Annotated in this window: 59 protein-coding genes; 34 read left to right on the top strand and 25 right to left on the bottom strand. The window is 60.7% G+C overall.

The features are described from left to right. On the bottom strand, nucleotides 1–271 hold a 271-nt coding region (locus tag FZZ85_RS10580; protein ID WP_226414964.1), incomplete at its 3' end, for a single-stranded DNA-binding protein. Nucleotides 272–300: 29 nt separating this feature from the next. Between FZZ85_RS10580 and FZZ85_RS10575 the strand changes: the two genes are divergently transcribed. Together FZZ85_RS10575 and cutA are read left to right on the top strand one after the other, a co-directional pair. Further along, entirely contained in the window at nucleotides 301–1,092 is a 792-nt protein-coding gene (locus tag FZZ85_RS10575) for a precorrin-6A/cobalt-precorrin-6A reductase (protein ID WP_226414982.1), read from the top strand. Further along, on the top strand, nucleotides 1,085–1,429 hold the full coding sequence (cutA, locus tag FZZ85_RS10570; protein WP_226414961.1) for a divalent-cation tolerance protein CutA: 345 nt from the start codon (nucleotides 1,085–1,087) through the stop codon (nucleotides 1,427–1,429). Before FZZ85_RS10575 ends, cutA begins: the two co-directional genes overlap by 8 nt. On the opposite strand, the gene FZZ85_RS10565 is transcribed toward cutA, so the two are convergent. From FZZ85_RS10565 to FZZ85_RS10550, 4 genes are all read right to left on the bottom strand, one after another. After that, the gene (locus FZZ85_RS10565) at nucleotides 1,398–2,411 is read right to left on the bottom strand and encodes an adenosine kinase (RefSeq protein WP_226414959.1); all 1,014 of its coding nucleotides are present in this window, start codon (nucleotides 2,409–2,411) and stop codon (nucleotides 1,398–1,400) included. The two genes, cutA and FZZ85_RS10565, sit on opposite strands and share 32 nt — an antisense overlap. A gap of 41 nt (nucleotides 2,412–2,452) precedes the next feature. After that, nucleotides 2,453–3,772 carry an adenylosuccinate synthase gene (locus FZZ85_RS10560; RefSeq protein ID WP_226414956.1) on the bottom strand — a complete coding sequence of 440 codons (1,320 nt, stop codon included), beginning with the start codon at nucleotides 3,770–3,772 and terminating at the stop codon, nucleotides 2,453–2,455. Between the two features lie 85 nt (nucleotides 3,773–3,857). Beyond that, complete coding sequence (gene psb27, locus FZZ85_RS10555) at nucleotides 3,858–4,283, bottom strand: photosystem II protein Psb27 (RefSeq protein WP_226414954.1); 426 nt, start codon at nucleotides 4,281–4,283, stop codon at nucleotides 3,858–3,860. 24 nt (nucleotides 4,284–4,307) lie between these two features. Next, complete coding sequence (locus tag FZZ85_RS10550) at nucleotides 4,308–6,089, bottom strand: proline--tRNA ligase (RefSeq protein WP_226414952.1); 1,782 nt, start codon at nucleotides 6,087–6,089, stop codon at nucleotides 4,308–4,310. 147 nt (nucleotides 6,090–6,236) lie between these two features. Here FZZ85_RS10550 and FZZ85_RS10545 point away from each other — a divergent pair, with 147 nt between their 5' ends. From FZZ85_RS10545 to FZZ85_RS10530, 4 genes are all read left to right on the top strand, one after another. Continuing rightward, nucleotides 6,237–6,701: a resolvase gene (locus tag FZZ85_RS10545; RefSeq protein WP_226414950.1), complete on the top strand. Its 465-nt coding sequence runs from the start codon at nucleotides 6,237–6,239 to the stop codon at nucleotides 6,699–6,701. Nucleotides 6,702–6,990: 289 nt separating this feature from the next. Next, nucleotides 6,991–7,500: an inorganic diphosphatase gene (locus tag FZZ85_RS10540; RefSeq protein WP_226414948.1), complete on the top strand. Its 510-nt coding sequence runs from the start codon at nucleotides 6,991–6,993 to the stop codon at nucleotides 7,498–7,500. A gap of 69 nt (nucleotides 7,501–7,569) precedes the next feature. Further along, nucleotides 7,570–7,929, top strand: a complete 360-nt coding sequence (locus tag FZZ85_RS10535; RefSeq protein WP_114987966.1) for a 2Fe-2S iron-sulfur cluster-binding protein — start codon at nucleotides 7,570–7,572, stop codon at nucleotides 7,927–7,929. 3 nt (nucleotides 7,930–7,932) lie between these two features. Next, nucleotides 7,933–8,295, top strand: coding sequence for a Spx/MgsR family RNA polymerase-binding regulatory protein (locus FZZ85_RS10530; RefSeq protein ID WP_226414946.1), 363 nt, complete (start codon nucleotides 7,933–7,935; stop codon nucleotides 8,293–8,295). Here FZZ85_RS10530 and FZZ85_RS10525 read toward each other — a convergent pair. Further along, the gene (locus FZZ85_RS10525; RefSeq protein ID WP_226414944.1) at nucleotides 8,258–9,763 is read right to left on the bottom strand and encodes a hypothetical protein; all 1,506 of its coding nucleotides are present in this window, start codon (nucleotides 9,761–9,763) and stop codon (nucleotides 8,258–8,260) included. The two genes, FZZ85_RS10530 and FZZ85_RS10525, sit on opposite strands and share 38 nt — an antisense overlap. Before the next feature lie 78 nt (nucleotides 9,764–9,841). Here FZZ85_RS10525 and lepB point away from each other — a divergent pair, with 78 nt between their 5' ends. Then, nucleotides 9,842–10,507: a signal peptidase I gene (lepB, locus tag FZZ85_RS10520; protein ID WP_226414980.1), complete on the top strand. Its 666-nt coding sequence runs from the start codon at nucleotides 9,842–9,844 to the stop codon at nucleotides 10,505–10,507. On the opposite strand, the gene FZZ85_RS10515 is transcribed toward lepB, so the two are convergent. Further along, on the bottom strand, nucleotides 10,497–11,762 hold the full coding sequence (locus tag FZZ85_RS10515; RefSeq protein ID WP_226414942.1) for a dihydroorotase: 1,266 nt from the start codon (nucleotides 11,760–11,762) through the stop codon (nucleotides 10,497–10,499). The two genes, lepB and FZZ85_RS10515, sit on opposite strands and share 11 nt — an antisense overlap. Before the next feature lie 4 nt (nucleotides 11,763–11,766). Beyond that, a complete protein-coding gene (locus tag FZZ85_RS10510) occupies nucleotides 11,767–13,095 on the bottom strand; it encodes a histidine phosphatase family protein (RefSeq protein WP_226414940.1) in 1,329 nt (442 codons plus the stop codon). Nucleotides 13,096–13,171: 76 nt separating this feature from the next. On the opposite strand from FZZ85_RS10510, the gene FZZ85_RS10505 reads away from it, so the two are divergent. The 7 genes from FZZ85_RS10505 to FZZ85_RS10475 all read left to right on the top strand — a co-directional run bounded on the left by FZZ85_RS10505 (nucleotide 13,172) and on the right by FZZ85_RS10475 (nucleotide 20,728). After that, nucleotides 13,172–14,434, top strand: coding sequence for a CPBP family intramembrane glutamic endopeptidase (locus FZZ85_RS10505; protein ID WP_226414938.1), 1,263 nt, complete (start codon nucleotides 13,172–13,174; stop codon nucleotides 14,432–14,434). 3 nt (nucleotides 14,435–14,437) lie between these two features. Continuing rightward, nucleotides 14,438–14,926, top strand: a complete 489-nt coding sequence (locus FZZ85_RS10500; RefSeq protein WP_226414936.1) for a hypothetical protein — start codon at nucleotides 14,438–14,440, stop codon at nucleotides 14,924–14,926. Then, on the top strand, nucleotides 14,926–16,731 hold the full coding sequence (locus FZZ85_RS10495; protein WP_226414934.1) for a penicillin-binding protein 2: 1,806 nt from the start codon (nucleotides 14,926–14,928) through the stop codon (nucleotides 16,729–16,731). Before FZZ85_RS10500 ends, FZZ85_RS10495 begins: the two co-directional genes overlap by 1 nt. 48 nt (nucleotides 16,732–16,779) lie before the next feature. After that, a complete protein-coding gene (locus FZZ85_RS10490; protein ID WP_226414932.1) occupies nucleotides 16,780–17,952 on the top strand; it encodes a transaldolase in 1,173 nt (390 codons plus the stop codon). 14 nt (nucleotides 17,953–17,966) lie between these two features. Further along, the gene (locus tag FZZ85_RS10485) at nucleotides 17,967–18,350 is read left to right on the top strand and encodes a cyclic nucleotide-binding domain-containing protein (RefSeq protein WP_226414929.1); all 384 of its coding nucleotides are present in this window, start codon (nucleotides 17,967–17,969) and stop codon (nucleotides 18,348–18,350) included. 558 nt (nucleotides 18,351–18,908) lie between these two features. Then, on the top strand, nucleotides 18,909–19,196 hold the full coding sequence (locus tag FZZ85_RS10480) for a hypothetical protein (protein ID WP_226414926.1): 288 nt from the start codon (nucleotides 18,909–18,911) through the stop codon (nucleotides 19,194–19,196). Nucleotides 19,197–19,249: 53 nt separating this feature from the next. Further along, a complete protein-coding gene (locus tag FZZ85_RS10475; RefSeq protein WP_226414922.1) occupies nucleotides 19,250–20,728 on the top strand; it encodes a deoxyribodipyrimidine photo-lyase in 1,479 nt (492 codons plus the stop codon). Here the strand turns inward: FZZ85_RS10475 and FZZ85_RS10470 are convergent. The 3 genes from FZZ85_RS10470 to pyrH are packed head-to-tail and all read right to left on the bottom strand — an operon-like array spanning nucleotide 20,725 to nucleotide 23,168. After that, entirely contained in the window at nucleotides 20,725–21,870 is a 1,146-nt protein-coding gene (locus FZZ85_RS10470) for a geranylgeranyl reductase family protein (protein ID WP_226414919.1), read from the bottom strand. The genes FZZ85_RS10475 and FZZ85_RS10470 overlap by 4 nt on opposite strands. Continuing rightward, entirely contained in the window at nucleotides 21,867–22,415 is a 549-nt protein-coding gene (gene frr, locus FZZ85_RS10465) for a ribosome recycling factor (protein WP_226414916.1), read from the bottom strand. Before frr ends, FZZ85_RS10470 begins: the two co-directional genes overlap by 4 nt. A 39-nt stretch (nucleotides 22,416–22,454) precedes the next feature. Further along, nucleotides 22,455–23,168 carry a UMP kinase gene (gene pyrH / locus FZZ85_RS10460; RefSeq protein WP_226401367.1) on the bottom strand — a complete coding sequence of 238 codons (714 nt, stop codon included), beginning with the start codon at nucleotides 23,166–23,168 and terminating at the stop codon, nucleotides 22,455–22,457. 83 nt (nucleotides 23,169–23,251) lie between these two features. Here pyrH and FZZ85_RS10455 point away from each other — a divergent pair, with 83 nt between their 5' ends. Then, complete coding sequence (locus FZZ85_RS10455; RefSeq protein ID WP_226414914.1) at nucleotides 23,252–23,446, top strand: hypothetical protein; 195 nt, start codon at nucleotides 23,252–23,254, stop codon at nucleotides 23,444–23,446. An 18-nt stretch (nucleotides 23,447–23,464) separates the two neighbouring features. Here FZZ85_RS10455 and cobO read toward each other — a convergent pair whose 3' ends face one another. From cobO to FZZ85_RS10440, 3 genes are read right to left on the bottom strand one after another with little or no spacing between them, the layout of a single operon-like run. Beyond that, nucleotides 23,465–24,130, bottom strand: coding sequence for a cob(I)yrinic acid a,c-diamide adenosyltransferase (gene cobO / locus FZZ85_RS10450; protein ID WP_226414912.1), 666 nt, complete (start codon nucleotides 24,128–24,130; stop codon nucleotides 23,465–23,467). Nucleotides 24,131–24,154: 24 nt separating this feature from the next. Continuing rightward, a complete protein-coding gene (locus FZZ85_RS10445) occupies nucleotides 24,155–24,787 on the bottom strand; it encodes a class I SAM-dependent methyltransferase (protein WP_226414910.1) in 633 nt (210 codons plus the stop codon). Nucleotides 24,788–24,820: 33 nt separating this feature from the next. Beyond that, the gene (locus tag FZZ85_RS10440) at nucleotides 24,821–25,975 is read right to left on the bottom strand and encodes a site-specific integrase (protein ID WP_226414977.1); all 1,155 of its coding nucleotides are present in this window, start codon (nucleotides 25,973–25,975) and stop codon (nucleotides 24,821–24,823) included. Nucleotides 25,976–26,047: 72 nt separating this feature from the next. Here FZZ85_RS10440 and hemH point away from each other — a divergent pair, with 72 nt between their 5' ends. Genes hemH through FZZ85_RS10410 form a run of 6 tightly spaced genes read left to right on the top strand, consistent with a single transcriptional unit; the run spans nucleotide 26,048 to nucleotide 31,570 of the window. Next, a complete protein-coding gene (hemH, locus tag FZZ85_RS10435; RefSeq protein WP_226414974.1) occupies nucleotides 26,048–27,223 on the top strand; it encodes a ferrochelatase in 1,176 nt (391 codons plus the stop codon). A gap of 56 nt (nucleotides 27,224–27,279) precedes the next feature. Then, nucleotides 27,280–29,067, top strand: coding sequence for a biosynthetic-type acetolactate synthase large subunit (gene ilvB / locus FZZ85_RS10430; RefSeq protein ID WP_226414908.1), 1,788 nt, complete (start codon nucleotides 27,280–27,282; stop codon nucleotides 29,065–29,067). Then, nucleotides 29,064–29,411 carry a nuclease gene (locus tag FZZ85_RS10425; protein WP_226414906.1) on the top strand — a complete coding sequence of 116 codons (348 nt, stop codon included), beginning with the start codon at nucleotides 29,064–29,066 and terminating at the stop codon, nucleotides 29,409–29,411. Before ilvB ends, FZZ85_RS10425 begins: the two co-directional genes overlap by 4 nt. Beyond that, complete coding sequence (locus FZZ85_RS10420; RefSeq protein WP_226414904.1) at nucleotides 29,404–29,628, top strand: GIVxVP protein; 225 nt, start codon at nucleotides 29,404–29,406, stop codon at nucleotides 29,626–29,628. The genes FZZ85_RS10425 and FZZ85_RS10420 overlap by 8 nt, the downstream gene beginning before the upstream one ends. A 33-nt stretch (nucleotides 29,629–29,661) precedes the next feature. Then, the gene (locus FZZ85_RS10415; RefSeq protein ID WP_226414902.1) at nucleotides 29,662–29,886 is read left to right on the top strand and encodes a hypothetical protein; all 225 of its coding nucleotides are present in this window, start codon (nucleotides 29,662–29,664) and stop codon (nucleotides 29,884–29,886) included. Between the two features lie 22 nt (nucleotides 29,887–29,908). Beyond that, a complete protein-coding gene (locus tag FZZ85_RS10410) occupies nucleotides 29,909–31,570 on the top strand; it encodes an NAD(P)/FAD-dependent oxidoreductase (protein WP_226414900.1) in 1,662 nt (553 codons plus the stop codon). Between the two features lie 3 nt (nucleotides 31,571–31,573). On the opposite strand, the gene pgeF is transcribed toward FZZ85_RS10410, so the two are convergent. The 3 genes from pgeF to FZZ85_RS10395 are packed head-to-tail and all read right to left on the bottom strand — an operon-like array spanning nucleotide 31,574 to nucleotide 34,507. Beyond that, on the bottom strand, nucleotides 31,574–32,368 hold the full coding sequence (pgeF, locus tag FZZ85_RS10405; protein ID WP_226414898.1) for a peptidoglycan editing factor PgeF: 795 nt from the start codon (nucleotides 32,366–32,368) through the stop codon (nucleotides 31,574–31,576). A 10-nt stretch (nucleotides 32,369–32,378) separates the two neighbouring features. Beyond that, a complete protein-coding gene (locus FZZ85_RS10400; RefSeq protein WP_226414896.1) occupies nucleotides 32,379–33,263 on the bottom strand; it encodes a Tab2 family RNA-binding protein in 885 nt (294 codons plus the stop codon). After that, nucleotides 33,260–34,507, bottom strand: coding sequence for a S1 RNA-binding domain-containing protein (locus FZZ85_RS10395; protein ID WP_226414971.1), 1,248 nt, complete (start codon nucleotides 34,505–34,507; stop codon nucleotides 33,260–33,262). The genes FZZ85_RS10400 and FZZ85_RS10395 overlap by 4 nt, the downstream gene beginning before the upstream one ends. A 74-nt stretch (nucleotides 34,508–34,581) precedes the next feature. Between FZZ85_RS10395 and FZZ85_RS10390 the strand changes: the two genes are divergently transcribed. From FZZ85_RS10390 to folE, 6 genes are all read left to right on the top strand, one after another. After that, nucleotides 34,582–35,406 carry a creatininase family protein gene (locus tag FZZ85_RS10390; protein WP_226414894.1) on the top strand — a complete coding sequence of 275 codons (825 nt, stop codon included), beginning with the start codon at nucleotides 34,582–34,584 and terminating at the stop codon, nucleotides 35,404–35,406. A 93-nt stretch (nucleotides 35,407–35,499) separates the two neighbouring features. Beyond that, the gene (locus FZZ85_RS10385) at nucleotides 35,500–36,219 is read left to right on the top strand and encodes an aldehyde oxygenase (deformylating) (protein ID WP_226414891.1); all 720 of its coding nucleotides are present in this window, start codon (nucleotides 35,500–35,502) and stop codon (nucleotides 36,217–36,219) included. Nucleotides 36,220–36,332: 113 nt separating this feature from the next. Continuing rightward, nucleotides 36,333–37,373: a long-chain acyl-[acyl-carrier-protein] reductase gene (locus tag FZZ85_RS10380; protein ID WP_226414888.1), complete on the top strand. Its 1,041-nt coding sequence runs from the start codon at nucleotides 36,333–36,335 to the stop codon at nucleotides 37,371–37,373. 19 nt (nucleotides 37,374–37,392) lie between these two features. Beyond that, nucleotides 37,393–38,382, top strand: coding sequence for an acetyl-CoA carboxylase carboxyltransferase subunit alpha (locus FZZ85_RS10375; protein ID WP_226414885.1), 990 nt, complete (start codon nucleotides 37,393–37,395; stop codon nucleotides 38,380–38,382). 24 nt (nucleotides 38,383–38,406) lie between these two features. Continuing rightward, complete coding sequence (locus tag FZZ85_RS10370; protein ID WP_226414883.1) at nucleotides 38,407–39,114, top strand: SDR family oxidoreductase; 708 nt, start codon at nucleotides 38,407–38,409, stop codon at nucleotides 39,112–39,114. A 9-nt stretch (nucleotides 39,115–39,123) separates the two neighbouring features. Beyond that, nucleotides 39,124–39,879, top strand: coding sequence for a GTP cyclohydrolase I (folE, locus tag FZZ85_RS10365; RefSeq protein ID WP_226414881.1), 756 nt, complete (start codon nucleotides 39,124–39,126; stop codon nucleotides 39,877–39,879). An 11-nt stretch (nucleotides 39,880–39,890) separates the two neighbouring features. Here the strand turns inward: folE and FZZ85_RS10360 are convergent, their stop codons facing one another. After that, complete coding sequence (locus FZZ85_RS10360) at nucleotides 39,891–40,562, bottom strand: phosphoribosylanthranilate isomerase (RefSeq protein WP_226414879.1); 672 nt, start codon at nucleotides 40,560–40,562, stop codon at nucleotides 39,891–39,893. A gap of 62 nt (nucleotides 40,563–40,624) precedes the next feature. Here FZZ85_RS10360 and FZZ85_RS10355 point away from each other — a divergent pair, with 62 nt between their 5' ends. Further along, a complete protein-coding gene (locus FZZ85_RS10355; RefSeq protein ID WP_226414967.1) occupies nucleotides 40,625–41,875 on the top strand; it encodes a site-2 protease family protein in 1,251 nt (416 codons plus the stop codon). Here FZZ85_RS10355 and FZZ85_RS10350 read toward each other — a convergent pair. Then, nucleotides 41,833–42,549, bottom strand: coding sequence for a lipoate--protein ligase family protein (locus FZZ85_RS10350; protein WP_226414877.1), 717 nt, complete (start codon nucleotides 42,547–42,549; stop codon nucleotides 41,833–41,835). The two genes, FZZ85_RS10355 and FZZ85_RS10350, sit on opposite strands and share 43 nt — an antisense overlap. Before the next feature lie 27 nt (nucleotides 42,550–42,576). On the opposite strand from FZZ85_RS10350, the gene FZZ85_RS10345 reads away from it, so the two are divergent. Beyond that, nucleotides 42,577–43,344: a sulfite exporter TauE/SafE family protein gene (locus tag FZZ85_RS10345; protein ID WP_226414875.1), complete on the top strand. Its 768-nt coding sequence runs from the start codon at nucleotides 42,577–42,579 to the stop codon at nucleotides 43,342–43,344. 4 nt (nucleotides 43,345–43,348) lie between these two features. Here FZZ85_RS10345 and FZZ85_RS10340 read toward each other — a convergent pair whose 3' ends face one another. Next, a complete protein-coding gene (locus FZZ85_RS10340) occupies nucleotides 43,349–43,819 on the bottom strand; it encodes a CRR6 family NdhI maturation factor (RefSeq protein WP_226414873.1) in 471 nt (156 codons plus the stop codon). Between the two features lie 83 nt (nucleotides 43,820–43,902). Between FZZ85_RS10340 and psaM the strand changes: the two genes are divergently transcribed. The 3 genes from psaM to FZZ85_RS10325 all read left to right on the top strand — a co-directional run bounded on the left by psaM (nucleotide 43,903) and on the right by FZZ85_RS10325 (nucleotide 45,471). Next, a complete protein-coding gene (psaM, locus tag FZZ85_RS10335) occupies nucleotides 43,903–44,007 on the top strand; it encodes a photosystem I reaction center subunit XII (RefSeq protein WP_025362433.1) in 105 nt (34 codons plus the stop codon). Nucleotides 44,008–44,146: 139 nt separating this feature from the next. Continuing rightward, a complete protein-coding gene (locus tag FZZ85_RS10330; protein WP_255599746.1) occupies nucleotides 44,147–44,449 on the top strand; it encodes a hypothetical protein in 303 nt (100 codons plus the stop codon). Between the two features lie 68 nt (nucleotides 44,450–44,517). After that, nucleotides 44,518–45,471, top strand: coding sequence for a protochlorophyllide reductase (locus tag FZZ85_RS10325; protein WP_226414869.1), 954 nt, complete (start codon nucleotides 44,518–44,520; stop codon nucleotides 45,469–45,471). A gap of 19 nt (nucleotides 45,472–45,490) precedes the next feature. Here the strand turns inward: FZZ85_RS10325 and bchL are convergent, their stop codons facing one another. The 4 genes from bchL to FZZ85_RS10305 form a co-directional block, all read right to left on the bottom strand. Then, nucleotides 45,491–46,381 carry a ferredoxin:protochlorophyllide reductase (ATP-dependent) iron-sulfur ATP-binding protein gene (bchL, locus tag FZZ85_RS10320; protein WP_226401319.1) on the bottom strand — a complete coding sequence of 297 codons (891 nt, stop codon included), beginning with the start codon at nucleotides 46,379–46,381 and terminating at the stop codon, nucleotides 45,491–45,493. 150 nt (nucleotides 46,382–46,531) lie between these two features. Further along, the gene (locus FZZ85_RS10315; protein WP_226414867.1) at nucleotides 46,532–48,106 is read right to left on the bottom strand and encodes a ferredoxin:protochlorophyllide reductase (ATP-dependent) subunit B; all 1,575 of its coding nucleotides are present in this window, start codon (nucleotides 48,104–48,106) and stop codon (nucleotides 46,532–46,534) included. Nucleotides 48,107–48,110: 4 nt separating this feature from the next. After that, entirely contained in the window at nucleotides 48,111–49,388 is a 1,278-nt protein-coding gene (locus tag FZZ85_RS10310) for a ferredoxin:protochlorophyllide reductase (ATP-dependent) subunit N (RefSeq protein WP_226414865.1), read from the bottom strand. A gap of 113 nt (nucleotides 49,389–49,501) precedes the next feature. Next, nucleotides 49,502–49,879: a hypothetical protein gene (locus FZZ85_RS10305; protein WP_045172777.1), complete on the bottom strand. Its 378-nt coding sequence runs from the start codon at nucleotides 49,877–49,879 to the stop codon at nucleotides 49,502–49,504. A 118-nt stretch (nucleotides 49,880–49,997) separates the two neighbouring features. On the opposite strand from FZZ85_RS10305, the gene FZZ85_RS10300 reads away from it, so the two are divergent. Next, nucleotides 49,998–50,783, top strand: a complete 786-nt coding sequence (locus tag FZZ85_RS10300) for a microcompartment protein (protein WP_025362430.1) — start codon at nucleotides 49,998–50,000, stop codon at nucleotides 50,781–50,783. Between the two features lie 9 nt (nucleotides 50,784–50,792). Here the strand turns inward: FZZ85_RS10300 and FZZ85_RS10295 are convergent, their stop codons facing one another. Further along, nucleotides 50,793–51,401 carry a non-canonical purine NTP pyrophosphatase gene (locus FZZ85_RS10295; RefSeq protein ID WP_226414863.1) on the bottom strand — a complete coding sequence of 203 codons (609 nt, stop codon included), beginning with the start codon at nucleotides 51,399–51,401 and terminating at the stop codon, nucleotides 50,793–50,795. A 331-nt stretch (nucleotides 51,402–51,732) separates the two neighbouring features. On the opposite strand from FZZ85_RS10295, the gene FZZ85_RS10290 reads away from it, so the two are divergent. After that, the gene (locus FZZ85_RS10290; protein ID WP_006169870.1) at nucleotides 51,733–52,044 is read left to right on the top strand and encodes a BMC domain-containing protein; all 312 of its coding nucleotides are present in this window, start codon (nucleotides 51,733–51,735) and stop codon (nucleotides 52,042–52,044) included. Nucleotides 52,045–52,054: the final 10 nt, after the last annotated feature.

Genomic DNA, 52,054 nt, shown 5'->3' with positions numbered 1-52,054 from the left:
ATTCAGCCCGTTTTTCCTTCATGCCATCGCCCCGGGGCATGGTGTTCATCCGCAGCCGGCCTTCAATCAGCAGCCGCTGCCCGTTCTGCACACGGTTCTGCAGCTCCTGGGCCAGGTTGCCCCAGCCCACCACTTTCAATTCGCCTGGCGGATCACCCTCCCGAAGGGGATCAAAGCGCACGGCCATCTCCGCAATGGGAGTCTGGTTGTCCTGGGTATATCGAACCGTCGGTGCGTCGATCACCTCCACTTCGAGCACGCAATGGTTCATGGCTTGAACTGATGTCGGCGCACATCCTGATGCAAGGCCCCGCGAATGACCAGCGTCGTGTGCTGCTGCTGGCTGGAACCGGCGAAGGGCCGCGCTTGGTGCAGGAGCTCTACCGCCGCAATTGGCGTGTGAGCGTGAGTGTGGTGACTGCAACTGCAGCGAAGGCCTACGCGGGACTGCCACTCGAGCGGATCTCGATCGGTGCCCTGCAGGGCATTGTTGGAATGACGGCAGCTCTGCACCAGTCGGGCCCTTTCCGTTGGGTGGTGGATGCCACGCATCCCTTTGCGGTTCGGGTCAGCCATGACCTGGTCACGGCTTGTGCGGATCTCGGCCAACCGCTGCTGCGTTATGAGCGTCGCCTTGAACCGCTGGGAGCGGCTTCTCTGCTGGCTGATACCGAGGCATTGGCCGCCCAGTCGCTCAATGGCCAGCGTCTGCTGCTGGCCATTGGAGGTCGTCATCTTCCGGCCTTGACTGCTGCTGTGCGCCGCGCCGGAGCCATCCCCTATGGCCGTGCACTTCCGTCCCCCGATGGATTGCGCGCGGCCTTGCGAGCAGGGCTGCCCCCGGATCACCTGGCCGTGGTGCGCCCCCTGCAGGGGGAGGTGCCGGGGGCGATCGAGCGGTCTCTCTGCCGTCGCTGGGACATTGGGGTGGTGCTCTGCCGTCAGTCCGGTGGTGTGACGGAACAGCTCTGGCATCAACTCACCACGGAACTGGGGCTGAGCTTGCTGCTGTTGCGGCGTCCATCCCCCCCCGATGGGGTGGATTGTGTCGAGGATGTCATTGGCCTGGTGAATCGGCTTGATCGTGATTGAAGCGAGTGGGCTCGTGCTGGCCCTCACCACGGAAGCGAATGCTGAGCGGGCCCAACAGCTGGCTGAGGCCTTGCTAGAGCGCGATCTCGTGGCTTGTGTGTCCATCCATCCCGTTCAGTCGTTCTATCGCTGGGAGGGGACACTGCAGGCGTCCCATGAGGTCCAACTCTTGATGAAGACCTCCGCTCAGCATTTGGACGCCCTGCGCTCAGCCGTCTCAGAGCTGCACAGCTACGACACCCCCGAGTGGTTGTGCTGGCCGGTAATGGCATCACCGGCCTATGGGGCCTGGGCTATCGCTGAGCTCAGTTCAGATGCGTCTCCGCCAGCTGCTTGAGGCAGACCTGGGAGCGGGCCCCCAGTTGGGTCACGATCTGGCCGGCGCAGAGGGCTCCGAGCTCAGCACAGCGCTCGAGGGATTCGCCCTGGGTGAAGCCATGCAGGAATCCGCCGGCATAGAGGTCGCCTGCTCCCGTGGTGTCCACCAGGTCTCCCAGGCCGAAGATGCCGACATCCCAGCGCTGGTCTCCACTCAGTACAACGGATCCCTGGGCACCACGGGTGATCGCAATCACCGAGCAGCCGCCGCGCACTCGCTCGAGGGCTTGGTCGAAATCATCAGTTTCATAAAGCGACTGAATTTCGACGTCATTGGCGAACAGCACATCGACGTGGCCATTCACCAGTTCGAGAAAACTCGCTCTGTGCCGATCCACACAGAAGCCATCGGAGAGTGAAAGAGCTACCTTTCCGCCTGCTTCGCGGCAGGCTTCGGCGGCGGCGATAAAAGCCCGTTTGGCGGCAGGACTGTCCCAGAGGTAGCCCTCCAGGTAAAGCACCTTGGCCTGCTTGACCATGGAGAGGTCGAGATCCTCGGGCTCCAGTTGGGTGGAGGCCCCCAGGAACGTGCACATGGTCCGCTCGGCATCGGGCGTGACGTAAATCAGGCAGCGCGCTGTTGTGGTTCCACTGGTGGCTGCTGGGGTTTCAAAGCGTGCACCAACGGCCCGGATGTCGTGGCTGAAAATGCTGCCGAGCTGGTCGTCCCGAACACGGCCGATGAAACCAGCGCGACCGCCGAGCTGGGCGATGCCCACCATGGTGTTTGCAACCGAGCCACCGGAGGTCTCCAGGCCAGCGCCACTGGCCTTGTAGAGAGCCTCAGCCTGTTGTTCATCGATCAGCGCCATGCCCCCTTTCTGGAGGCCATGTTCAGCAATGAAATTGTCGTCCGTCTGCACCAGAACATCGACGATGGCGTTGCCGATGCCAACGACATCGAGGCTGCAGGCGCTGGGGAAACGGGTCTCTGATGACATCGGCGCTTGGAAAGCAGCCCCGAAGTATGAACCTCAGAGGCTCAGGCGCTCAACAAGGCCCGCTTGGGGCCATGGATCGGATCTTCGACAACGATGGTCTGATCACGGCTGGCCCCCAGGGAGACAATGGCGATCGGCACTTCCATCAAATCGGCGAGGAAGCGCAGGTAATCCATGGCTGGTATGGGGAGGTCCTCAAGGCTGCGGCATTCTTCGGTGGAGCACTGCCAGCCAGGCAGCGTTTCGAAGATGGGTTTGCACTGGGCGAAGTCATCGGCACTGCTCGGGAAGTGCTCGATTCGCTCGCCATTGAGTTCATAGGCCACACAGACCTGAATTTCGTCCAGTTCATCCAGAACATCCAGCTTGGTCACGGCCAGACAGTCCAAGCCGTTGACCTGCACGGCATAGCGACCGATCACGCCGTCAAACCACCCACAGCGACGTTGTCGGCCAGTGGTGGTGCCGAATTCACCACCGCGTTCCGTGAGCTGGTCATTAAGGCTTCCGCTTAGCTCGGTGGGGAAGGGGCCTTCACCCACGCGGGTGGTGTAAGCCTTGGCGACGCCGATGACACGGTCAATAAGGGTCGGGCCGACGCCTGCACCGATGCAGGCACCGCCGGAAACTGGATTGGAGGAAGTGACGTACGGGTAGGTGCCGTGGTCCAGGTCCAACAGCGTGCCCTGTGCACCTTCGAACAGGATGTTTTTGCGAGCTCGCGCTGCCTGATGAATCGTCTGGGTGCACTCCACCACGTGGGGTGCGAGGCGCTTGCCGTATTCCAGATATTCCTGGATGACGTCTTCGGCGTTCAGTGGAGCAACGCCGTAAATGGTTTGAAGAAGCTCGTTCTTCTCTTGAAGTGGGCCTTCAAGGCGTTCGCTCAGCCGCTGTTCGTCCAGCAGGTCGATGACGCGGATGCCACTGCGCTGCGACTTGTCGGCATAGGTGGGGCCGATTCCGCGGCCTGTGGTTCCGATCCGGCGTGCCCCCCGCTGCTTCTCCATCGCCTGATCTAGCAGGCGGTGATAGGGCATCGTCACGTGGGCCGTGGATGCCAATCGAAGCCCTGAAATATCAATGTCGTTGGCGATCAGCATGTCCAGCTCCCCAAGCATCACCTTGGGATCCACCACCGTGCCGGATCCGATCAGACAGATCGTGTCGGGATAGAGGATTCCAGAGGGAATCAGGTGCAGCTTGAGCACACGATCGTCAACAACAATCGTGTGGCCTGCATTCACACCACCCTGATACCGAACCACCACATCGGCGGAGCGGCTCAGGAGATCGGTGATCTTTCCTTTCCCCTCGTCACCCCACTGCGCTCCGATGACGACAACGTTGGCCAAGAACACGGCGGCCCGAAGCCGCAGATCTGCACAATCCGCGAGTATCTCAGATCTCGGGTGGCCCCGTCAAAGCTGAGATTGTCTTGAGGGCTCAGCTGCCCCGGACCACTGATTTCTCAGCCTTGTTGAGTTCCTTGGCGATGCGGTCATGCAGCGCTTCAGGCAGGGGGCGATTGGCGTAGGAGGCGTAATGCCCAGCCAAAGAATTCAGCGCTGTTTGCATAGTTGTGAAGGAGCTGAGTCCGTTCACACGGGGTTGGGGCCGATAACGGGACATGTAGTCGTTGATCAATATCCGAGCGTCGGCTTCAGCTGCGGCGTGGGTCGGATCGTCCTGAGGCAGGTCGATCACCGTTAGCAAGGTGCGGGAGACCGCCACGGTGTCTTCTACGTAGTCGCCGCTGAGACGAGCTTCAGCATCCCCACTGCAGGCCGTCAGGAGAAGGCACAACCCCAGGCCAAGGGCTACGGCAGCCCGGCTGAGGGGGCGAAGCAGGCGTGTCAGTGCGGAGAGCATGAAACCCTTCAATGTTGAATAACTTTAGGGGTGGAGTGCCTTGATCAGGTAGGTCACAGCCTCAGTATGGGGGAGTTCCTGCACCTCGCGGCTGCTGCGGCACACCAGTTCAACGGTTCCCTCGCTCGCGTCGCGTCCCACCACGATCCGCCAAGGGATGCCGATCAGATCTGCGTCTTTGAACTTGACGCCGGCGCGTTCTTTGCGGTCGTCGATGAGCACATCGACTCCGGCAGCCTGAAGCTGCGTATAGAGAGCTTCACCAAGCTGGGCCTGGGTCTCGTCCTGAACGTTCGCAACAACGACGATGGCTTCAAAGGGGGCAATGGCGGTCGGCCAACAGATGCCGCTGTCGTCGTGGTGCTGTTCGACGGCAGCCTGCGCCAGCCTGGAAACGCCGATTCCGTAGCAACCCATCCAGAACGGTTCGGTCTTGCCATTCTCGTTGGTGAAACGGCTCTCCATGGCCTCGGAATATTTCCGGCCCAACTGAAAAATGTGGCCAACTTCGATGCCCCTTTTTTCCGTCAGCCGTGATTCGGGGTTGTGTGTGCAGACGTCGCCTGCCCGTGCATTGCGCAGATCCAGGCTGACCGGCTTCTGCCCGATGGCGGCCCAGCTGGTGTTGAAACGGTGCAGATCGGGCCTGTTGGCACCACAGATGAAGTTGCCGAGTTCGCTGGCGGTTTCGTCCCCCAGACGCAGGAATGTTGGCTCCCAGGTCTTGGCTCCTTGCAGGACGTCATCGGAGAGGTCGGGGCCGATCGAACCAAAGGGGATCAGATCAATCTGCTGACGGTTGTTGTCGTCTGGTGTGATCGGGCGGCAATCGAGAACACCCTTGTTCAGGATTTGGCTGACGGCGTTCACAACCTTGGTCGGGTTGAGCTCTTGGTCACCACGGAGGCTCACCAGCAGGGGTTGGAGGGTGTCATCGTCCAGCTTCGCTATGAACAGCAGCACCTTCACCACTTGGCTCGGATCCCAGCCTTTGGCGTCGCAAAGGCTCTCGATGCTGCCCAAACCAGGGGTTGGAATCGATTCTTCTGGGCCATAGGGGAGAGGAGATGCGGCCGATGGGATCGAAACAGCCTTTTCTTGATTGGCGGCGTATTGGCCGTCATCGCTGATCAGGATCAGGTCTTCCCCGGCATCCGCTGTCACCATGAACTCCTGGGAGGCGGCGCCGCCGATCGCTCCGCTATCGGCATCGACAGGGACGGCATCCAGACCACAACGTTCAAAGATGCGGCGGTAGGCCTGATCCATGTCGCCGTAGGTATCGCGAAGATCCGCTTCGCTGGCATGGAAGGAGTAGGCGTCCTTCATGATGAATTCGCGGCCTCGCATGAGGCCAAAGCGGGGTCGGATCTCGTCGCGAAATTTGGTCTGGATCTGGTACAGGTTCACCGGGAGCTGCCGGTATGACCTCAGCAGCTCACCCGCCAGGCTGGTGATCACTTCTTCATGAGTTGGGCCAAGCCCCAGCTCTCTGCCTTGTCGGTCTTCGAGGTGGAACATGATGCCCTCTCCAGCGGTGTAGCCCTGCCAACGGCCACTTTTTTGCCAGAGCTCAGCAGGATGCAGCTGCGGCAGCAGGGTTTCTTGGGCGCCAGCGCGGTTCATCTCCTCACGCACCACGGTGGTGATCTTCTGAAGCACCCTCCACATCAAGGGGAGGTAGGCGTAGATCCCTGATCCAACGCGACGGATAAAGCCAGCCCTGAGAAGCAACTGATGCGAGGTGATCTCCGCTTCGGCGGGAACATCCCGAAGCGTCACCAGCAACAGGCGGGAGACGCGCATCAATCACAAGAAAATGAGATTTGGAAGTTATCACCGCTTCGGAGGCATGCCGATTGCGGAAGTGTCTGTTTTGCTGGAATTCCACTCTGCGCCCTGAGTCTCGGCTGCTACCGTCCAGCTCAATCCAGACTGTCCTAGGCCCGTCTCATGTTTCCTCGGTCCGTTGAATCTGTGTCATCAAGCGTTCAACAAGTAGCCGAGCTTTCCATTGATCCAGTCCAGGCGTCTGCTCAGGCTGAGGCCCTGGTCGGAATCGACGACGTTCAGAAATCCCTGAACCGCTCCCGTGCCTCGGTTTACCGGTACACAAATACAGATTCTCGCAACCTCAATCCTCCCTTTAACCCCCGCAAGCTGAATCCGGAGTACCGCAGCGATCAGAAAGATCCGCTGATGTTCCACCCCAACGAGGTGGCGCGCTTCGCCAAAGATGTTCTACGCATCAAGGAAGTCACCGTGGAGGTGCTGAACTCCCCCTCAACGGCGACGCAGCAAATTTTGGGATCGATCCTTGAGGAGCTCCGACTGATCCGAAGCCAACTCGAGGCGACTGGAAAATCACCTTCTGACCTGAGCGCACGTCTTGACCAGCAAGGCCGGCCCGCCGCTTAATGATTGGTGCGTCCTGCTTTTGGCAGTGACAGAATGAGTTGACCAACGTTTTGATCGGAAGAGGGGGCTTTTGCAGCTCCCCGTTTTATGGCCTCAGATGTTTCCCACCCGTCTCACGATGACGCCATCGCGTCGTCTGAGGCGGATGAGCCGTTTAGTCGTCGCGCCTCGTTGACGGCCATAAAAGGATTGCTGATTGCTGTTGTCAGTTTCAGTGCTCCTCTTGTGGCTGTGATCACGGATCGAACGTTCCCTTCTCCTCAACTGATCCCCATCGCCTCGGATCGGCATGGATCTCCATCAGCTCCCCCCGTCACCTTCGCCAGGTTTGGTGAATCTCATCGTGGAGATTCCGGCAGGAAGCAGGAATAAATACGAGTACTCCGCCGAAGCTGGCGTGATGGTCCTCGACCGGGTGATGCACTCTTCGGTGCGTTACCCCTTCGACTACGGCTTTATCCCCAACACGCTGGCGGAGGATGGTTCTCCCCTCGACGCGATGGTGATTATGGCTGAACCCACCTTCGCGGGTTGCCTGATCAAGGCTCGCCCCATAGGTGTGTTGGATCTCCATGATCGGGGTGCTTACGACGGGAAGATCCTTTGTGTTCCCGATGCAGACCCCCGTCAGGATGAGATTCGCAGCATTCGCCAGATCGCGGCATCCCAGCTCGAGGAGGTTGCTGAATTCTTCAGGACCTACCGCACGCTTCAGGGTGGAGTTGTGACGATTGACGGGTGGCGCGGCCTTGATGCGGTTCAGCCGTTACTTGATTCCTGCATGAATGCAGCCAATTGATCTCAGGGAAGAGCCCCTTGTTAAGGCCGGATGCTTGTAAGTTGGTGCGCATTGAGATTTGCGGAAACCGTGCCCACCATCCGATTCGAGCAGGAAGGCCAGCAGGTTGGCTGCATCGAGGGCGCGAATCTGCGTAAAGCTGCACTCGATGCAGGCGTCAATCCCTACAAGAGTCTCAACAACCTCAACAACTGCAGTGGCGTTGGTCAGTGCGGCACATGTGTGATGGAGGTGGTTGAAGGACAGGCCAACTTGTCCCCCCGCAGCGACGTCGAGGAGGTCTATCTGGCTGACCGTCCTGCGAACTTCCGTCTGAGCTGCCGCACCACAGTGTTTGGTGATGTCACAGTTCGTACCCGTCCGGCTGAAGGTGTGGGCCGAGGCTCCAACAGCCTAGTTGGTGCTATCAAATCCCTGTTCGGCCGCTGAGTCTTGGCCGGAACCCTCCAGGTCTACAGCTACAACCGCTGCAGCACCTGTCGAAAGGCATTGGCCTGGCTTACCGAGCGAGGCATCGCCCATGAGGTTTACGACATCACCCTGACTCCACCGTCAAAGGCCAAGCTGGCGGCCGCTCACCAATCCCTCGGTGACAGGAAGCTGTTGTTCAACACCAGTGGGCAGAGTTATCGCGCCATTGGCGCGGCAACAGTGAAGGCTCTTACTGATGACCAGGCGATGGATGCCTTGTCTGCAGATGGCAAATTGATCAAACGACCTTTCGTGGAAGTGAATAGCTCCACGTATCTGACCGGCTTCAAGCCTGATCTTTGGGCTTCGGCACTCCAGGGCTGAAGTTCAAGCCATCCAATTCGCTGATCAGGGCGTCCACATCGCCTTGGTCGCGTATCTGCCTGAAGCTCGAACGTTTGATCTCTTCCAGTAGGGCGACCAGAAGATCCTGGCTGCGGCTCAGTACAGGACCCTGCTCAAGGGTGTGGGCCAGTTCCTCCCAGAGTCGATCCAAGGTCTCGGATCCAAGGGACTCCAGAACAGGGTCACGCTGACCGATGCGGTTTCCGGCTCCCTTGGATAGGTCGAGCACTGAGGTCACCATGCTTTCGGCCAACTGGCGGCTGAATTCTGATTCGGCGTTTTGCAGTCCAGGAAGCCGCCGCAAGGCATCCGGCACGATGTTCTGGTCCAAGCTCTGCTGCACTAGATGGCTGATCACGGCTTGCAGTTGCGGTCGCATGGCCGGGCCAATGCGAGTCAGCAGCAGGGGAAGCCACAACCGCAGCAGCTCGATTACCTCCCGCTCATCGTTCAGATCACTGCTTTGGTAGCTGCAGAGTCCGCGAACCCTCTCCGGCAGCTGTGGTGATCGGATCAATTGCTGCAGAGCATCGACCACCCTGATGGCGATCACTTCAAACAGCTCCACCGCCAACAGGGCCACCACGCCGCGGCTGATCACGGCACGAAGCGGTTCGAGTTGCAGTAAGCCGGCTCTGCAAAGCCGCTCTGTGACCGGAATCACCCTTAGCCAGCGCGCAAACGGCAGCAGCAGGGGCAAATCGATCCAGCGGCGTAACAGTGCGTCGCGCCAGCGGATCGCCGGGTAGCGCTGTTTCAGGCGCCAGCCGCGCAGAAGAATGTCGAGCAGAAACAGCAGTTGAAAAGGCGTGTCGATGCGCCAGCTCAAATCGCTGGGGCGGCCGTTTTCATCGATGCTTCGCCAGTAGTTGCTTTCCACCAGTGGCAGGATCTTCTGGTTCCAGAACTGACGCTCCTGGCTCCAGGGGAAGCTTTCCAGATGCTCGGGGCTTAGGAGCAGGTTGGCGGAGTCACGGGCTGATTCCAGGCCGGTGCGGGCGCGGAGTCGGTTCTTAAATTTTTCAAGCGCGCCGGCTTGGCCTGAACTGATGAACGGGTTGCTGTCCATCAGCGTTGTAGTAAGCGCCGCCTGCTGCTTCAGCAGATCCGTGCTTTCAGCAGTGCTCGAGCCGTTCTGCTGCAGTGCCCGATCCAGAGCCGTGTAAGCCTCGAGGTAAGCCTTGGTGTCGCGATGGGGTTCGATGCCCTTGAGGGGGTCCAGCAATGGGGTGATGTCTGGCAGCCAGGGCAGGGGAACCACGAGGGGAAGCGATGGCACTGGATAAAGATTGCGTTGCAGCCAGAAGTTCCGCAGGGGGATGTAAGTGAGGTCAATGGCGACCCAGGTGAAATTGACTGCAGCGATGACAGCAATGGCCTGGTCCCACCGGCGCCAGCTGAGCAGGCCGTGTTGGGGCTTGAGTGCTTGCCAGCGTGGACGGATCATGGGGCCTGCAGGTTCCCCCTATCGTGAGTCGAAAGATTGAGCCTGCCCACATTGAACGCGGAGAGAGGGCCTTCCGATGTGAAGGGCAGAGTGAGCGCGATATGGGAGTTCTGGGCTCCATTTGTGTTCACGGTTTCTCTTTATTTGCTGCTTCGGCAGTTCGCTTTTGAAGCCCGCTACATCCCTTCGGGGTCGATGCTGCCGGGTCTTCAGGTCGGCGACAAGTTGATCGTTGAGAAGCTGTCGTACCGCTCAAGACCTCCTCAGCGGGGAGAGATCGTTGTGTTCAATTCTCCCAGTGCCTTCGATCCCGTTTGGAAGTTGGAGGCGGGGCAACCCAATCCACTCAAGTGCGGCTTGGTCACCTTCCCGGGCATCAGCTGGGTTGTGGATCGTGTGCTGTTGCAGCGCTATCCCGAATGTGAGGCTTGGATCAAACGGGTGGTGGGTGTCCCTGGTGATGTCGTGGAGGTCAACAGCCGTGGTGCTGTCAGCATTAACGGCACGGCCTTCAAAGAGCCTTACGTCACAAACTTCTGCTCCGATCGCGACGGAATGATCGGCTGCAAGGGTCTGTATGCCGTTGTTCCCGAAGACAACGTTGTTGTGCTGGGCGACAACCGCCGTAACAGCCAGGATGCCCGTCGCTGGCCAGGCGGCCCGTTTTTGCCTGACGATCAGATCATTGGGCGTGCCGTTTTCCGCTTCTGGCCTCCTTCGCGCATCGGATCGCTCAGCAACTGAGGCCACAGGCCACAACCCGTCCTTGAAGCTCCCGGCCTAGCCAAGGGATGTTGGCAGCACGCGGTGCTCCAGGGGTGTTGCTGCTGATGGTCCAGCTTTGATCGGGATCGAACAGCAGCCAGCGCCGGCTGCCCTGCTCAAGCTGTTCAGGGGGCTGGTCGATCAGCGCCGACGGCCCAAAGCTGAGGGCCTGCCAAAGATCTTCCACGGTCCAGCGTCCAGGCCGCACCAGGGCATTCCACAGTGCAGGAAGCACCACATGGTGGCCGCTGAGGCCTGCAGGGCGCTGGTCACCTGGCAACAGCATGTCCTCGGCATCCAGAGGCACAGCGTGGACAGCCACGGCAGTAATCGTTCGCCGATAGACAGCCTGGATCAACTGCTGGCGATCGTCTGGTCCACCCAGGGATGGGCAAACACGCCAGCCCGGGTTGCTGCTGGCCAGCATGCTGCGGTCGGTTAGAAGATGCCACCAGCTCACGCTGCTCAAGGGGGGGGAATCGCAGCCTGAAAGTTGTTGCACCGCCGCTGCCGTGGAGAGGTTCATCAGCCGCAGTTGTCGTTCCGGATGGCGTTGATGCAGCAGCAGTAACTGGCTGAGGGGAAAGGTCTCGCTGGTGATCGGATCCGCTGGCCACCCGGCCCGCAGCGTCTCCACCCCTTCCCGCACCAGACCCTCCCCTTGCAGATCGGGATTCCGGGGTGCCACGAGCACCGGGCATCCCCCCATCTCTCCGAGCAACAGTCCCCGTTCCAGCAACGGGGTTGGAACCATGGCGTCATCGTCCGCCAGTCCGATGGCACCATGTTCGAGAAGATCGCCATGGGGAGCAAGTTCATCGGCCTTGCCGCCGCGGCTGAAGCCTCCCCAAAGGTGCAGGCGAACCGTTGCCGTCTGATCCTGATCGAGGCTGAAACCCTGTAGCCGCTCAGGACAATCGCGCCAGCTGCTGCTGCGGGGAAGCAGGGCAATCTGGCCGTAGCCCGCTTCGGCGGCACAGTGCCGCAGGCTCACGGCTGTTTCTTGATCTCCACTGAAGGGGGTCTCAAGGATGGAATGGGGATCCACCAGGCAGGGGGCGACTAGTTGATCCGGTGCTGGACTGGCTTTGATGCCCAGGTCGAGGGCCTGCTGCCGGGCCTGGTCGTCAAAGCCGACGAGCACCCCTTGGTGGATCAGGACTGCACCTCGCTGAACCGAATGTCCGGGGCCACGCAGGACGCGCACCGGATCCAGCAGCAAGGTGTCGTTCATGACGTCAGAGAGCGCCTGCTGCCGTTTGGTCAATCACGCTTCCGAAATGGGAGGTGAGGTTGAGGCAGCTCACTACTGCAGGCTGGCCTGGATCGGCGGCAATGTCGACCACCGTGACGCCACCGTTGCCCTGTTTGACGGCCCAGATATCTGCTGGGGTCAGCCCTAACAGATCGCAGAGGATCGTTTTGTTGACGGCGTCGTGGGCCACCACCAGCACCGTTGCCTCAGGCTTCAGCTCGCCAGCGATCTCTCCCCAGCTCCGGACGGAACGGGCCCACACGTCCTGGATGGTTTCCCCCTCAGGCATCTGCACGGTTTCCGGAGCACGTTTCCAGGTGTCCAGCAGCTCCGACCAGCCATCTCTGATCTCGGATTCGAGCTTGCCTTCCCAGAGACCGTGTCCGATCTCCACCAGTCCGTCGATCTGAGTCAGGGGTACATCCCTATGTGCCTCGAGAATGATCTGGGCCGTTTCGGTTGGGCGCGACAGCGTGCTGCTCCAGGCCCGATCGATGGGGATGTCTTTGAGAAAATCGCGGGCGGCCGCGGCTTGACGGCGACCGTTCTCATTGAGCGGAATATCGATCTGCCCCTGGAAGCGCCCGGCTTTGTTCCAATCGGTTTCGCCGTGTCGCACCAAAATCAGCCTGGCGTTTTTGTCCTTCTCCGGCAGTGGTTGCAGATGCGTGGTGCTGTTCAAGCATTCGATCTGCACCTGGGGGCCGTTCTCTCCCGGCCGGAGGTTGAAGATGGAAAGGGAGGTGTTGTCGACGCGGAGACGCCGGAAGCCTTGGTCGGGTTCCCCCAGCAACACCAGCATCAGGCAGCGCAGGATGGCGTTGTGGGCCACCACCAGCACCGTGTCGTTGCCGTTGGCGTGATGGCGCTCCAACAGGTTGCTGATGAAGCCCCGCGCCTGTTCCATCAGTTCAGGAAGTGGCTTGTAGCTCGAACCATCACGACGCTGGAGCTCCAGCTCCATGGGCCGCTGCTTCCAGATTTTGTAGGCCTCCGTTGAGCCTTGCGTCAGCTCGTCGATGGTCTGGCCGGACCAGGGCTCCAGATCCACTTCCAGCAGTCCATCGTCAAAGACGGGACCCGGTGTCCGCCCGCCTTTGGCCTCCAGCAGGCTCGCAGTGGTTGCGGCCGCCCTCTGTAAGGGAGAGCTGTAGATGGCCTGGATGCTCACGTCCTGGAGCGAGCGGCCTAGGGCCCTGGCCTGCTCATGCCCCTCCTCGCTGAGGTTCGAGAGATCATCGCGGCCCTGGATGCGCCGTTCCTTGTTGAAACTGCTGAGCCCGTGGCGGACCAGAAGAAGTCGAAGGGGCACGGTGCAGCGTCAAGGCGCGGCCATCGTATGGAAGCGGCCTTTCGGGGGGACAATCGTGGGCAGTTGATGCCCGCTGGTGCCCAGTTCCCCACAACCGGTTTCCCCGCGCTGGAAGGGACTTCTGGCGGCCTTGTCCCTCGCTTTGGCTTGTTTTATTTGGTTGTCGGGCTTGATTGACAGCCTTTCGCGACCTTCGGTGGCACCGGCCCTGAGCCTTCAGCAGCAGGAGCTGACGCTTCTTGCTGAATCAGCAGTGCCGCCCCCGTTGCGGGACGCCCTCCTGGGGGAGTCGCCACGGGATGCGCTGCTTAAGGCCCTGGTGGGAATCAGCCCAGAGCAGCGAAACGAGCGGCAACAACAGATGCTTTTGTTGTTGCAGGGCCAAGGTTCCGCATCAGCGGACCTTGCACGCGACGCCGACGATCTTTTGCTCCAGCAGTTGCATTGCGAAGAGGGCGTCTCTGATCCGACGCTCTGTATCGATGCTGCAGCCGCGGGGAAAGCGGCGTTCCGTTTGGCCCTCAGCACGATGCTGCCCCTGGTGACGGCCCTGCTGGGTGGCCTCCTGCTGCTTGGTCAGGCCTGGCGTTTGCTGCGAGGCCGGCTGATGGCCTGGCCCGATGTTCAGGGGCCGGAGCTGACCCTGGTCGACATGGCGCTTCTGGTGGCAGGTGGCTTCGTGGTAATCAGTGCTGTTGGCGTTCCGCTGTTGGCGTTCCCGCTGGTGGGTGCACTGACGGCGGGGCTTGGCAGTCCTCGTCGTGAAGCCGTCAGCGTGGTGATCAACTACGCCATGATGGCCTTGCCGAGTCTGCTGATCCTTTGGCGGCAAGTGCGTTCGCTACCCAAGGAGAGGGCACCGCTGGGCGGATGGATGCAGTGGCGCTTGCGTCCGCTGCTCTCAGCTCTGCGCGATGCGCTGGCGGGCTGGTTGATGGTGACACCGGTGGTGATGCTCACGGGGTGGTTGCTCGTGCGCCTGGTGGGGGATCCCGGGGGCAGCAATCCGCTGTTGGAGTTGGTGCTGGGCAGCCGTGACCCGCTTGCCCTGGCCTTGCTTGCTCTCACTGCGGTTGTGCTGGCGCCGCTGTTTGAAGAGACGATTTTCCGCGGTGCCTTGCTGCCGGTATTGGCGACCCGGCTCGGTCCCCTCCCGGGGGTCCTGCTAAGTGGCCTTTTGTTTGCCATGGCCCACATCAGTGTTGGCGAGTTGGCGCCGCTCATGGTTTTGGGGGTTGGGCTTGGTTTGGTGCGGCTGCGCAGCGGACGCCTGTGGCCCTCGGTGCTGATGCATGGGCTGTGGAACGCCGTGACGTTCCTGAACCTGCTGCTGCTCTGAGCCTTGCCCCGCCTTTCTGCAGGTGGTTCACTGGCCTATTCGCCTGTGATCCCGGTGGTTGCCGCTCCGGAACAGCGTGCATCGACCACGGCTTTCGAGCTGATTCAAGGGTCACTGTCCTCCGGACGTATTGCACGACGCTCCCCTCTCCTTGGGGGACTCCATCGCCTGATGGATGGCACGCTGCTGGGTTTGATTGCGGCGGTTGCGGTTCTGGCTGGTCTCACGCTGCACTGGCAGCATCGCTGGACCGTTGCCTTCCACCTGCTTGAGGCAACACGCACCCAGGCACACCGCTTGACGGAATCAACCGCTGTGCTGGAACAGCATCTTTTGCAGCGTTCTCAGCAGCCCAACCGCCTGGTGCCAACGCAAGTGGCCAATCTGGTGCATCTCGATCCCCCCGATTTGGGCTCTCTGCAAGCGTCCGCTTCCTCTCCAATGGCATCGCTTCAGGCCCTCGGGAGTCAGCCCATTCGGGCGGGGTACTGATGACGCGGTTGTCAGGGCATCGACCCATCCGTTCGCGGCGATCCCGCGCGCGGGTCGTTCCTCTGACCCAGGTTCCGCCCAAGCGGCTTTGGATCATTTTTTGGATCCTGGCGGCAGGCCTGCTGGGGTTGGTGGGTCGCATGGCCTGGCTGCAGTTGGTGCAAGCCCCAGATCTGGAGCAGCGTGCCCGTCAGCTGCAAACGCAGCGCACCCAACCCTTGGGGCAACGGCGTCCGATTGTCGATCGCACCGGCCGCCTGGTCGCGATGGATGAAAAGCGGTTTCGGCTCTGGGCCCATCCCCGCTACTTCAACATGCCGGGAGATGCCCCAAATCTCGTTCGTCCTGCCGAAGATGTGGCGGAGGTGTTGGCCGATCCCTTGGCTCGTTCCCTGCCTGAGCTACTGATGGCCATGGGGACCCAGGCCTCGGGGATCAAATTGGCTGAGGAGCTGGATCCGGAGACGGCCGATCGCATCCGTGCCCTTGGAATCAGCGGCCTGGATCTGGAGGCCTACCCCCAGCGGGTGTATCCCCAGGCGTCGTTGTTCGCCAACGTGGTGGGCTTTCTCAATGCGGAGCGGCAACCTCAAGCAGGTCTTGAACAGAGCCGTGATGGTGATCTGGCTCGCCATGAGCAAACCCGATACCTCCGCCGCGGCGCTGACGGCACGCCGTTGCCGGCCAACCTCGCCCCGGGAGCCTTCTATGGCGATGATTTGCGCCTGCAGCTGACGCTGGATTCGAGACTCCAGCAGGTGGCACTCAAAGCTCTTGCTGAGCAGGTTGCCAAGTGGAAAGCCCAGAAGGGTGCCGCGATCGTGATGGATGCCACCAATGGTGAGCTGTTGGTGCTGGCATCGACACCCACCTATGACCCCAACCGCTACTGGGATTTCCCCACTGGGCGGTTTCGGGAATGGTCCGTTCAGGATCTCTATGAACCGGGTTCGACGTTCAAGCCGATCAATCTGGCTCTGGCACTTCAGGACGGTGCCATTCAAGCGACGGATCGGGTGAATGACGTGGGCAAGCTGATGATCGGTGGTTGGCCGATCAACAACCACGACAAAAAAGCCCATGGTTTGGTGGATTTCGCCACCGTGTTGCAGGTGTCCAGCAACGTCGGCATGGTCCAAGCCATGCGCCGTCTTGACAACGATGCCTACTGGAACTGGATGGAGCGTCTTGGCATCAATCAGCGTCCCGACACCGACCTACCTGGAGCGGTGGCCGGACAGCTCAAGAGCAAGAAGCAGTTCACCAGTCAGCCGATCGAGCCGGCGACGACGGCCTTCGGTCAGGGGTTTTCGCTGACGCCGCTCAAGCTGGTGCAGCTTCACGGGATGCTGGCCAACGGTGGCAAATTGATCAGTCCCCACATCACCCGTGGCTTCCGCTCGGGTGATGCCTTGGCACCTGCGGCGGCACCCAGTGGTCAGCAGTTGCTGAATTCGGAGGTCACGCGCACGGTGCTCCAGTGGATGGAATCTGTGGTGGATCAGGGCAGTGGGAAGGGTGTGAAAACGCCCGGCTACCGAATTGGTGGTAAAACTGGAACGGCGCAGAAAGCCCTGAATGGGATCTATCTTCCAGGAGCCAAGATCTGCAGCTTTGTAGCGACCTTGCCGATTGAGGATCCCCGTTACGTGGTTTTTGTGGTGGTGGATGAGCCCCAAGGTGAACACGCCTATGGCTCCACCGTGGCCGTTCCTGTCGCCAAGCAGATCATTGATGCCTTGCTGGTTGTGGAGCGCATTGCTCCCTCAAAACCTGCTGAATTGAACAAGCTTTTGAATAGCTGACGCATCAAAAAGCGCCGCTACGTTACGGGTATTGAGCCGTCGTACATCATGGCCAGCCTGCTCGATCAGCTTTCACAAATGACCGTGGTCGTTGCCGACACGGGTGATCTGGAGGCGATCCGTAAGTTCACCCCTCGGGATGCCACCACCAACCCGTCGTTGATACTGGCTGCTGCGCAGATTCCGGCTTACCAGAACCTGATTGATGAGGCGTTGCGGTCGTCGCGCAAGTTGATGGGTAGCAACGCAGCGGTGGAAGACGTTGTGCGGGAAGCGCTGGATGAAATCAGTGTGATCTTCGGTAAGGAGATTCTCAAGATTGTTCCCCGTCGTGTGTCAACGGAGGTGGATGCTCGCCTGAGTTTTGATACCGACGCCACGATTGAAAAGGGGCGCAAGCTGATTCGTTTGTACAACGATGCCGGCATCAGCAACGATCGCGTTCTGATCAAAATTGCTTCCACCTGGGAAGGCATCAAAGCCGCCGAGGTGCTGGAGAAAGAGGGGATTCACTGCAACCTCACCCTGCTGTTTGGTTTCGGTCAGGCGGTTGCCTGTGCCGAAGCCGGCGTCACCCTTATTTCCCCTTTCGTCGGGCGTATCTTGGATTGGTATAAGGCAGAAACCGGGCGCGATTCCTATCCCGGGCCGGAAGATCCCGGGGTGATTTCGGTGACCAAGATCTTCAATTACTACAAGACCCACGGCTACAGCACGGAGGTGATGGGGGCGAGCTTCCGCAACATCGATGAGATCACTGAGCTGTCTGGTTGCGATCTGCTCACGATTTCACCAAAGTTGTTGGATCAACTCCGTGAAAGTGATGCAGTGCTGACCCAGAAATTGGATGCGGCCCATCCCACGGTTGGCGAAGCCAAGATTCACGTCGATCGTGCCAGCTTTGATGCATTGATGCAGGACGATCGGATGGCCAGCGATAAGCTCACCGAGGGCATCAAAGGCTTCAGCAAGGCAATTGAAACGCTTGAGCATCAACTGGCCCATCGTCTGGCTGAACTGGAGGGTGGCTCCGCCTTCCGCCACGCCGTGTCTGAGATCTTCATGCTGAACGACATGAACGGCGATGGCTCGATCACCCGCGATGAATGGCTCGGCAGTGATGCCATCTTTGATGCCCTGGATCATGACCATGATGGTTTGATCTCTCAGGAGGATGTGCGCCGAGGCTTTGGCGCAGCCCTGGCTCTGACCTCTGTCTGAGTCGCGCTGGTTCCATGCATGCGCTCGACACCATGCGTGCTTTGGCCAGCAAGGCCGAGGTGATGCATCTCCAGCCGGGTGACTTGCTGTTTCGTACGGGAGAAACCGGCGCCTGCATGTATGGCCTGCTGGAGGGATCGGTGCGGCTCACCTGGATCGATTCAGCAGGCCATGAGGGACATGAGGACATCCCTGTAGGCCATGTGTTCGGCGCGGGGGCCTTAGTGATGGAGGACCATCAGCGTCTGAGCACAGCCACGGCCACCAGTGATTGCCGTTTGATTGCCATGAACCGCGACAAATTTCTGTTTGCGGTTCAGGAGACGCCGATGTTTGCAGTACAGCTGCTCGCATCGATTGATGCTCGTTTGCGCGATATCAAGTTAGCTGACGGCTGAGACAGAAGATTTTTATGGTGCTCGACGATTGTTCGACTTGATTTTGAATCGTGGCTGAAATGTGTTGCGAAGATCTTTATTGCAAGGGCAAATTGAAGCTTTGGAGGTAAGGGGAAATATCAGGGGTGTCGAGGTTGTATTGGTCTGCAATTGTGGAGAATTTGTATTGGGTGATCCAGTCTGTATCTGTGCGGTGCATTCGAATGATGAAGAACAGCTTTGGTTGCATCTCTAGTTGTTAAAGCGATGGATTAGCGCTTGAAAATAGGCTTTGAACAGGATTTTCTCAAGCGTTTGTCGTGGCATATGGCTCGTCTAGAACGGCTATGCCGCATAGAAAATCAGGCTTGCGTTGTATGAGGAAAGCAACTGAGTTTTTCGGTTGATCAGTGAGAATGATCGGGATTTTGGATTTCGATTACTAGCGATGTGGCCGCTCCGCCTGGGGATGCACTTGGATTGTTCCAGCTCAGTCTGTGAATCCTTGGTGTCCTCATCCTGGGACTGCTGAATCGTCTATTAATTCAAGACATCCAGCTGCCGGCTGTGCTGGCTGCTTTGGCCTTGCTGTTTATGGTTTGGGCTGGCTCTGAGCAGTCCATCCCCTTGTTGCGGGCTGTCATTGGCTTGTTTGGCCTGTCGCTGGAGGTGTGCATGAATGCCTGCCTCACCTTGCTCAAAGCTTGGAACGGGGGTGATTTGTTCGCTGCCTATCGCGGTGTTTTTGCCCTGCAGATGGTTTGTTTCCTTGGTGCTGCTTTGATGATGCGCCGTTTGGATGTGGTGGGTTTCCGCAACACCGTGAAAACCCGCTCCAGCGCTGTGATGGAGATGTCTGTTGATTGAGGCTTGGATGAAGCGCTGGATCTACTAGAACCGATGCCCTTGAATTGCAGTGAATGACACCGCTGCAGATCGTTTGGTTCAAGCGTGATCTGCGCATCGTTGATCACCGGCCCTTGGTTGCTGCTGCCGATCGGGGCCTGGTGCTGCCGTTGTACGTGGTGGAGGCGGAGTTGTGGCAGCAGCCCGATGCCTCCGAGCGGCAGTGGCTCTTCTGCCGGGAGTCGCTTGTGGAGTTGCGCCAGGCCCTGGCGGACTTGGGTCAGCCATTGGTGGTACGCATCGGTGATGTGGTGCAGGTGCTGGAGCGGGCCCGGCGCCAGTTCGGTATCGATGGGCTGTGGAGCCATGAGGAAACCGGCAACTGCTGGACTTACCGGCGCGACAAACGCATTGGGGCCTGGGCTCTTCAGCACGGCATCGCCTGGACCGAAATCCCACAGTTCGGGGTGACGCGTCGGATGCGCAGCCGCAATGGCTGGGCCAACCGCTGGGAGGTTCAGATGACGGAGCCCATCACGCCAGCGCCGGCCGCGTTGCAACCGCTGGAGGGCATTGATCCTGGTGTGATCCCTGAGCGCCCCTGCTCAGACCTGAGTTCGGATATGTGTCCGCAGCGTCAGATGGGCGGGCGTTCGATCGGCCTCAAGGAGTTGAGCGACTTTCTGCAGCACCGTGCCCAGCGCTATCAACGGTCGATGTCGAGCCCCAACACCGCATTCACTGGCTGTTCTCGGCTTTCGACCTATCTCACCTGGGGTTGTCTCTCGATGCGAGAGGTGCTGCAGACCAGCCGCACCCATAGCGGTCGCGGCGTCAGCAGCTTTGAATCACGGCTGCACTGGCACTGCCATTTCATACAGAAGCTGGAGGATCAGCCCGCGATTGAATTCAGCGATTTTCATCCGTTTATGCGGGGCATTCGCGCATTGGATGCCGAGCGTTTGATGGCCTGGAGCGAAGGCCGCACTGGCGTCCCCTTTGTGGATGCATGCATGCGCGCCTTGCAGGCCCATGGCTGGATCAACTTCCGCATGCGGGCGATGTTGATGTCCTTCGCCAGCTACAACCTCTGGCTTCCCTGGAGGGACAGTGGTTTGCATCTGGCCCGTCAGTTTGTTGATTACGAACCGGGGATCCACTGGAGCCAGTGCCAGATGCAGTCGGGCAGCACGTCGATCAACACGATTCGGATTTACAACCCGATCAAGCAGGGCATGGATCACGACCCCCAGGGGTTGTTCATCCGTCAGTGGTGCCCTGAACTCAAGGATGTGCCCACGATTCACATCCATGAGCCTTGGATGCTCGGCGGTGGTAAGCCGCCACCGATCGTTGATGTCACTGCATCGATACAGGACGCTAAGGATCGCATCTGGGAGATTCGTCGATCTGCCGGGTTTGACCGCCATGCCGATGCGATTCAGCGCAAGCATGGCTCCCGCAAGGCGGGGTTAAAGCCAACAACCTCCCGCCGCCGGCGCAAACCTGATCAACCCGACAACGGCTGCCACCAGCTCAGCCTTGGCCTTTAGTTGTGCTGTAGCAACAGCCGTTTGATCACCCGTTGGGCGATGTCGCCGTAGCCCATCTCCCCGGAGAGAATCTGAGCGATCCGCCGTGGAGCGGTGGGCCGCTTGATCCCCAGCTGATACCCCACACCGGGGAATCGATAGAACACCTGGGCAATGCGCCGACCCCAGGCCATCGACTCACCCCAGCGCTCTCGCATGCTGCGGCTGTAGCCCCGCACATCTCGAGTGTCACCTTTGAGCCATTGGTTCAGATGTCGAGCCGCCTCGCAGCCGCTCATCAGGGCAGGGCGTAGCCCTTCAGCCAGAAATGGATCGCACAGTGATGCTGCATCGCCGACCACGACAATGCCGTTGCCATCCAGACGGTGATGGCCGTTCCACACCCGTAGTTGCCCCCGTTGGCGGATTCCAGCATCGGTGGCGAAACCCAGATCCGGCAGCAGCTGGGCTAGCACCTGCTCCGGGTCGGCGTCCTGCTTGCCGATAAAGCTGCCCACACCGATGTTCACCCCGCCAGCGAGGGGAAAGGCCCAGGCGAAGCCCTGTTGCACCAGGCCGAATTCAAAGCGGGTGGTGCCATCGCTGAGCCTGCCTTGACCCTCGAGCCTCACCGACATGGTGGTAGCCATCTGGGGTTGTTTGGCTCCTAGGCCGAGCCGTCGGGGCCAAGGGGACCCCGAACCATCGGCAATCACCACGGCCCGCCCCTGCCAATGGCGACCATCGGTTGCCGTTACTTGCCAAATATCTCCATGACGACGGATGTCATTGACCTCAACGCCTGTAAGGCGTTCAGCCCCAGCTTGAATGGCCTGGTCTGAGAGCAGTTGATCCAGCGTTTCGCGGCGCACGATCCAGAACGGTGCATCTCCGGGTAGCTCGGCGACTACCGGATCCTCCAGGCACCAACTGAAATCCACCTGACGGATCACCTGTTCCACCGCTGGCTCTAGGGAAAACGGGAACCACTGCTGCACAGAGGCTGCCATGCCACCACCGCAGGGTTTAACTCGCGGCCCGTCGTCGCGCTCAAGTGTCAGAACGTCATGGCCCGCTGCCGCAAGATGCACTGCCGCTGCACCACCAGAGGCCCCGGACCCGACGATCAGAACATCGCGGGTCCGATCCACTCCGTTGCTCACACCTTGAGGATGTCGGCTTCTTTGGTGGCCAGGTGCTCCTCGAGTTCAGAAATGAACTTGTCGAGTGTTTTCTGAACGCTGTCTTGCTCATCGCGGCTCTGGTCCTCGGAGAACTCGCCCTCCTTCTCCTGCTTCTTGATCTTGTCGATCGCGTCGCGGCGTAGGTTTCGCAGGGCCACCTTGCCTTCCTCGGCGTACTTGGAGGCCAACTTGCAGAACTCCTTGCGGCGTTCCTCGGTGAGGGGCGGAACGTTGATGCGAATGATCTTGCCGTCGTTGTTGGGGGTGAAGCCCAGCTCACTCATGGCAATTGCTTTTTCGATCGAGGCCAGGGCGCTGATGTCGAACGGTTGGATCTGGATGGTCTGGGAGTCCGGGGTCGACAGGGTGGCCAGCGACTTCAGCGGTGTGTCAGCGCCGTAGTACTCCACGCTGATCCGGTCCAGCAGGGAGGAATTGGCACGGCCGGTGCGGATCGTGTTGAAGTTGCGCTGGGTGGCCTCCACCGACTTGCGCATGCTGGCTTCGAGGTCCTGGGTCGACATGGTTGCTGAGGGAGGAGGCTTGCGTACTGGGTGGCGTTGTTAGGCGGGGTCGCCGATGCGGGACCCGATCGGTTCCCCGGCCACGGCTCTGCCGATGTTGCCAGGTTCAAACAGGTTGAAAACCACAATCGGGATGTTGTTGTCTTTACAGAGGGCGATGGCGGTGCTGTCCATCACACCCAATTCGCCGCTGAGCACATCCTGGTAGCTGAGTTGCTCATGCTTCACCGCATCAGCGTGCTTGGCCGGGTCCTTGTCGTAGACCCCATCCACCTTGGTGGCTTTGAACACCACATCGGCATTGATTTCGGCGGCCCGGAGGGCAGCGGTGGTGTCGGTGGTGAAGAAAGGGTTTCCGCAACCGGCGCCGAACACCACCACACGGTTTTTTTCCAGGTGTCGAATGGCTTTACGGCGGATGTAGGGCTCCGCTACTTCCTGCATGGCGATGGCGGTCTGCACCCGAGTGGGAACTCCGGCCCTTTCGAGCCCGTCTTGGAGGGTGATGGCGTTCATCACCGTGGCCAACATGCCGACATAGTCAGCTGTGGCCCGTTCCATTCCCGCTGCAGAACCCTTAAGGCCTCGGAAGATGTTGCCGCCGCCTACGACGATCGCAAGTTGGGTGCCACTGGCCACCACCTTGGCCACATCGGAGGCAATTGACTGAACAATCGCGGGATCGATGCCATAGCCCTGAGATCCCATCAGAGCTTCGCCGCTGAGTTTCAGCAGGACGCGTGTGTAGGTCATCTACGGTCCAGATCCTTTTGACAGTAGCAAGCACTGGCAGAAGCCTCTCGTCGCCGCTTGGATGGGGAAACCGCGGCTGTTTGATGCCAGAGAGCGATGCCACCCAAAGCGGTGTGATGGCCCGTCTCACGCTTTCCGCCCTGGAACGGGCCAGCCAGGATCCAGACTGTTGGCGTGAGCCTGTGGTGCACCGTGCTCTGTTGGTGAGTGGGCTGTCGGTGCTCACCGCGGCCACCCGTTATCTTCAGGACGATCTCGAGGCGGCTGAAGCGGCCTAAGGCTGGGTTGTTCAACCCTCAAAACTCGATGCCCGCCTGGGCCTTCACCCCCTGTTCGCGGAAAGGGTGGTGCACCAGAGTCATTTCCGTCACCAGATCGGCCCGCTCCACCAGCTCGGCTGGTGCGCCACGGCCGGTGACCGCAACGTGGGTGAGCTCTGGTCGCTCGTTCAATCCGGCGATCACCGTACCGGCCTCGATGTAGCCCAGTTTCAAGGCCACATTCAGCTCGTCGAGCAGCACCAATTTCACGCTGGCATCGCGCAGGTAGCCAAGGGCCGTCTGCCAGGCCGCCTCTACAAGTTGTTGATCCCGCTTTCGGTTCTGGGTTTCCCATGTGAAGCCTTCCCCCAGGGCATGCCAGCTCACCTGCTTGCCGAAGGCCTGCAGTGCTCGTGCTTCGCCGGGCTCCCAGCCCCCCTTGATGAATTGAACAATCGCCACCCGCTCGTCATGGCCAAGGGTGCGAAGCACTAGCCCAAGCCCGGCGGTTGTTTTGCCCTTGCCCTGGCCGGTGAACACCAGTACCAGCCCCTTCTCCTTATCGCGTTCCTCCACCCGTTGCTTTTGCACCTGCTGGCGCCGCTCCATCCGTTTGCGGTAACCGGCGTCGTCTGTTTCGGGGGAGAGCTTGCCCCCCATGCCCAGCTCTGCGGCGGATTGATCGAGGTCGTTTGTGCTCATTTTTGAGGAGGGGCGTTGTTGGTTCTATCGAGGCCGAGTGGCAGTGATGCGTTGCAGAGCCCGACCCGCCAGCAGCTCTTGGCTCACGCTGCTGAAACCAAGTTTCTCCAGCTGGGAGGGGAGGTCGTCCTCCAGCATGGCGGTGGCGGTATCGGTTTCAAACAGGGCGCAAAACAGTTGTTGGGGCAGCTTCAGCCAGGGACCTGCCGGATGCAGATCCACAAGCACCAACCAGCCTCCCGGTTCCAGCAGCCTGAGGGCACTGCGCAGCACCCTCTCCCGATCGCTGCGGGGGAATTCGTGCAGGGCCACGCTCAGCTGGATGGCGCTGAAGCTGGCATCGGCCAGCGGCGGATCTTCGGCCAGCCCCTCCACCCGCTCCAGGGTGGGGTGGCGTTGGGCGGCGAGATCAAGGGCGCGGGGGGAAACATCGAGCCCGGTTACGGCATAGCCCGCCGCTAGCCATGGGGCCGCTGCTTCCCCACTGCCGCAGCAGAAATCCAGCACTGCCGCTCCAGGTTTGAGATGGGGCTGCAATGCCTCGAGCCCTAGGCCGCGCAGGCGCTCCACCCCACCCACACTCAGCGACGACACCGCGGTCACCGTGTCGTAAATCCAGCGGTAGCGGTAGGCCAGCGGCCTCAGAAACGACGTCATCGTTTATGTACAAAAAGAGCAGTCAGATTGATGTCAGGCCGGTTGCCGGGCTAGGGCTGCATCCACCGCCTGCTGCTGGTCACGCCGGGTGATCCAGTGGTGATAGGTGCGGGTGTGGATCGTTACCGAGTGGCCCATCATCCTGGCGGCAACGGTGTCAGGCAGGCCAACGTGGATGGTGCGCACCGCCCAGGCGTGGCGCAGGTCGTAGGGGGTGATCGGCAGGTTGTAGCGGCGGAACTGCTCACTCACCCGCCGTCCCACCTGTTGCAGAGTGGTGCGACGCAGATCAGTTTGGATCGCAGGCAGGGCGGCTGGGTTCTCCGCCAGCTCCTGCAATCCGAAGCGCTCGACCCAGTCGGGGTGGAACGGCCAGCTCTGGTGCTCACCGGTTTTGGTGGTCGGCAGCACCCGCAACACTTGATCCCCGCCTGGGGCTAGGGAGGAGCAATCGCAGAAGAACACCTCGTGGTTGCGCAGGCCGTAGGTGGCCATCAGGGCAAAGGCCAGGCGCCACTGCGGATTGGGAATGCAGCTTGCGGCCTCGAAGATCTGCGGATCGGTGGGCAGCTGGCGGAAGCGTGCCCGATGCAGGCCGTAGCCTCCGGCCTCTTGGCGCCAGTCCTCTGGCAAGGGCAGCTCCAGATGCCGGGCCAGGGCGGCCAGGGCCGTGGCGCACTGCTGCCGGCTGCGGCTGCCGTCGTCGTAACTGACCAGCGTTTGCATCAGCAGCGCTGACGCCAGCGGCTGATCACTGCACTGACGCGCCAGTCGCCTGAGGTACGGCAAGTAGGCACTGGTCCAGGTGGTGCGACTGCTCGCTGGTGAACGGCGTCGACGCGGGTCGGCAAAAAAGGCTGCTTCGAAGCTTTCGATGGCGGTCTGGATGCTGATTGAGCCCCCCTTGGCTTTGGTTGGCGAGGTGGGGGCCGACCAGAGCGTCCAATCAAAACTGCGCTGCTCCAATTGCAGCTGCACTAGGGCAGCACTGCTGAGGGCTTGATTTAGTCCGGCTGGATCGGCGATCAGCCCCAGGCTGATTCGTTGCAAGCCGTTCAGGCTCGGATCCCCGCGCAATGGCAGAGACCCGCGCAGGTTCAGGCGGCGTCCCCGCTGTTCGATACGCAGGCGTGACCCCCGTGCCGCCAACTGCGCATTGGCGGTCTCCAGCGCACTTTTGAACTCCATAAATGTGTCGTTGGAACCAAGGATCGCGTCCATGGCGGCTACGCTCAACCCCCGAAAAGCGTTCTGATGGGTATGTCCCGCGTCGGTGTCGTCCTGCTGAATCTGGGTGGCCCTGAGCGTATCCAAGACGTTGGACCGTTTCTTTACAACTTGTTCGCCGATCCGGAGATCATTCGGCTACCCAGTCCGGCGCTGCAGAAACCGCTTGCTTGGTTGATCAGCACCTTGCGCAGTGGCAAGTCGCAGGAGGCCTATCGCTCCATCGGTGGCGGATCACCGCTGCGGCGAATCACTGAGCAGCAGGCCCGGGAACTTCAAAGCTTGCTGCGTCAGCGCGGTATCGATGCCACCAGCTACGTGGCCATGCGCTACTGGCATCCATTTACCGAATCCGCAGTGGCGGATATCAAGGCCGACGGCATGGATGAGGTGGTGGTGCTTCCCCTCTACCCCCATTTCTCAATCAGCACGAGTGGATCAAGTTTCCGCGAGCTGCAGCGCCTGCGGCAGGCGGATCCCGCGTTTCAGAAGTTGCCGATTCGCTGCATCCGCAGCTGGTTTGACCACCCGGGCTATGTGAAGGCCATGGCCGAACTGATCGCTACAGAGGTCCGCAATAGCGACGATCCCACGAAGGCGCACGTCTTCTTCAGCGCCCACGGTGTGCCTAAGAGCTACGTCGAAGAGGCCGGCGACCCCTATCAAAAGGAGATCGAATCCTGCACCGGTTTGATCATGAGGGAGTTGGCCGTTCAGATGGGCCACGACAACCCCTTCACCCTGGCGTACCAAAGCCGTGTGGGCCCGGTGGAGTGGCTCAAGCCATACACCGAGGAGGCCCTTGAGGAATTGGGCCAAGCGAAGACCAACGATCTGGTGGTGGTGCCGATCAGCTTCGTCAGCGAACACATCGAGACGCTTGAGGAAATCGACATCGAATACCGGGAGTTGGCCACTGAAGCAGGCGTGGTGAATTTCCGCCGGGTGCGCGCTCTCGATACCTACTCCCCCTTCATCGAAGGCTTGGCGGATCTCGTGGCCACCAGCCTTCAGGGCCCTGAAGTGAGCCTCGATGCGGCGGCTGAGCTTCCCAACAAAGTGAAGCTCTATCCCCAGGAAAAGTGGGAATGGGGTTGGAACAACAGCTCTGAGGTCTGGAACGGCCGTCTGGCCATGGTCGGTTTTTCGGCCTTTTTGCTGGAGCTGATCAGTGGTCAAGGGCCGCTGCATGCGCTCGGTCTGCTCTGATCAAGCCAGGGGCGCTTCGGGCCCTTAATCTTGAGGGTCATTGACATGTCGCCTCTGTGACTCTCACCTCAGCGTCTTCGGCCGTCACTGGCCAGCAGGCCGGTCACGGTGGGCAGAGAATGTCTGGGGCGACAGCCCTGATGGACGCCTTGCGGCGCCATGGCGTCGACACGATTTTCGGCTACCCCGGCGGCGCGATTCTCCCGATCTACGACGCACTTCACATTGCTGAAAGCGAGGGTTGGGTCAAGCACATCCTTGTGCGACATGAGCAGGCCGGCACCCATGCGGCCGATGCCTTCGCCCGCGCCACCGGCAAGGTGGGCGTTTGCTTCGGCACATCGGGGCCCGGTGCCACCAACTTGGTGACTGGCATCGCCACCGCCCAGATGGACTCGGTGCCAATGGTGGTGATCACCGGCCAGGTGCCGCGTCCTGCGATTGGCACCGATGCCTTCCAGGAGACCGACATCTTCGGCATCACCCTGCCGATTGTGAAACATTCCTGGGTGGTGCGCGATCCGGCGGATCTCGCCTCCATCGTTGCCCAGGCTTTTTTGATTGCTGCCAGCGGTCGTCCGGGCCCCGTGCTGATTGACATCCCGAAGGATGTCGGCCAGGAGATGTTCGACTACATGCCGGTTGAGCCCGGATCAATTGTTCCCCAAGGCTTCCGTAAGCCTCAACCCCCCCGAGATGAACCGATCCTGTCGGCGCTTGAGCTGATTGCCGAGGCAGAGCATCCCCTGCTCTATGTGGGCGGTGGTGCGATCTCAGCCTGTGCCCACGACAGTCTGCGGGTGATTGCCGAGCGCTACCAGATCCCAGTCACGACCACCTTGATGGGGAAGGGCGCCTTCGATGAAAATGACCCCCTCTCGGTGGGCATGCTCGGCATGCATGGCACGGCCTACGCCAACTTCGCCGTCACCGAATGCGATCTGCTGATTGCTGTTGGAGCCCGTTTTGACGATCGGGTGACCGGAAAGCTCGATACCTTTGCCCCTCGGGCCCAGGTGATCCACTTCGAGATTGACCCGGCTGAAATCGGCAAGACCCGCCGCCCCGATGTGGCGGTACTGGGTGATCTGAGCCTGAGTGTGGCGCGGTTGGTGGAGCTGAGCCTGCAACAGCAGGTGCAGCCCCGCACGGCCCCTTGGTTGGCTCGTATCGCTGAGTGGAAAAAGACCTATCCCCTCACTGTTCCTCCCGCCGAAGGCCCTTTATTCCCCCAAGAAGTTCTGCTGGCCGTTCGCGAGTTGGCACCGAATGCCATCGTCACCACGGATGTGGGCCAGCATCAGATGTGGGCTGCCCAGTACCTGCGCAATGGGCCCCGGGGCTGGATCAGCAGTGCCGGTCTCGGCACCATGGGCTTTGGCATGCCGGCCGCGATGGGCGCCCAAGTGGCTTGCCCCGATCGTCAGGTGGTGTGCATCGCGGGTGACGCCAGCATCCTGATGAACATTCAGGAGCTGGGAACCCTGGCGGCCTATGGCCTCCCGGTGAAGGTGGTGATCGTCAACAACCACTGGCAGGGCATGGTGCGCCAGTGGCAGGAGAGTTTCTACGAGGAGCGCTATTCCGCCTCCGATATGTTGAACGGGATGCCGGACTTTGTGGCCCTTGCCCGCTCCTTCGGAGTGGACGGCGTGCACATCCGCGAGCGGGATTCGTTGCACAGTGATCTCGAGGCTGCACTCAAGGCCCCCGGGCCGATGTTGATTGACATCCACGTTCGTCGTGGTGAGAACTGCTATCCGATGGTTCCCCCGGGTAAAAGCAATGCTGAAATGGTTGGCCTGCCGGCTCCCATGCCGGTTCTCAACGCCCCGACCTCTTGATTCGTCTTGTCTTAATCGGCTTCTTGCTGCTGCTTTGGGCCGTGCCTGTACAGGCTGCTGAGGTGCTTCAGGTGCGCAGCAGTTCACTCCTCCAGGTTGGCGATCACAACCGCACCTACACCGTTGCCCTGCCCTGTGCTGCCGTTGATGCGAGCCAGGAAGCCGAGGCCACCGCATGGCTCCGCCAGGAGCTGCCGCGCCGCCGCAAGGTCAATTTGCGGCCGGTCGGCTCTAGTGAGGGGCAGCTGATGGCTCGGGTGACCCCGATCGGTGCTGAGCGTGACCTCAGCACTGGCTTGATTGTCGCTGGCTTGGCCAGCAACAGCTGCGGGGCCGATGGCTGATAACCGCATTGCCAGGGGCATTGTGTTAGTGCCCTGCCTGCTTCTTGGGGCTGCCTTTCTGGCCACAGCCGCCTGGGGGCAGGGCGCCGCAGCTGAAAATCGTACCCTGGCCATTGGTATCGGTGCTGGCTTGCTTTTGGCAGGTTGGTTGTCCCAGTTGGGCGGCGGCTCTGAGACCTCTGTGACAAAACCAGACGAGTCCGACCCCTCTCCCTAATTTGCGGGGATCGGGTTGCTTCCCTCCGATCCCATGTCGAAGCCTGAGTGGCGACGTTGGCCTTGGCTGTCGTGGTTTGTTGTTGCAGCCACGCTGATCGGCTGCCATTCGATCTTTGCTAGTGGCGTCAGTCGCCCAAGGTTGGCGGTGCTGCTGCCGATGGGACACCGTGATGCCGAATTGCGGTACAACTTCCTCCAGGGCTTTCGTGCTGGCCAGGTACCATCGAACCAGGCCTTGGCCGGTCTGATCGAATGAGGTTTGGGGACACGACCTCGAGATGCTGCGCCTGAGTGAACTGAAGCTACCCCTCGACCATGGGGAGGAAGCGCTGCAGGAAGCGGTGCTAAGGCGTTTGCGGATTCCCGCCGATCGTCTTTTGGGTCAGACCCTGGTGAAGCGCAGTGTTGATGCGCGGCGCCGTGACCGGATCCAGCTGATTTACAGCGTGGATGTGCAGGTGAAGGGGGAAGCCGCCCTTTTGCGGCGCATCGGTAATAAAGCTCGGGTGCGTCCGGCGCCAGACACCCGCTACCGGCCCGTGGGCCAAGCGCCGGATGGCTTCCCCTTAGACGCGGGGGACCGGCCTGTGGTGGTGGGGGCAGGCCCCTGCGGCTATTTCGCTGCTTTGCTGTTGGCGCAGATGGGCTTTCGCCCGCTGTTGCTGGAACGGGGTCAGGCCGTCAAGCAACGCACAGCTGACACCTTCGGCTTCTGGCGGGGCAACAGCCCTTTCAACCCGGAATCGAATGCCCAATTCGGCGAGGGTGGAGCTGGAACGTTTTCTGACGGCAAGCTCTACAGCCAGGTCAGTGATCCCGAGCACTACGGCCGCAAGGTGCTGGAGGAGCTGGTGGCCTGTGGCGCCAGCGAGGAGATCCTCACGTTGCATCGCCCCCACATCGGCACGTTCAAGCTCGCCACAGTTGTTCGCGGCCTGCGGGCTCGGATTGAAGCCCTGGGAGGTGAGGTGCGGTTTAACAGTCGCATGACACGCCTTCTTCTCAGCGACAGCAGCTCTGAGAAGCCGCATCAACTCGTTGGTGTGGTGCTGGCCGATGGATCGGAGATTCCCTGCCACCATCTGGTGCTGGCTCCTGGCCATTCCGCGCGCGACTGCTTTGAAATGCTGCAGGAGATCGGTGTGCAGATGCAGCGCAAACCGTTTTCCGTAGGCGTGCGGATTGAGCATCCGCAGCATCTGATTGATTCAGCCCGCTGGGGGGAGGCGGCGGGCCATCCGCGTCTCGGGGCAGCCGAGTACAAGTTGGTGCACCACGCCGACAACGGCCGCTGCGTCTACAGCTTCTGTATGTGTCCCGGTGGATTTGTGGTGGGGGCAACGTCGGAAGAAGGCCGGGTGGTGACTAATGGCATGAGCCAGCACTCCCGCAACGAGCGCAACGCCAACAGCGGGTTGGTCGTGGCCCTGGACGCCGATGACCTGGCTCCGTTTGAACGCTTTCCCGGGGATCCGTTGGCGGGCATTGGCCTGCAACGGCATCTGGAGGAGCGCGCCTTTTGCTTGGGGGGCAGCAGCTATGCCGCACCGGCGCAGCGGCTGGAGGATTTCCTGGCCTCTAGGCCGTCAACCCGGCTCGGCGCGATTGCAGCGTCCTATCAACCGGGTGTGCATCCCGCCGATCTGGCTGAGTTGCTTCCACCCCCCATCACTGAGGCTTTACGGGAGGCGTTGCCGGCCTTTGCCCGCAAACTGAAGGGGTATGACAACCCCGATGCGGTGCTCACCGGTGTGGAAACCCGCACGTCATCGCCCGTTCGCATCCCCAGGGATGACGCGCTTGAAGCGCTCAATGTGAAAGGGCTGGTGCCGGCGGGTGAAGGGGCGGGCTACGCCGGCGGCATCCTGTCGGCCGGAATCGATGGCATTCGGGCTGGTGAAGCCTTGGCCATCCAGATCCTGGGGAGCAACCCTCATTAACCCTTAGTTGCTGCAGGGGGCTTGCGCCACGATCCCACTCCACTGCACGGCTTTTACCTGATCCCGTCGCCAGGAGTGGAACAGCTCGGGTTCACTGACGGTGCAGAGCGGGCATTGGGCGATCCGTTCGCCAGCGATTCCAGCACCTATGAGCTGCAATTTGGCGGCGGTTCGGATGTCCAGGCGATGTCGCCCCGGCTGCTCATCGGCAATCACAGTCCCGGTCTTGCCTAAAGAAGTCTCGCCGGGCATCGCGGCGTTTACGGCCTGCACCACCTCCTCGCCCACCTGATAGCAAGGGCCGCTGACGGCAGGACCTAGTGCAATGACCAGATCCTCCCGCCGGGCACCCTGCACCACCAGCCGATCCAGTGCTGTGATCAGGATTCCGGCTGCCACCCCACGCCATCCGGCATGACAGGCCGCGGCATGCCCGGTACCAGGATCTGCGATCAGAACGGGCGTGCAGTCGGCTCCGCACACCCAGAGGCTCTGGCCCCCGCGATCACTAACCAGGCCATCGGCCTCAGGCCAGGGATCCTGACAGGCGTCGCTGGCATTCAGGACGATCCCACTGTGGATCTGCTGGGGGCGGTGCACGCTGATGCCAGCGCTGATGTATCCCGCTAGTTGGTCGGGCCCGCGGCCGTGCCAGAGACGGGTGAAGAAGCCGTGCTCGAAACCCTGTTCATGGAGGAGATCGCTCTGGAGGTAAAAGCCTCCGTAGCAACCGATCCAGGTCCAGCCCTTCAACGTATTGAAGCGGCTGTCTGGTCGATCAAACGGCCCGTCTTTCATCAGCCCTCAATCAGCCCATCGGGATGTCCCGCAGCATCCAGAAGCCGCCGAAGGTCTGTTCTTCGGGGCTGGCTTGGATCGCGATGAATTGGAGGCCGCGCACCTGCTGTTGCGAGGTTGCAAGGGCTTCTCCGATTTCGGCGGCTATGCCCGGTTCTAGGTCGCTCACCAGCCAGCGGTCGTCCTGACCAGCCTCCAGCACCAGCTGGCGGTCTTCAACGATCATCCGGACGGGCTCTAGACCCCCCAACCAGCCAGCCATGGCGAGGGAACGGCTTTGGCTGAACAGGCGCAGACCCGGAACAGAGGCCTCGGGGTCGATGCCATCGGGCATCGGCAGCAGCCCGCTGAAACTCATCGGCCATTCCGATGCCTCCAGCAGCAGGCTTGCCGGCAGGGCGGCCCAGCTCCAGGCGTCTCCTTGAACTTCTTCCGGCAGGGGCACCGGAGGGGTTGGAACTGGCGCCGGCGGTGGTGCCAATGGGCCCGCCATGAATCCCTCTTCCTCGGGGTAGACCTCCCTCTCGCGCTGCTGGAGCCAATCGAGCAGGGCGAAGGTGCGGCGACTGGGAATCACCTCGAGGTCTTGTTCGGCTGCGGCGCGTTGCACCATGGTGCGCATCGAACTGCGCCAGCAGCGCAAACGGACGGGAGAACCCCAGCCTCCGCGGGCGGATGCCTCCTTGGCTTCTGCCAGGGCTTGGCTCAACCAAAGCGAATTCACGTCACCAGAGGGACACACCTTGGCGAAGCGAAATGGCTCTGCATCGCCGCTTGCGGCGGGGGGGGAGGTGATCAGCAGTTCCCAACGCTTGCGGCCATCGGCCTCAAGGATTGGTCGGGAGTAGAAGTCGAGTTCCCAGTCTTCAGCGGCTGTCAGGGCAGCAGTGCTCATCCGGCGGATTGCTCCTGCTGCTTCAGCATGTTCTGGGCCCGGCTGGCGCGATCGGCGGCTTCAGCCATCACTTTGTCTTTTTCAATCAGCAGCTCTCCGGGGGGGCCTTCGAGCAGGGCTGTGTTGAGGCCAATGCGTCCGCGTCCCGGGTCCAGTTCCGTGATCAGGGCGGACACGCGGTCGCCCTGATCGAACACCTCACGGATCGAGCGCAGGCTGCCATTGGTGATGGCTGATTGGTGCAGCAGTCCGCTGATGCCACCGAGGTCGATGAACAGGCCATAGGGCTTCACAGCAGCAACTTGGCCTTCCACCAATTGGCCCACTTCCAGATCCTGGAAGCGTTCGGCGACGGCGGCTCGTTTCTCGGAAAGCACCAGCTTGCGCGTCTCCGAATTGACCTCGATGAAGGCCACGCCCAGGGTCTTGCCAACCAACTCTTGGTGATTTTCACCGTTTTGGAGTTGAGAGCGGGGAATGAAGCCCCGCAGCCCTTCGAGATCGCAGGTGACACCGCCTCGGTTGAAGCCATTGACGATGACTTGAACCACTTTTCCCTGTTTCTCCATCTCTTTGACCCGGTCCCAGCTTTTGCGCAGCTCTAGGGCGCGACAGCTGATCGTGACCATTCCATCAGCGTTCTGCTCACGGGTTACGAGAACTTCAACCTCCAGGCCCTTGGGGAAGCGTTCTCGGAAGTTGGTCACAACACCAAGGCCTGATTCGCTCTTGGGCATGTAACCGGGGGCTTTGCCGCCGATATCCACATACACCCCATCGTTTTCGATGCCGATCACCGTGCCCTTGATCACCTCACCGGTGGTGCCAACAGGAGCGTTCTCGTCCAGGGCGGCGAGGAAGGCTTCTTCATCGAAATCGAAGTCATCCACGCTGCGCGGTTGGTTGCGCTGCTCATTCGTGGGTTTCTGATCCGGTGCACCCATCAGGTCGGCCATGGTCATGCCGTCCATGCCGCCCATGTCGAACAGCGCGTCGTCATCCGTTCCTGGAGACGAGGTGTGTGCTTGCTGGACCGATCGTGGAGGGGTGGCGAGACCCGCCCTTTCCTCAAGGATGCGTGCCTTTTCCGCCGCAGCCTCTGCTGCTGCCCGTGCTTCAGCCGCTTCCCGAGCTAGCTTTTCTTGCTCCTCGCGGCGGTTGATTTGCATCACCTGCAGCGGTTTCGTCGCTGCCGGCTTGGGTGCCTTGGGGCGGTTGGGCTGCGGACTGCCGGCTGCGGGCATGGGCCATTGGGCTTGTCGATCGCTCATTTTGACAGGCTGGGCTGGGATCAGCAGCTCCTTGCCTGTTCAACTCCATGGATCAGCTTCGCAAGCGATTTGATCGGCTGACCTGGCCCGAGGCCAGCCAAGCCGCCTCTCGGCCTGGTGCAACGGTGATTTGGCCGTTTGGAGCCTGTGAGCAACATGGCCCTCAGCTGCCCCTGTCGACGGACGCTGTTTTTGCTGACGGCATTCTCGATTTGGTCCTGTCTGAGCTTGATCCAGCTCTGCCGATTTGGCGACTGCCTTGTCAGGCCATCGGCTTTTCGCCAGAGCACCAGAACTTCCCCGGAACCCTCAGCCTTTCGGCTCCTCTGCTTCTCGATCTGGTCGACCAGGTGGGCACGCAGCTGGCGGCGATGGGGGTGCAGCGCCTAGTTCTGTTCAACGCCCATGGCGGCCAGATCGGTTTGCTGCAGGTGGCAGCCCGACAGCTGCGCGCTCGCTGCCCATCGTTGGCCGTTCTGCCCTGCTTCCTCTGGAGTGGCGTGGAGGGGTTGGCTGATCTGTTGCCCGAGCAGGAGTTGGCCCATGGTCTTCATGCCGGCCAAGCTGAGACCAGCTTGATGCTCCAGATGGACCCAGAGCTGGTTGGATCTGACCGCCCGGTGGATGGTCGTCCAGCACAGGGTTCTGCCCAAGAACCACCAAAGGGGTGGAGCCTCGAAGGGGCGGCGCCCTGCGCTTGGCTCACCGACGATCTCAGCGCTACGGGAGTGATCGGGGATGCGCGTCAGGCCTCAGCTGATCTGGGGCGTTGCTTGCAAGATCGCTTGATTAACCACTGGCAGCAGCGTTTTCTGGCCCTTTTGGCCAGTGATTGGCCACCAACGCAAAGTCTTCTCCCCAAACCCCCTTAAAGCCTCCCAGGTCCTGAACCTTGGACGCATGTGTCACCAACTATTGGGGCACTGGTTATTGTCGGTGCCACTGAATGTGGTGGACAGCGTCCTATGACGACCCTCAATGCACCTGAAGCACCCGTGCTGGAGGGCCAGGACGCACTGCCCGATTTCACAACCGAGGCCTACAAAGACGCCTACAGCCGGATCAACGCCATCGTGATCGAGGGCGAACAGGAAGCCCACGACAACTACATCTCTCTGGGCACGCTGATCCCCGAGCAGGCTGAGGAGCTCAAGCGACTGGCTCGCATGGAAATGAAGCACATGAAGGGCTTCACCTCTTGCGGTCGCAACCTCGGGGTTGAAGCCGATCTCCCCTTCGCTAAGAAATTCTTCGAACCACTTCACGGCAATTTCCAGGTCGCTCTCAAGGAGGGCAAGGTTGTCACCTGCCTGCTGATTCAGGCCCTGTTGATCGAAGCATTCGCCATTTCGGCTTATCACATCTATATCCCTGTTGCTGATCCCTTCGCTCGCAAAATCACTGAGGGTGTGGTGAAGGATGAGTACACCCATCTCAACTACGGCCAGGAATGGTTGAAGGCCAACTTCGAGGCCAGTAAGGACGAGCTGTTCGAAGCCAACAAAGCCAACCTTCCTCTGATCCGCTCGATGCTGGAAGACGTGGCTGCTGATGCCGCCGTCCTGCACATGGAAAAGGAAGACCTGATCGAAGACTTCCTGATCGCTTATCAGGAAGCTTTGGGCGAGATCGGCTTCACCTCCCGAGATATTGCCCGCATGGCAGCAGCAGCTCTTGCCCTCTGAGCCGTTCAGGGCTTGATCTAACGCCGGTTTATCGACAGGCACGTTGCCGTCGATACCGGCTGCCATGGGAGCATGGTCGCTTGAGCTGTTCTTTGCGACGTAAGCGTTAAGGCATGTTTGGTCTGATCGGACATTCAACGAGTTTTGAGGCTGCTCGCCGCAAGGCGATGGAACTCGGGTTCGATCACATCGCCGAAGGTGATTTGGATGTGTGGTGCAGCGCACCTCCACAGCTTGTGGAGCACGTGAAAGTCACCAGTCCGGTGGGTACCACCATCGAGGGTGCCTACATCGACTCCTGCTTTGTGCCCGAGATGCTGAGCCGCTTCAAAACGGCCCGGCGTAAGGTCCTCAACGCGATGGAACTCGCCCAGAAGAAGGGCATCAACATCACTGCCCTAGGCGGCTTCACCTCGATCATTTTCGAGAATTTCAACTTGCTCCAGCACCAGACGGTGCGGAGCACCACCCTGGATTGGCAGCGTTTCACCACTGGAAACACTCACACGGCCTGGGTGATCTGCCGTCAGGTGGAGAACAATGCTCCAACCCTTGGAATTGATCTCAGCAAAGCCAAGGTGGCCGTCGTTGGAGCGACTGGTGATATCGGCTCCGCTGTCTGTCGTTGGCTGCAGGCGCGCACCGGAGTCGGTGAGCTTTTATTGGTGGCGCGTCAGCAGCAACCGCTTCACGATCTCCAGCAGGAACTTGGAGGTGGCCGAATTCTGCCGCTCGATCAGGCCCTCCCTGAAGCCGATGTGGTCGTCTGGGTGGCGAGCATGCCCCGCACCCTTGAAATCGACCACAACAGCCTTAGGAAGCCCTGCCTGATGATTGATGGGGGCTATCCCAAGAATCTCGATTCCAAGGTCGCCGGCGGTGGCATCCACGTTCTCAAGGGCGGAATCGTTGAGTTCTGCCGCGACATCGGCTGGTCGATGATGGCCATCGCCGAGATGGAGCGGCCGCAGCGCCAGATGTTTGCCTGCTTTGCCGAAGCCATGCTGCTCGAGTTTGAGCGCTGCCACACCAACTTCAGCTGGGGGCGCAACAACATCACTCTCGAGAAGATGGATTTCATCGGCGCGGCATCGGTCCGCCATGGGTTCAGCACCTTGAACCTCCATCCCAACCTGCAGGCCACTGCCGCCTGACCCTCGGAGAGCCAGAGCCATGCCCCGTCGCCCCTTGCTTGAGTTCGAAAAACCGCTGGTAGAGCTAGAGCAGCAGATTGAGCAGATCCGCCAGCTGGCCAGAGATTCTGAAGTCGACGTCTCCCAGCAGCTGCAGCAGCTAGAAAGCCTCGCTGCCCGTCGGCGTCAGGAGATCTTTCAGGGGCTGACTCCCGCTCAGAAAATTCAGGTCGCCCGTCACCCGCAACGTCCGAGCACGCTGGATTTCATCCAGATGTTCTGCGACGACTGGGTCGAATTGCATGGCGATCGTCGCGGCAATGACGATCAGGCGTTGATCGGAGGCGTTGGACGGGTGGGCAATCGCCCGGTGATGTTGATCGGCCATCAGAAAGGCCGCGACACTAAGGAAAACGTCGCCCGCAATTTTGGGATGGCTGCCCCGGGTGGATACCGCAAAGCGATGCGGTTGATGGACCATGCCGATCGCTTCCGCCTACCAATCCTCACCTTTATCGATACGCCGGGCGCTTATGCCGGACTCGAAGCTGAGGAGCAGGGCCAAGGCGAAGCGATCGCTGTCAACCTGCGAGAGATGTTCCGCTTGCGTGTTCCGGTGATCGCGACAGTGATCGGCGAAGGTGGTTCCGGTGGTGCGCTCGGGATTGGCGTGGCGGATCGCTTGCTGATGTTTGAGCACAGCGTTTACACCGTTGCCAGTCCTGAGGCCTGTGCATCCATCCTCTGGCGTGATGCGGCAAAGGCTCCAGATGCAGCGGCAGCCTTGCGGATCACCGGTCGCGATCTGTTGGAGCTGCAGGTGGTGGATGAGGTGCTCGAAGAGCCCTCCGGCGGCAACAACTGGGCACCGCTGGAGTCCGGAGAAATTCTGCGGGCGGCGATCGATCGTCATCTCGATGAACTGCTGAGCCTTTCGGAACAGCAATTGCGGGAGGCTCGTTACTCCAAATTCAGGGCGATGGGGCGATTCCTCGAAAAAACGTCACAGGATGTCGAGAAAGCGGCTTAAAATATCGCGGTTTGCTAACGGTTTTTGCCAACGGCTCTAATCACGGGTGCGAGTCGAGGGATAGGTCGCAGAACTGCTGAGCTTCTGGCTCACCAGGGATGGGACTTGTTGCTCACGGCCCGTAGCGCCGATCAACTTGAGCAGCTGAGTGCTCACCTCAGCTCCCAAGGTATTTCTGTGGCGTCTGCCGCCATCGACCTGACCCAACCTGATGGCATCTCTGCTGGCATGGCTGGCTTGCTGCAGCGGGGTGAGACCCCTTCTGTATTGATCAACAACGCGGGCGCTGCTTACACCGGCGATCTTTTGGCTATGCCTCTTGAGCGTTGGCAATGGCTGCTACAGCTGAATGTCACCAGCGTGATGCAGGTTTGTGCTGCCGTTGTTCCTGCCATGCGCGAGAACGGTGGACTGGTGATCAACATCAGCAGCCACGCCGCTCGTAATGCCTTCCCCCAGTGGGGTGCGTATTGCGTCAGTAAAGCTGCTTTGGCCAGCTTCACCCGCTGTCTGGCTGAAGAAGAGCGTGGCCATGGCATTCGTGCCTGCACCCTCACTCTTGGAGCCGTGAACACACCACTGTGGGATGCGGAAACCGTACAAAGCGATTTCGATCGTCGTGCCATGCTTTCTGTCGATCAGGCGGCAGAAACACTGGCGAATCTGGCGATGCAACCCGGCAACCAGTTGATCGAAGACCTCACCCTTATGCCGGCCGCCGGCGCCTTCTGAACGAACACCATGACCTCCACAGTCCCTTTCGTTTCCAACGGCGTCGCCAACGGCAACGGCAATGGCAACAAGCTCTTGAATCCCCAGGTTTCAGCTCGAATTCGTGAACGTTTGATCGAATCTGGCGTTTCCTTCCTGGCCAACGACAACATTGCTGATCACCTCAAGCCCGGTGAACTGGATCAGCTTCAGGTCGAAGTCGCTGACAAGGTCCGCGATCTGCTGCGCAGCCTGGTGATCGATATCGACAACGACCACAACACCCATGAGACGGCGGAGCGGGTCGCCAAGATGTACCTACAGGAGGTGTTCAAGGGGCGTTACCACCAGCAGCCCAAGGTGGCCAGCTTCCCCAATGTGAAACAGCTGGACGAGATCTACACCGTTGGACCGATCACGGTGCGTTCCGCATGTTCACATCACCTTGTGCCGATCATGGGCAACTGCTGGATCGGAATCAAGCCTGGTGCCAGGGTGATCGGCCTCTCCAAATTCACCCGCGTGGCTGACTGGGTCTTTTCCCGCCCACACATCCAAGAAGAGGCTGTGATGATCCTTGCTGACGAAATCGAGAAGCTCTGCGAGCCTCAGGGTCTCGGCATCATCATTAAGGCGCAGCACTACTGCATGAAGTGGCGTGGCGTGAAGGAGCCCCAAACCAGCATGGTGAACTCTGTGGTGCGCGGCGATTTCCGCCATGACCCCAGCCTTAAGCAAGAGTTCTTTGAGCTGGTGCGTCAGCAAGAAGCGCTGTTGAGCACCTGATCAGCCTTGCTTCAACTCTGTTTCACAGCCTCGATAAGGGCTTGAACCTTGTCGAGGTTTTTCCATCCCGGCCTTTCCTCCAGTCGACTCGAGGCATCGAGCCCTTGCGGCATAACGCGGCTGAGCAGTTCAGGAACCCATTCCGCACTCACTCCCCCCGCCAGCCACCACGGCACGGATAGTTCGGTTTCAGCGAGCCAATCCAGTGGGATCCGGTGCCCGGTGCCGCCCAGTTGATCAGCGCTCCAGGCATCGAGGAGCAAGGCATCCACATGGGGCGCGTACTGCTCAAGCTGCTCGAGATCTTCGGGTTCGCGCACCCGTAAAGCTTTCCACCACTGCTGCCGGGGGTAACGCCGTTTTAAGCGTTGGCAGCGTTCGTCTGACTCGCTGCCGTGCAGCTGCACCACTGAGGGCTGTCCGGCACCGTTGAGCGCTTCCTCGAGTGCGGCATCGTCGGGATCAGCCACCACCCAAACGCGATGCAGCTGGGGGTGCTGTTGTTCCAGCAGATGGAACAAGGCCCTGCGCCGGGCTGGTTTAACAAAGCGTGGGGTGGCGGGAACGCCGATCACGCCAATCGCCTGCACACCCATCTGTGCGATGGCTTGAGCCTGGTCGGGGTCGGTGATCCCACAGATCTTCAGGTCTGGAGTGGGGCGGGGATCACGCAAGGGCTGCATTGATTGCTCTCCCTAGGATCGTGGACGACAGTCCGCAGCAGCGGCACACGACGGGATTGCCGGTGGGAGAGGGTTGGCAGGTGCTCAAGATTGGCGGAATTCCCCTGCGGCTCCAGCCCAGCTGGTTGTTTGCTGTGGCGATCTTCACCACATTGTTCCAATCCCGCTATGTGACCACGGCCTCGGTAGCGCTGAGTTGGGGGCTGGGATTGCTGACCACCTTGCTGTTGTTCAGCTCCGTGCTGCTGCATGAGTTGGGCCATGCCCTGATGGCCCTGCGGGAAGGGGTGAAGGTGTTGAGCATCACCCTGTTTCATCTGGGCGGTATCGCGCGGGTGGAGAAGGAATGCCCCACTGCCATGGGCAATTTGCGCATTGCAGCTGCTGGCCCGATAGTCAGTTTGGTGCTGGCCTTCGGCATGCTGGCGGGGTCTGCAGTGCTGTCCGACACCCAGCCCTTGGTCACGCAGTTGTTGAGCCAGGTGGGTTTGCTCAACTTGATGCTGGGTCTGTTCAATCTGTTGCCTGGTCTGCCCCTCGATGGCGGGCTGATCCTCAAGGCCTTGGTCTGGCAGGTGAGCGGCAGTCAGAAGAAGGGCGTTCAGGTGGCGTCGGCGTCCGGAAGGGCTTTGTCGATGCTGATGATCGTGTTGGGCGGTGTCCTGCTCTGGCAGGGCTGGGGGCTTAACGGCCTCCTGTTGATGTTGATCGGCTGGTTCGGCCTGAGTGCCAACCGCAGTCAGACCCAGATGCTGCAGTTGCAGAGCGTGCTTCGCGAGTTGAAGGCGGAGGCTGCAGCAGGCAAACGCTTCCGTGCGCTGGAAGCTGATCAGACCTTGCGGCGTCTCAGCCAGCTGCGGCTGACGGCCAGCGAGGCGGAGGGACCTGCCGATTGGGTGCTCGTCTGCAAAAGCGGCCGTTGGGTGGGTTGGATTGACGATCAACCCCTGAAACTGCTGCCGGTGCAGCAATGGGACCAACAGCGCCTTGAGGATCATCTGCGGCCCCTAACTGAACTGCCGTCTATCAACAGTTCGGCCTCACTGGTCGATGCGGTGCCTGCCCTAGAGGCGGCCTCTCAGGGACGCTTGTTGGTGATGAGTGCTGCAGGCCTTCCCTCCGGCACCCTTGATCGCATGGATGTGGGCAATGCGGTGCTGAAGCGGCTCGGGGTGACCCTGCCTCCTGCAATTCTTGACGAGGCGCGCAAGCGCAATGGATACCCCCTGGGTTTGGCGATGCTTCCCCAGATGGTGCAGACGATGAGGGATCAAAGCTCCGACCAGGACGCCAGCTCGCCCTCCAAGTCCTGAACTTCGTCGGCCTTCAGGGGTCGCATCTGCCAATGGCAATGGCTCCAGGCCTGAACCAGGCTCTGGCGCAGCTGCTGATCTAGCGCAAGTCGGTTGATCTCGGCCGGTGCTCTCGCCGGTGCCGCTTCCTCAAACACCTCTTCCCAGAGCTCGGCAGGGGGATCCAGCAGGATTTCGCCGTGCTGAAGCAGGCGACCGCTCTCCCAGCGCTGGGCGCTGCCGACCCGTTTGACGCCGCTCGGATCCACCAGGTCGGCCACCGTTGCTGTGGCGAAACAGTTGTTGGCCTCGGCACCAGCGGGGTCGGAACCGAAGTGCAGCGGTAGCCCGAGACCCTTGAAGCCAGCGATCAACCACTGGCAGGCCTGCCGGTAGGCCTCCTGGCGTTGCCGTGGTGCATCCGGCCAGATCAAGGCGTAGGTGAGCCCGCCGGCATGGAGCACTGCCTGGCCTCCGCTGGGGCGTCGCACCAGGCTGATGCGGCCGCGGCGGGCCAGATCATTCCAGTGTTCAGGCCAGTGGCGTTGATGGCGTCCAAGCGAGAGCCAGGGCCCATCCCAGCGGTAAAAACGCAACGCCGGACCGTTGCTTCGTCTCAGAAGCCAGGCATCCAACGCCATCTGGGTGTGTCCATCTGCTTGCTGGGTGGGAAGCAGACGCCCGGTTGCGGGCATGCTGGATGGAAGCATTGATCGCACGCCATGGTGCCCTGGTGGGATGTGCCGATCTTGATCGCCCTGGGCCTGCTGGCGGGGGGCTTGGCCGGGCTGTTGGGGATTGGCGGTGGCTTGATCTTTGCCCCGCTCCTGCTTTGGCTTGATCTTCCGCCCCATCAGGCCTTAGCTACCAGCAGTTTCGCCATTGTGCCCACAGCATTGGCAGGCACCATCACGCACCTGCGCCAGGGGCGGGTGCCGACCCGGCCAGGACTCGCCATTGGTTTGGCTGCCTTCGGCTCGGCATTGCTGTTCGGTGGCTTGGCCGGTTTGGCGGCGGGCTGGATTCTGTTGGCGATGCAGACGCTGATGTACATCGTGCTGATGTTCTGCGTTCGCGAACGGCCCGAGGCGGATGCCACTCAAGACGTCGATGACAGCCGCGCACCGCAGTTGGCTGGTGTGGGCTGCATCGCCGGCTGGACCGCCGGAATGTTGGGCCTGGGTGGGGGGCTGGTGATGGTGCCCCTGATGAGCGGTCCGATGTCTGTACCAATCCATCAGGCCGTGCGGCTCAGCACGGTGGCGGTGCTCTGCTCAGCCAGCGCAGCATCCATGCAGTTCCTGCATGAAGGACGCGGGGTTCCTCTGATGGGCTTGCTGTTGGGGGTGGTGGCAGCGATCGCTGCTCAGTGGACCGCCAGTCGTCTTGATCAGTTTGATGCGGCTCTGCTGGTGCGTTGTCTGCGAGGTCTCGCGATCATCCTGGCGATCGACAGCTCCAGGCGGGCCCTGCAGCTCTGGCTGAGCTAGTGGGTCAGTTCAGCAGGCCCCAAAACCCCGCATCAAGCTCATAACCCAGCGCCGCAGCCATCTGGGAGAGGTTGCCCCGCATCGGGCGTCTGAGCTCCCGCTGGCAGAGATCGTCGAGCAGCATCAGCCGATGCGTCACCCAGAGTTCTAAGGCTTCCGGGTCAAAACGCAGGCCTTCGCTGCGGTTGAAACTGTGGGGCACCACCAGCGCCACATGGCGAATCAGGCTGCCGTTGTCGCGTTCAAGCAACAGCGGCAGCCAAGGGAAGCGTGCATCGGCCCGCAGGGCCCAGAGGCGTGGCTCGGGGCATTCAGGTAGTTCCCGTGGGTCATCCTGCGCCCTGGGCCAGTCGAAACGAAGCTCGAGCACCGGTCCCTGGCTAAGCAGTGCATCCAGTGGCTGATCGCTCCAGATCTCCAGTGGCTGCAGATCCAAGGCGCGGATGGCAGGGGCATCGATCAGAACCGGATCCATGGGCTGGTGTGACAGGCCTTTGCGAATGATGGCCTGCAGCCCCTCCCTCGGAGAAGAATGGGAGCGTTTGATGCATGGCTCCCATGGAAACCGTTCTGTCTGCACCTGAGGTCTTCATTGCGCTCGTGGTGGCTGCCCATGCTGCTGTTCTGGCCCTGCGTCTCTCGATCAGCCTCTACGAAGCCTGATTTCAACAGGCGCCCAGATCAACGGGCTTAGAGCTGGTCTTGGCACTGCGAACGAATTGCGTTACAAGCGGATGTTCGTGCTGATGCGGTGACCGCCAGTCAGGTTCCAAGATCAGCTCCGCGCACGGATGCGGCCAGCATGGCCGCAGCGATTCAGCGGCAGACCGACCAACAGGAATTGCAGTGCAGCCTTCTTGCCTTGGCAGCAAAGGCAGGTCTTGTCTTGTTGGGTTGCGTGAGCTTGATCCGCCTTTCGGTTGCTTATCAGGAACGCATGGATCGCCACAGTGAAATTGCGGCGGTCGTGTCGATTGAGTCAGCCAAATTGGAAACACTGCAGCAGCGGTTCGATCGTCTGTTCAGCATCGGTGGAGAAAAGCGCCTCATCAGCGAGCAGGATCAGTGGATCGCTCCCAATCGTTTGCGGGTGGTCTGGCGCTGAGATTCGTGACCAGCGGCGTTGGGATTCAGTGCTGACCGGCAGACTGGCAGCTTTCTGGCTCTCTCTTGATGTCCACGCCCGGCACCGTTCTGATCACCGGCACCACCTCCGGTGTGGGCCTGAATGCCACCTGTGCTTTGGTCAAGCGGGGCTGGACGGTGATCACGGCGAACCGCAGCCCGCAGCGTGCCGCGGCGGCCGCGGATGAGCTCGATCTCCCCAAAGACCGGCTCAAGCACGTGTTGATGGATCTGGGTGATCTCGACAGTGTGAGCCGGGCAGTGGATGCATTGCCCGAGCGATTGGATGCCGTGGTGTGCAATGCAGCCGTGTACAAGCCGAAGCTCAAGCAGCCGGAGCGTTCTCCCCAGGGCTACGAGATATCGATGGCCACCAACCACTTCGGCCATTTCCTGCTGGTGCAGCTGCTTTTGGGTCGGCTCCAGAGCTCCAGGCATCCTTCCAGGCGGGTGGTGATCCTGGGCACCGTGACGGCGAATTCCAAGGAACTGGGGGGCAAGATTCCGATCCCTGCACCAGCAGATCTGGGGGACCTCTCCGGTTTTGAGGCTGGGTTCAAAGACCCCATCTCCATGGCCAGTGGCAAGCCGTTCAAGCCCGGCAAGGCCTACAAAGACAGCAAGCTCTGCAACATGATCACTACCCAAGAGCTGCATCGCCGCTTGCACCGGGATACGGGGATCACATTCACCTCGCTCTACCCCGGCTGTGTTGCGGATACCCCATTGTTCCGCAACACCCCTAAGGCCTTCCAGACGATCTTCCCCTGGTTTCAGAAGAACATCACTGGCGGCTATGTCTCCCAGGCCTTGGCCGGAGAACGGGTGGCTGATGTGGTGGCCAATCCCGACTTCGCCGAATCCGGGGTGCACTGGAGTTGGGGCAACCGCCAGAAGAAGGACGGTGAGCAGTTCAGCCAGGAACTGTCCGACAAGGCCACTGATCCAGCAACTGCCCGACGGGTGTGGGAGCTATCCATGGACCTGGTGGGCTTGGGCTGATGCTTTTTAGGGCCTGCGGTCAGTCGAATCCCAGCAGGTCGAAGATTTCGCGGTCCTTGAGGGATATGGCCTCCAGGGGCTCCACTTTGTCGATCATGTTTTGGGCCAGCCGCAGGTATTCGTTGCGCACGGCTTGTACGGCTTCGTCGTCGTCGTCCATCTCAAAGATGGTGCATTTCTTCAGCCGGGAACGCCGGATCGCATCCACATCCCTGAAGTGGGCCATGGTGCGCAGGCCGGTGCGTTCGTTGAACTTGTCGATCTGATCGGTGTCCGCCGAACGGTTCGCAACAACGCCGCCAAGCCGCACCTTGTAGTTCTTGGCTTTCGCTTGAATCGCCTGAACGATGCGATTCATCGCGAAGATCGAATCGAAATCGTTCGCGGTCACAATCAGGCAATAGTTGGCGTGTTGCAGCGGGGCGGCGAAACCACCACACACCACATCGCCGAGCACATCGAAGATCACCACATCGGTGTCTTCCAATAGATGGTGTTCCTTGAGCAGCTTCACGGTCTGCCCAGTCACATAGCCACCGCAGCCCGTGCCCGCCGGTGGGCCGCCGCTTTCGACGCACTGCACCCCGTTGAAGCCGGTGAAGACGAAATCCTCAGGCCGCAGCTCTTCGCTGTGGAAGTCCACCTCCTCGAGAATGTCGATCACCGTCGGCACCATCTTGTGGGTGAGGGTGAAGGTGCTGTCGTGCTTGGGGTCGCAGCCGATCTGAAGCACCCGTTTGCCCAGCTTGGAAAAGGCGGCTGACAAGTTCGAGGAGGTGGTCGATTTGCCGATCCCGCCTTTGCCATAAACCGCGATCACCAGGGTCTCCTCCTGGATGTTCATTTCCGGGTCCTGGTGGACCTGCACGCTGCCTTCGCCGTCCGCCGGTCGCGTCAGAGTCGTGGTCATTCGGCGACCTGTTCAAGAGAAGTCAGTTTCATTCAACAGCAGGAGATGTGCAGTGGTTGGTTTTCACCAAGAAATGAAAGATCTGCGTCTGGGCTGAGTTGTAAAAGCAGAATTTCTTTCAGTTAAATAAAAAGAAATGAGTGCAAATGCTCATGCCTTGAAGTGGGCTTTGGCGTCATACAGCGTTTCGCTGCTGATCTCCCGGCAGCCAGTATCGCGGGCATACGCCTCGGTGTTGCGTCGCACTTTGCCCCGCACGAAAAAGGGAATCTTCTTCAGTTCGGCTTCCCCATCGGCTGTCCAATGCAGGGCACCGTCGCCCTCCACGGGGATATCACTCAAGGCGGAACTGTCGGCGGCGCCGGCACCACCGGCATGGCCGAGGTGGCTCTGGTGGCCATCCACGAATTCGAAGTCGTGGCGGAACATGCCGATCAGGTGTTCCTCCAGCCCCATCATCAGCGGGTGCACCCAGTCGTCGAAGATCACGTTTGCCCCTTCCCAGCCCATCTGGGGGCTCATCCGGGCGGGCACGTCCTGCACGTGCATCGGTGTGCTGATCACGGAGCAGGGAATCCCCAGACGCTTGGCGCTGTGGCGCTCCATTTGGGTTCCCAGCACCAGTTCCGGTGCCGCTTCGGCCATGGCGGCTTCCACTTCTAGGTAGTCGTCACAGATCAAGGCCTCCAGGCCCAGGGCCTTGGCGGCTGCCCGTACGGGCCTGGCCATCTCCCGGCTGTAGGTGCCCAGCCCCACCACAGTGAAGCCCAGTTCTTCACTGCAGATTCTTGCTGCGGCGAGGGCATGGCTGCCGTCGCCAAAGATGAACACCCGCTTGCCGGTGAGGTAGGTGGAGTCCACGGATTCCGAATACCAGGGCAGGCGTGAGCGCTTATATCCCTCATCTGGAGCGGGCGCCTCCATCCCCAGCAGACTGTGCACCTCCACCAGGAAATCGTGGGTCGCGCCGACCCCGATCGGCACCGTTCGGCTGAAGGGAATCCCGAAGTTGCGCTCCAGCCAGCTGCAGGTGGATTCGGCCACCTCTGGATAGAGGCAAACGTTCAGATCGGCATCGGGGATCCGCTTCAGATCCTCCACTCCTGCACCCAGGGGCGCCACCACGCCCACATCGATGCCGTGCAAGGTGAGCAGCTTCTGCACTTCCAGTACGTCGTCGCGGCAGCGGAAACCGAGCAGTGATGGACCCAACAGGTTCACCCGGGGTCGGCGCCCCTCCTGTTGCCACGCCTTGGGGTCATGGTTGATGTCTGTGGGGACCTGCGCCTTGAGCAGGTTGCGGATTAATTGATAGAAGGTCTCCGCAGCTCCCCAGTTCTCCTTTTTGCTGTAGGCCGGCAGCTCAAGATTCACGACCGGCATGGTCAGTTCCATGCCCTGGGCCAGGGCGCCCGGTTGATCCTGAATCAACTCTGCGGTGCAGCTTTCACCCACCAGAAGGGCATCAGGTTGGAAGCGGTCCACGGCTTCGCGTACATGCCGTTTCACCAGTTCTGCGGTGTCACCCCCCAGATCCCTGGCCTGGAAGGTTGTGTAGGTGACCGGCGGTCGTTGCCCGCGCCGCTCAATCATCGTGAACAGCAGGTCGGCGTAGGTGTCCCCTTGGGGGGCATGGAGCACGTAGTGCACGCCGTGCATCGAGGCGGCGATGCGCATGGCCCCCACATGGGGTGGCCCTTCGTAAGTCCAGAGCGTCAGTTGCATGGGATCAGGCGTGCACGGGGGTGTCGGGGTTACTCGGATGCAGACCGGGGCGAATCAATTGCCGGCGATGCAACGGCCGGGAAAACAGTTCCGCCAGGTCACCGGCTTGGTCGATGCCGTGAATCGGGCTGAACACCAATTCGATCGACCATTTGGTGGCGATGCCTTCGGCTTCCAAGGGATTGGCCAGGCCCATCCCGCAAACCACCAGGTCGGGCTGGCTGGCGCGAACCCGGTCGAGCTGTTGCTCCACGTGCTGCCCCTCCATCACCGGGACGTCATCGGGGAGCAAGGCCAGCTCGGCAGCCATCTGTTCACGGTTCAGATAAGGCGTGCCCACCTCCACCAGCTCCATGCCGCATTCCCGTTGCAGAAACCGGGCCAGGGGCAGTTCCAGCTGGGATTCGGGAAGCAGAAAGATCCGCTTGCCTTCCAGCACGGCGCGATGGCGGGCCAGGGCGCTCTCGGCCCGCTTCATCAACGGATCGAGCACGGCAGCGACCCTCTCATTGGGGAGATGGAAGTCATCAGCAGCAGCCTCCATCCAGCGGCGACTTCCCTCTGCCCCTAGAGGGAAGGGGGCCGTGAGCACCGTGGCGCCGCGGTTGCTCAGCAGGCGAGCGGTTTCAGTGAGAAAGGGTTGGGTGAGCAGCACCGTGGTTCCCGCTCCCACCCCTGGCAGGTCGGTCGATTGCCGGGGCGGCAGGCTGTGAATCGTCTCGATGCCCATCCGCTTGAACAGGTGCATCTGCCTGTCTTCCACGGCATCGGCGAGGGTCCCCACCAGCAGCAACTGCCGCTCATCGCTGGCGGGGAGCAGAGGCACGAGCGCCGCGAGCGCCCCGTCTTCTCCCTGGGTGAACGTGGTTTCAATGCCGCTGCCGGAGTAGTTCACCACCCGCACCCGGCCGGACAGCTCTTCGTTGAGCCGTTCGGCGGCCCGGGCCAAATCCAATTTGATCACTTCGCTGGGGCAGGACCCCACCAGAAACAGCGTGCGGATTTCGGGGCGACGTTGCAGCAGCTCCTTGCAGACCCGGTCGAGTTCGTCATGGGCATCCGCGAGGCCAGCCAGATCTCGCTCGCTGAGAATGGCTGTGCCGAAACGAGGTTCGGCGAAAATCATCACCCCTGCAGCGCTTTGAATCAGATGGGCGCAGGTGCGTGATCCCACTACAAGAAAAAAGGCATCGGGCATGCGCCGATGCAGCCACACAATCGATGTGAGGCCGCAGAACACCTCGCGCGGCCCCGATTCTTTCAGCAGCGTTGGCCCGGCCATCGGCCGCTCCCTTGATGATCAACCTCTCCAGGCTGCAAATAAATTCGCTGGGGAGTGGAAAGGTCGCTCAAACTCTTTGGGATCGCTTATTGCAGGTCAACCTTGGCTAGAGCTCAAAGGCGGCGACGGAATCCGTCGTAACGCTCGGATCGATCGCTCTCCTCTGCTTTGCTCAACCGCCAGACGTTGCGGCTGACACGGCGGGCGACGAGGCCACCGCGTTCCACCCGTTCCGTTCCAGGGCGGGCTCCCAGGAGCATGCTCACCTCCGCGGTGGTGAGGGGAGCACCGGTTTCGATGGCCAAAGACGTCAGTTCCAGCCGTTGACGCAGCTGACGCAGACGCTCACTGTCTGCATTTCCTGATCCCTCCAGCCAGGGCAGATCCACCTGTCCATCCTGCGCAAGGCGCTGCATTAGGCCGAAGCTCACCATCCCAAGGGCTTGATCAGCGTTGAGATCAACGGGCTTCAAAGAAGATTGCTCAGTCATTGCAAGGTCTCTAGAGGGGTTCTCCGGACGGTATCGGCTGTTTTTCAAGGCGCAAGACCGCAGGCTCCAACTCTTTATTGGGCCGTTTCAGCTGAATTCGTCCGGTACACTCCCCGCCATGACCCGTTTTGCCAGCTTCGATGCTCGGGAGCGGCGACGCGGCGGTAGTGCTCTCGTCACCGGGACTGAGGTGACCTCCCAGCAGGGCGGGGCAAGTTGTGTTGTCACGACGGATTCTGAGTCACCCAGGCTGCTTCGCCAAAACAGCCATGTGCAGTCGATCGAACTGCGCACGCATGTCTTCATCGACTCCCTTCAGCCCCAACTTGCGGCCTACATGGGGACAGTGAGTCAAGGATTCCTGCCCATTCCTGGAGACGCTTGCCTCTGGATGGAGGTTTCACCGGGCATGGCGGTTCATCGCGTGACCGACATTGCGCTGAAAGCCAGCAATGTTCGCCTCGGCCAGATGGTGGTGGAGCGGGCTTTTGGTTCGATGGCTCTTTATCACCGTGACCAGAGCACTGTCCTCCATTCCGGGGATGTGGTGCTGGAAGCGATCGGCAGCACCATTGAGCAGCGTTCTCCAGCGGACGTGAGCTGGACGGAAGTCATTCGAGCGATCACTCCGGACCATGCTGTGTTGATCAACCGCCAGAACCGACGCGGTTCCATGATTGAGGCGGGAATGAGCATGTTCATCCTGGAGACTGAGCCGGCTGGATATGTCTTGATTGCTGCCAACGAGGCTGAAAAAGCCTCCAACATCACTTTGGTGGACGTGAAAGCGGTTGGTGCTTTTGGACGCCTCACTCTGGTGGGGCGGGAAGGTGATGTTGAGGAAGCTGCGGCAGCTGCGATGCGCGCCATCGACCATGTCAATCGAAATGCACGATCGCTTTGATCGCTGAGCTCAGTTCAGGCCAAGAAGTTGGCGCAATTGAGGTGCCAAAGCCCGTGCTGCTTTGCCACGACTGCCCAGTCGGCTGAGTTGTGACGGGTTTAGTTCGCCGTACGTGCAACGGGCTTCACGCACCCAGAGCAAGGATTCAAAGCCGCCACCTGGGTAGGCCGGTGCGTTGAGGAGCTCACCCCAGCAAATGCCCTCTGCCGCCGCTCGGCAGGTGCCTGTGGGGTCGCACAGCACCATCGTGCTGCGGAAGCAGGCGCTTCGATAGAGGGACGCGCCCAACTCAGACAGAATTCTCTGAATTTTGGCGTCGTTGCCTTCGGCATACCTGGCGGAGAACAGTCCAGGTGCGCATTGAAGTGAGTCGACTTCAAGTCCTGAATCGTCTGCCAGCGCCCAACCGTTTGTTCGTAGTGCTGCCGCAGAGGCCTTCAGCTCAGCGTTTTCACGGTAAGTGCTCCCTGTTTCCTCGACGTCCAGATCGTCGGGTTGCCGCTGAACGTTGATCGGGAGTGGACCCAGCATGGCCTCGATCTCAGCAACCTTGGTGGGGTTGCCCGTGGCAATGGTGAGCTGAAGCGCCAAGGAAGGCCGGCAAACGAGGGCCTCCATTGTGCGGGCTGATTGGGGGGTAGGACTTAAAAATCTCTGAATTCGACCCTGCGACTCGCGTTTGGGTTGAACATTCCACCCCTCAGCAATGCTTCGGGAAGCGTGTCGCACTGTGAACCTATGGAGCTTCATCGCACTCGACAACGACTTGTGCGGATGTGATCACAGGAACCACCACAGCAGACCGGAACAGTGAGGCACTGGGTGATAAGCCTGGCTTATTTAGTTCACTATGGACAGTGATCGAGAAAGTTGCCCCAATCGCTTGACGGGAAGGGTTCTGGCAAAGCAATGTCCCCAGCGAACATTCCACCTCATTTCCCGGTAGGCAATGGCTAACGAAACCATGGGCATCGCCCTCGGCATGATCGAGACCCGCGGTCTGGTCCCCGCCATCGAGGCAGCTGATGCCATGACCAAGGCTGCCGAAGTGCGCCTAATTGGTCGCGAGTTTGTCGGTGGCGGTTACGTCACCGTTCTGGTGCGCGGCGAAACCGGTGCTGTGAACGCTGCTGTGCGCGCTGGCGCTGATGCTTGCGAGCGCGTCGGTGACGGCCTGGTTGCTGCTCACATCATTGCCCGCCCCCACCGCGAAGTGGAGCCTGCACTGGGCAACGGCAACTTCCTTGGTCAGAAGGACTGAGATCTTCCGC

The sequence above is a fragment of the Synechococcus sp. MU1642 genome, from assembly GCF_020514115.1.
GTDB lineage: Bacteria > Cyanobacteriota > Cyanobacteriia > PCC-6307 > Cyanobiaceae > Parasynechococcus.
This window is presented reverse-complemented; position numbering and strand designations above follow the sequence as displayed.

What these genes read in the sequence shown, in the direction of transcription:
- FZZ85_RS10575 (WP_226414982.1), top strand. Translation starts at nt 301, where the DNA reads ATGCAAGGCCCCGCGAATGACCAGCGTCGTGTGCTGCTGCTGGCTGGA.
- FZZ85_RS10565 (WP_226414959.1), bottom strand. Translation starts at nt 2,411, where the DNA reads ATGTCATCAGAGACCCGTTTCCCCAGCGCCTGCAGCCTCGATGTCGTT.
- psb27 (WP_226414954.1), bottom strand. Translation starts at nt 4,283, where the DNA reads ATGCTCTCCGCACTGACACGCCTGCTTCGCCCCCTCAGCCGGGCTGCC.
- FZZ85_RS10550 (WP_226414952.1), bottom strand. Translation starts at nt 6,089, where the DNA reads ATGCGCGTCTCCCGCCTGTTGCTGGTGACGCTTCGGGATGTTCCCGCC.
- FZZ85_RS10545 (WP_226414950.1), top strand. Translation starts at nt 6,237, where the DNA reads ATGTTTCCTCGGTCCGTTGAATCTGTGTCATCAAGCGTTCAACAAGTA.
- FZZ85_RS10540 (WP_226414948.1), top strand. Translation starts at nt 6,991, where the DNA reads ATGGATCTCCATCAGCTCCCCCCGTCACCTTCGCCAGGTTTGGTGAAT.
- FZZ85_RS10525 (WP_226414944.1), bottom strand. Translation starts at nt 9,763, where the DNA reads ATGATCCGTCCACGCTGGCAAGCACTCAAGCCCCAACACGGCCTGCTC.
- FZZ85_RS10515 (WP_226414942.1), bottom strand. Translation starts at nt 11,762, where the DNA reads ATGAACGACACCTTGCTGCTGGATCCGGTGCGCGTCCTGCGTGGCCCC.
- FZZ85_RS10495 (WP_226414934.1), top strand. Translation starts at nt 14,926, where the DNA reads ATGACGCGGTTGTCAGGGCATCGACCCATCCGTTCGCGGCGATCCCGC.
- FZZ85_RS10490 (WP_226414932.1), top strand. Translation starts at nt 16,780, where the DNA reads ATGGCCAGCCTGCTCGATCAGCTTTCACAAATGACCGTGGTCGTTGCC.
- FZZ85_RS10485 (WP_226414929.1), top strand. Translation starts at nt 17,967, where the DNA reads ATGCATGCGCTCGACACCATGCGTGCTTTGGCCAGCAAGGCCGAGGTG.
- FZZ85_RS10475 (WP_226414922.1), top strand. Translation starts at nt 19,250, where the DNA reads ATGACACCGCTGCAGATCGTTTGGTTCAAGCGTGATCTGCGCATCGTT.
- frr (WP_226414916.1), bottom strand. Translation starts at nt 22,415, where the DNA reads ATGTCGACCCAGGACCTCGAAGCCAGCATGCGCAAGTCGGTGGAGGCC.
- pyrH (WP_226401367.1), bottom strand. Translation starts at nt 23,168, where the DNA reads ATGACCTACACACGCGTCCTGCTGAAACTCAGCGGCGAAGCTCTGATG.
- FZZ85_RS10455 (WP_226414914.1), top strand. Translation starts at nt 23,252, where the DNA reads ATGCCAGAGAGCGATGCCACCCAAAGCGGTGTGATGGCCCGTCTCACG.
- cobO (WP_226414912.1), bottom strand. Translation starts at nt 24,130, where the DNA reads ATGAGCACAAACGACCTCGATCAATCCGCCGCAGAGCTGGGCATGGGG.
- FZZ85_RS10445 (WP_226414910.1), bottom strand. Translation starts at nt 24,787, where the DNA reads ATGACGTCGTTTCTGAGGCCGCTGGCCTACCGCTACCGCTGGATTTAC.
- FZZ85_RS10440 (WP_226414977.1), bottom strand. Translation starts at nt 25,975, where the DNA reads ATGGAGTTCAAAAGTGCGCTGGAGACCGCCAATGCGCAGTTGGCGGCA.
- hemH (WP_226414974.1), top strand. Translation starts at nt 26,048, where the DNA reads ATGTCCCGCGTCGGTGTCGTCCTGCTGAATCTGGGTGGCCCTGAGCGT.
- FZZ85_RS10420 (WP_226414904.1), top strand. Translation starts at nt 29,404, where the DNA reads ATGGCTGATAACCGCATTGCCAGGGGCATTGTGTTAGTGCCCTGCCTG.
- FZZ85_RS10415 (WP_226414902.1), top strand. Translation starts at nt 29,662, where the DNA reads ATGTCGAAGCCTGAGTGGCGACGTTGGCCTTGGCTGTCGTGGTTTGTT.
- FZZ85_RS10410 (WP_226414900.1), top strand. Translation starts at nt 29,909, where the DNA reads ATGCTGCGCCTGAGTGAACTGAAGCTACCCCTCGACCATGGGGAGGAA.
- pgeF (WP_226414898.1), bottom strand. Translation starts at nt 32,368, where the DNA reads ATGAAAGACGGGCCGTTTGATCGACCAGACAGCCGCTTCAATACGTTG.
- FZZ85_RS10400 (WP_226414896.1), bottom strand. Translation starts at nt 33,263, where the DNA reads ATGAGCACTGCTGCCCTGACAGCCGCTGAAGACTGGGAACTCGACTTC.
- FZZ85_RS10395 (WP_226414971.1), bottom strand. Translation starts at nt 34,507, where the DNA reads ATGCCCGCAGCCGGCAGTCCGCAGCCCAACCGCCCCAAGGCACCCAAG.
- FZZ85_RS10390 (WP_226414894.1), top strand. Translation starts at nt 34,582, where the DNA reads ATGGATCAGCTTCGCAAGCGATTTGATCGGCTGACCTGGCCCGAGGCC.
- FZZ85_RS10385 (WP_226414891.1), top strand. Translation starts at nt 35,500, where the DNA reads ATGACGACCCTCAATGCACCTGAAGCACCCGTGCTGGAGGGCCAGGAC.
- FZZ85_RS10380 (WP_226414888.1), top strand. Translation starts at nt 36,333, where the DNA reads ATGTTTGGTCTGATCGGACATTCAACGAGTTTTGAGGCTGCTCGCCGC.
- FZZ85_RS10375 (WP_226414885.1), top strand. Translation starts at nt 37,393, where the DNA reads ATGCCCCGTCGCCCCTTGCTTGAGTTCGAAAAACCGCTGGTAGAGCTA.
- folE (WP_226414881.1), top strand. Translation starts at nt 39,124, where the DNA reads ATGACCTCCACAGTCCCTTTCGTTTCCAACGGCGTCGCCAACGGCAAC.
- FZZ85_RS10360 (WP_226414879.1), bottom strand. Translation starts at nt 40,562, where the DNA reads ATGCAGCCCTTGCGTGATCCCCGCCCCACTCCAGACCTGAAGATCTGT.
- FZZ85_RS10350 (WP_226414877.1), bottom strand. Translation starts at nt 42,549, where the DNA reads ATGCCCGCAACCGGGCGTCTGCTTCCCACCCAGCAAGCAGATGGACAC.
- FZZ85_RS10345 (WP_226414875.1), top strand. Translation starts at nt 42,577, where the DNA reads ATGGTGCCCTGGTGGGATGTGCCGATCTTGATCGCCCTGGGCCTGCTG.
- FZZ85_RS10340 (WP_226414873.1), bottom strand. Translation starts at nt 43,819, where the DNA reads ATGGATCCGGTTCTGATCGATGCCCCTGCCATCCGCGCCTTGGATCTG.
- psaM (WP_025362433.1), top strand. Translation starts at nt 43,903, where the DNA reads ATGGAAACCGTTCTGTCTGCACCTGAGGTCTTCATTGCGCTCGTGGTG.
- FZZ85_RS10330 (WP_255599746.1), top strand. Translation starts at nt 44,147, where the DNA reads ATGGCCGCAGCGATTCAGCGGCAGACCGACCAACAGGAATTGCAGTGC.
- FZZ85_RS10325 (WP_226414869.1), top strand. Translation starts at nt 44,518, where the DNA reads ATGTCCACGCCCGGCACCGTTCTGATCACCGGCACCACCTCCGGTGTG.
- bchL (WP_226401319.1), bottom strand. Translation starts at nt 46,381, where the DNA reads ATGACCACGACTCTGACGCGACCGGCGGACGGCGAAGGCAGCGTGCAG.
- FZZ85_RS10315 (WP_226414867.1), bottom strand. Translation starts at nt 48,106, where the DNA reads ATGCAACTGACGCTCTGGACTTACGAAGGGCCACCCCATGTGGGGGCC.
- FZZ85_RS10310 (WP_226414865.1), bottom strand. Translation starts at nt 49,388, where the DNA reads ATGGCCGGGCCAACGCTGCTGAAAGAATCGGGGCCGCGCGAGGTGTTC.
- FZZ85_RS10305 (WP_045172777.1), bottom strand. Translation starts at nt 49,879, where the DNA reads ATGACTGAGCAATCTTCTTTGAAGCCCGTTGATCTCAACGCTGATCAA.
- FZZ85_RS10300 (WP_025362430.1), top strand. Translation starts at nt 49,998, where the DNA reads ATGACCCGTTTTGCCAGCTTCGATGCTCGGGAGCGGCGACGCGGCGGT.
- FZZ85_RS10295 (WP_226414863.1), bottom strand. Translation starts at nt 51,401, where the DNA reads ATGGAGGCCCTCGTTTGCCGGCCTTCCTTGGCGCTTCAGCTCACCATT.
- FZZ85_RS10290 (WP_006169870.1), top strand. Translation starts at nt 51,733, where the DNA reads ATGGCTAACGAAACCATGGGCATCGCCCTCGGCATGATCGAGACCCGC.